Origin of the sequence: Micromonospora sp. NPDC050276 (genome assembly GCF_044459545.1) — a bacterium.
Classification (GTDB): domain Bacteria; phylum Actinomycetota; class Actinomycetes; order Mycobacteriales; family Micromonosporaceae; genus Micromonospora.
In genome coordinates this window covers 1-54348 of sequence record NZ_JBITJA010000016.1, presented here as the reverse complement: position 1 = coordinate 54348, position 54348 = coordinate 1, and the positions used below count along the sequence as shown (strand labels likewise).

Here is a 54348-nt window from a genome sequence, read left to right as displayed (position 1 = left end):
GCTGTCGACGCCGTCGGTGTGCAGGACGACGTAGGCCGCCGAGTAGTCGCCGTCCTTGTTCATGGCGTCGGAGCCGTCGGCGGTCAGGGAGGTGGGAAAGCGAACGTCCTGCACGGTGACAGCAGTGATCTGCGGCATGCGCTCCTCGCCCGACTCGACCAAAGATCAGATGATCACTGGGAGTATACGGAGGGCTGCTTCGGCCCGTCAACGATGTCGATCACCACGCACCCGCAGACATATGATGTTTGGCCCGCCGCCGGTATTCACCCTGCCGGTCGTCGTGGCAATTGGCGGGCCGGTTGCGCGGGGATGGGCACGCCGAAGATTGGATGTTCGGCCAGTGTCGGAGGGGCATTGACGACGGCTTATGAACCCTGCATGCGGCGTTGAAGGCCTCGATACGTCACATCTTTGTCCACTGTCCACGCCCGCCGGGGAGTCCCGCCTCCGTGGTCTCGCGACGGCCGGGTCGAGCGTCCTCGATCCCCCTGGTGATCGTGATCACCAACCACCCGCCGACACGCCCGAGACCGACATGTGGGGTGTGACAACGGCTGCGTCCCTATATATGGTGTCGAACGCAGCTGGTTCGGCCGCTCATCCGGCGCGGTCGAGGCAAGAGGGAACCCGGTGGAAATCCGGGACTGTCCCGCAGCGGTGAGTGGGAACGACCGCCGTCATCAGCACTGGGCCACCAATCGGCCTGGGAAGCGACGGCCAATAGGAGACCGGCGAGCCCGGTCGTGCCCACGAGTCCGAAGACCTGCCAGCGCGCCGCGTACCCGTACCCGGGTGGGCGGCGGTCCGAGGCCGCGTGGGACGGCTGACGCCACCTGACCCACGCCGCGCGGGCGTGGCGTCCGCCGGTGTCTGTCTCCTCGCGTCCGGGCCACCAGGTCTCGAACTCCGAGGAGCGAGTGGTGACAGTCACCGAGGTAGTCCCGACCAGCGGCGACGCGACCCTGCGGCGGACGCCGATGCAGGTCCGCAAGCGCGACGGCGGCACCGAACCCGTGGACGTGAACAAGATCGTCCGGGCGGTCGAGCGGTGGGCCGACGACCTGACCGATGTCGACCCGATGCGGGTGGCCACCCGCACGATCAGCGGCCTGTACGACGGCGCGACGACCGCCGAGCTGGACCGGCTGTCCATCCAGACCGCGGCCGAGATGATCGGTGAGGAGCCGCAGTACTCACGTCTCGCCGCGCGGCTGCTGGCCGGCTACGTCGACAAGGAGGTGCGTCGGCAGGGCATCACCTCGTTCAGCGCGGCGATCCGGGTCGGTCACGCCGAGGGCCTGATCGGTGCCGACACCGCCGCGTTCGTCGCCGCACACGCCACGACGCTCGATGACGCCATCGCGCCGGACGGCGACCGGAGGTTCGAATACTTCGGCCTGCGCACGGTGTACGACAGGTACCTGCTGCGCCACCCGACCAGCCGGCTGGTCCTGGAGACCCCGCAGTACTGGCTGCTGCGGGTGGCCTGCGGCCTGTCCCGTACGCCGGACGAGGCCGTCGACTTCTACCGGCTGATGTCCAGCCTCGCCTATCTGCCCAGCTCACCGACGTTGTTCAACTCGGGTACCCGGCACACCCAGATGTCCTCCTGCTACCTGGTCGACTCCCCGCTCGACGAGTTGGACTCGATCTACCAGCGGTACGCCCAGGTCGCCAACCTGTCCAAGTTCGCCGGTGGCATCGGCATCGCGTACTCCCGGGTCCGCTCCCGGGGAGCGCTGATCCGGGGCACCAACGGGCAGTCCAACGGGATCGTGCCGTGGCTGCGCACGCTGGACGCGAGCGTCGCCGCTGTCAACCAGGGCGGCCGGCGCAAGGGCGCGGCCTGCGTCTACCTGGAGCCGTGGCACCCGGACATCGAGGAGTTCCTGCAACTGCGGGACAACACCGGCGAGGACGCCCGGCGCACCCACAACCTCAACCTGGCCAACTGGATCCCGGACGAGTTCATGCGCCGGGTCGAGGCCGACGAGGTGTGGTCGCTGTTCGACCCGCACGAGGTGCCCGAGCTGCCCGACCTGTGGGGGGAGCGGTTCGACGCCGCGTACCGGGAGGCCGAGGCGCAGGGCCGCTATGTGCGGCAGGTCCCGGCGCGGGAGCTGTACGGGAAGATGATGCGGACCCTCGCCCAGACCGGCAACGGGTGGATGACCTTCAAGGACGCCGCCAACCGACTCTGCAACCAGACCGCCGAGCCGGGCAACGTCGTGCACCTCTCCAACCTCTGCACCGAGATCGTCGAGGTGTCCAGCGACGCCGAGACCGCGGTGTGCAACCTCGGTTCGGTGAACCTCGCCGCCCACCTCACCGACGGCGACATCGACTGGGAGCGGCTGCGTGCCACCGTCCGGACGGCGGTGACCTTCCTCGACCGGGTCATCGACATCAACTACTACCCGACCGCGCAGGCGGCGGCGAGCAACCCTCGCTGGCGGCCGGTCGGGCTCGGGCTGATGGGCCTGCAGGACGTCTTCTTCGCGCTGCGGCTGCCGTTCGACTCGCCGGCCGCCCGGGAGCTGTCCACCCGGATCAGCGAGGAGCTGTACCTGACCGCGCTGGAGACGTCCGCCGACCTGGCGCGCGACTTCGGGGCGCACCCGGCGTACCCGCAGACCCGGGCCGCGCGGGGCCAGCTGCAGCCCGACCTGTGGGGTGTCCAGGGTACGCAGACCGCGCGGTGGGACGCGCTGCGCACGCGGGTCGAGGCGTACGGGCTGCGCAACTCACTGCTGGTGGCGGTGGCGCCGACGGCGACCATCGCCTCGATCGCCGGGTGCTACGAGTGCATCGAGCCGCAGGTGTCCAACCTGTTCAAGCGCGAGACGCTGTCGGGAGAGTTCCTCCAGGTCAACACCGCTCTGGTACGCGAGTTGAAGGCCCGCGGTCTGTGGACCGACCGGATTCGGTCGGCGATCAAGCGGGCCGAGGGGTCGGTGCAGGACATCGCCGAGTTGCCGGCCGGCGTACGCGAGTTGTTCCGCACCGCCTGGGAGCTGCCCCAGCGGGCGCTGATCGACCTGGCGGCCGCCCGCGCGCCGTTCATCGACCAGTCCCAGTCGCTGAACCTGTTCCTGGCCTCGCCCACCATCGGCAAGCTCTCCTCGATGTACCTGTACGCCTGGAAGGCCGGCCTGAAAACCACCTACTACCTGCGCTCGCGCCCCGCCACCCGGATCCAGCAGGCCACTGTCAGCGCTGTCGCACCCGTCGCCGTCGACGCGGAGGCGCTGGCCTGCTCGTTGGAGAACCCCGAGTCGTGCGAGGCCTGCCAGTGACCCCCGCCGACGTCACCACCGCGGCTTCCGCAGCCGCCACCACCGACACGAGGACCACGCACATGCTGCTCGACCCCGGGATGGACCTCACCCTCCGTCCGATGCGCTACCCGCACTTCTTCGACCGGTTCCGCGACGCGATCCGCAACACCTGGACGGTTGAGGAGGTCGACCTGCACGCCGACCTGGCCGACCTGGCCAAGCTGTCGCCGGCCGAGCGGCACCTGGTCAGCCGCCTGGTGGCCTTCTTCGCCACCGGCGACACGATCGTGGCCAACAACCTGGTGCTCAACCTCTACCAGCACGTCAACAGCCCCGAGGGTCGCCTCTACCTGTCCCGGCAGCTGTTCGAGGAGGCCGTGCACGTCCAGTTCTATCTCAACCTGCTCGACACGTACGTGCCCGACGAGACCGAGCGCTTCGAGGCCTTCGCGGCCATCGAGAACATCCCGTCGATCCGTCGTAAGGCCGAGTTCTGCTTCCGCTGGATCGACTCCCTCAATGACCTGCGGGAGTTGCGCTCCCGAGCGGACCGGCGGACGTTCCTGCTCAACCTGATCTGCTTCGCCGCCTGCATCGAGGGGTTGTTCTTCTACGGCGCGTTCGCGTACGTCTACTTCCTGCGCTCCCGCGGCCTGCTGCACGGCCTGGCCTCCGGCACCAACTGGGTGTTCCGCGACGAGTCCATGCACATGGCGTTCGCGTTCGACGTCGTGGACACCGTCCGGGCCGAGGAGCCGGACCTGTTCGACGACGACCTCGCCGAGCAGGTCCGCCAGATGCTCACCGAGGCGGTCGAGTGTGAGGTGCAGTTCGCCGAGGACCTGCTGGGTCACGGCGTTCCCGGCCTGACGTTGGCCGACATGCGGGAGTATCTCCAGCACGTCGCCGACCGCCGCCTCGCCCAGCTCGGCATCGCGGCGCACTACGGGTCGAGCAACCCGTTCGCCTTCATGGAGTTGCAGGACGTGCAGGAGCTGTCCAATTTCTTCGAGCGGCGGGTGTCGGCGTACCAGGTCGGGGTGACCGGCACCGTCGCCTTCGACGACGACTTCTAGGCGGCAACCGACCCGGGGGCCTGGCGTCGCTTGGTGAGCCACCGCATCACGTGCAGGGGGTGCGACGCCGGGTCCGGGATCGGGTGGAAGACGTGTTCGATCTCGCCGTCGGCGATGATCAGGGTCAGCCGCTCGTAGAGGGTCATGTCGCCCGCGCTGCGGGTCGACTACCTGCTCGACCTTGTCTCCCGGTACCCGATCAGCTCGATCGAGGACCCGATGGCCGAGGACGACATCGCCGGCTGGAAGCGGCTGACGGCGATGGCGGGGGAGCGGGTGCAGTTGGTCGGTGACGACGTCTTCTGCACCGACGTCGACCGGCTCCGCGACGGGATCGACGGCGGTTACGCCAACGCGATCCTGGTCAAGGTCAACCAGATCGGCACGCTCACCGAGACTCTCGCGACGGTGGACGCCGCGCACAAGGCGGGGTACCGGGTGGTGATGTCGCACCGATCCGGGGAGACCGAGGACACCACCATCGCTGACCTGGCCGTCGGCGTCGGATGCGGTCAGATCAAAACCGGCTCGCTCTCGCGCTCCGACCGCACGGCCAAGTACAACCAGCTCATCCGCATCGAGGAGGAGCTCGGCGAGCGCGCGGTCTACGCTCCGATCCGTTGAGGGGCACCGGCTGATTCGATGCACGTCGGGTGCCCGGCCCGCCCGGAAAGGAAGCTGCTGATGGGCGACATCACCGTGCGACCCATGACCGACGCCGACGCCGATCGGGTCCTGGCCATCTACCAGGCCGGTCTGGACGCCGGCAACGCCAGCTTCGAGATCACCGCGCCGACCTGGGCGGCCTTCGACGCCGCGCGCCTGACCGCGCACCGCTTCGTGGCCGTCGACCGCGACGGGGAGATCCTCGGCTGGATCGCGGTCTCGCCGACCTCGGCCCGCGCGGTCTACGCCGGTGTGGTCGAGCACTCCGTCTACGTGGACCCGGCCGCCCAGGGTCGGGGCGTCGCACGACTGCTGCTGGACGCGCTGATCACCTCGACCGAGACCGCCGGCATCTGGACCATCCAGTCCGGGGTCTTTCCGGAGAACACCGCGAGCCTCACCCTCCACCAGCGGGCCGGCTTCCGGGTCATCGGCGTACGCGAGCGGGTTGGTCGCCACCACGACCGCTGGCGCGACGTCGTCCTGCTGGAACGTCGCAGCCCGGTCATCATCTGACGAGCCTCGGCCCGCCCGGGCGGGCGGCCGGCACCTCACCGACGGCTGGCGCAGGCCACACACGTTCTGGCGGAGGGGCCGGGCGACAGGCGCTCGGCGGAATGACCGTTGTCACATCACTGGCATTCCGAGACGACCGGTCATATCGTGGTGGGTGTCAGCCAGCCAAACCCCTGATCGAGAGGAGCGCCACGACATGGCACGAGCGAAGTCGCCGGCCTCCGCCGGGACCAGGCAGCGGTTGTCCGACGCCGCGTTGGACCTATTCCATCTGCGCGGTTACAACGGCACGAGCGTCCAGGACATCGTCGCCGCCGCCGGGGCGCCCAAGGGCACGTTCTACAACCACTTCGCCAGCAAAGAAGACCTCGCCCTCGACTCGGTGGCGAGATATTCCGCGGCGATGGGGCTGGAAATGCTCGACGAGAAGCAGGGCGGCACGCCTCTCGAGCGGATCACCCGGCACCTCCGCTACATCACCGGCCTCGGCGACACCATGGGAGACCGTGGTTGCCTGCTCGGGAACTTCGCCACCGAAATCCCGGCGCACAGCGATGTGTTGCGGGGCGCCGTCGACGCCGGTTTCGGTCGCTGGGTCGCCGCTCTCGCCGCGGCGATCGAGCAAGCGCGGGCTGCTGGTGAAATACACGGCGACGAACCCGCCACTGAGCTCGCCGGCTTCGTCGTCTCCAGCTACGAGGGCGCGGCAGCGCGGGCGAAGGCATCCGGTGACCCGGCCGCTCTTCGGGAGTTCTTCACGATCACCACGACCCGGATCCTCACCTGATCCGCGCACGATTCCATCGGTAACAATCCGCGTTGTCCCACTTGACGCGGCGTTTACCCAATTCAAGACGACCGGTCGTACGCCTTCGGCCGGGAAGCAGTACCTACATCGAGGAGTGACACATGAGCACGTACCTGATCAATCACCTGCGTATTCCGGGTGGAGTGCCGACCGAGGAGTCCCTGCGTTACCTGGAGCAGGTGCAGGCCACGACCGAGGCGTACGGCGCCAAGTGGCTGGTCATCGATGCCGAGGTGCAGGTCCTCGAGGGCAGTTGGCCCGGTTCGGTCGTGCTGATCGAGTTCCCGGACGCGGAGACCGCCAAGACCTGGTACAACTCGCCCGAGTACCAGGCGATCCTGTCGCTACGTGTCGACCACACCATCAACGACCTGGTCCTGGTGGACTCCGTCGGCCCGGACTTCACGGTGGCCGGCTACGCGCGTCAGATCCGCACCCTGCTCGGCCAGTGACCAGCGCTCGCTGACCTGCCGTACCGCGATCCCCGCGCACACTGTGCCGTGCGCGGGGATCGGCTACATGAAGTTACGGGTGTGCAGGGCGGAGAGCGCCGCCGCCTCGTCAGACCGGAAACCCAGCCGGACGAGTCGGCGCTGACGGCCCTGATCCATCGCGCGTTGCAGAGCCTGCACCCGGTCGAAGCCGGCGGACACGTCGTCCGGATGCCAACCACCCGCCGCGAGCACCACCAGCGCGTCGAAGACGTCCGCGTTGAGACCGGCGGTGTCGACCAGCGCGTGGTGGCGACGGTGGATGGCCGCCCGCAGCCGGTCCCGCAGCAGCGGATCCAGTTGCGCCTGATGCTCCAGGTGTGCCATGCCGAACACCACGTGCCGGCGTTCGTCCTGCATGGCGAGCCAACAGATCCGACGCGTCACCGGGTCCGGGGCGTTCTCGTGCAGGAACCAGAGCAGATCGACAAAGCTGCCCTCGCCGAGCACGGAGAGCAGGAACGACGCCAACGCGAAGTCCGACTCCCCGACGAGCGTGAACAGCGACTGCCGACCGCCGGCGGATGACGTGCCCAACTCGGCGCCCCGCAGCAGCGCCCGCCGGCTGAAGACCTCCATGTGCCGGGCCTCGTCGGCCATCTGCACGGCGAGAAGCTGCACCACCTCCCGAAAATGCGGATGGATGCGCCCCACGAACCGGGCCGGCACGACGAGGGCGGCCTGCTCGTTCTCGACCAGGTAGGTCATCACCTGTACCACCGCGGCCTCGACGTCAGCGGGCAGCGCGAACGCGTCGTCCCACGGCACCGCGGTCTGCGGGTCCCACTGTCGCGCGGCGGCCTGCGCGTACAGGTGGGGAGCGATGTCGGCCCAGACCAGGTCGCGGTCGTCCAGGTCGAATCGGGCCTCGGGACCACCGGCTTCCAGGAGCGCGCCCCGGGCGCCGAGCCCCCACCGCGCCGGCGGCCGGCTGCTGAGCGCCACCGGAAGAGCCGGCCCGGCCCGCTCCGCGCCGTACCAGCGCTCGTCATCCGCCGACCCTCGGACCACCACCGCCACCAGCTCGCTCCGGTCGCCCCGATCCGGCCACTCGACCCGATGACCCCGGCCACGACACCAGGCGGGCAGGTGTACGCGCAGCGCCGGGTCGCGGCCGCAGACCGCCAACCGGCCGCCGGGCGGCAGCCCGGCCAGGGCGCGCTGCACGAGCAGGTGCGCGCCCCGGCCGAAACCCAGGTCACCGAGGTCGACCTCGGCGACCGGTGCCGCGCTCACGGCCGGTAGTCCGTGGCCGTCACCCGCCCGTCCGGGGAATAGAAGCCGCCGGCGTCGACCGCGTCGGCGAGGGCGGCGTACCCCGTGGTGCGGCCCTCCCGCCAGGCCGTCAACCCCTCCAGGTCGAGAAGCGGACGCACCTGCGGATCGGCGTACGACATGCCGAGCAGTAGCCTGCCGAAGAGCCGGACCCCGTCGGACTCCGGCGCGCGGACGGTCATGTTGCAGTGGTCGTAGCGGGCGGTCTGCGCCACGATGCGGGTACCCTCGGGCGGTAACGTGCCCTCCTGAACGAACGCCAGATGGTTGGCGTCGATCATGCAGGCGGCGTCGACCTCCCCGGCCGCCAGGGCGCGGGCGGCGTCACGTTCGCCGCCGATGTGGTCGCCGTGCAGGCCGACACCCACGTCGAAGCGGCGTACGTCGACGGTGACCCCGGCCGCCGCGAGGTGGCCCAGCGGAATCAGCGTCGCCTGCGGACTGTCGATCGCCCCGACGGCGACCACCTGTCCGGTGAGGTCCCCGATGCGGCTCACCGCTGAGTCCGCGCGAACCACCACGACCGAGGTGAGGTCCTGGTCGGTGTCGCGCATGGTGAGCGCGCGTACGGCCGTGCCGTTGGCGGCCGCCAGCCGTTCGGCCCGCAGCCAGGCCAGCGGAGAATTCCAGGCCGCGTCGATCCGCCCGGCGACGAGATCCTCGACCTGTCGCTCGTAGTGCGAGTAGAGGACGAAGTCGAAATTTAGGCCCCGCCCGCGCAGCCAGGCGCGGAAGCCCTCCCAGATGGTCACCACCTTCGGGTCGTACGCGACCGCACCCATCAGTACGGTTGGCGCGGGCATCAGCGGTTGGTTTCGTCGAGCAGCGGCAGCCCGGTGGCGACCCGGCCGACGAAATCGTGCAGCGCGTCGGTGGTGGGTGCCATCACCCGCGCCGCGCGGGCGTCCCGGAAACGGCGCTCGAGGCCCAATTCCTTGCGGAAGGCGCTGCCGCCGCAGAGCTGCATCGCGCCATCGGTCACCTCGGCGACCGTCTCGCCGGCGAGCGCCTTGACCTGGAGCACCCGCAGCATCGCGTCGTCGCGGCCGGTCTCCAGCGCGGTGAGCGTGTCGCCCAGGAAGGCGCGCAGCGCGTCGGTGCGGATCATCAGTCGGGCGAGGTCGCGTCGGGTGACGGGCGCGTCGCGTAGGGCGGCGCCGGTGTGCGCGAGCGTGGTCCTGGTGAGATGTCGGCCGGCCTCGGCCACCGCGCTGTCGGCGAGACCGAGGCAGAAGGCGGCGTTGAGGACCAGGAACCAGGGCAGCACCGCGCCGAGCGCGGTGTCGAGCCCGGCGCCGTCGGCCGCCATCCGTGCCGCCGACGGAACCCGGAGCCCGTCGGCGGTCATCGGGCGAGAGCCGTTGCCGCGCAGGCCCAGGCCGTCGAAGTCGCCGGTCACGCTCAGGCCGGCGCTGTCGCTCGGCACGAGCCACAGCGTCATCGGGCCGGCATCGCGGGTCAGCGGAAGGCTGGACCAGACGTAGCTGTTCGCCTCGCCGGCCGAGGTGACCCAGCTCTTGCGGGCGTCGAGGCGGACCGTGTCGTCGCCGGTGGCGGTCGCGGTGCTGGTCGGTGACCAGAAGTGGCTGCGCGAGCCGTATTCGGAGAACGCCAACGTGGTGAGGTGATCGCCGGTGGCGATGGCCGTGCGGATGTCGTGCGGGCCGTGCGCCTCGATGACAGCGGTCGCCGCGTAGTGCATGAGCACCACCATCGCGGTGGACCCGCACTCGGCGGCCAGCCGCTCGATGACCTCGGCGACCGCCCGCAGGCCGTGGCCGCCGCCACCGACCTCGGTCGAGGAGGCCAGGCCGAGCAGGCCGGCTGCGGCGAGAGCGTCGACTCCCGGACGGGGGAAGGCCCCATCCCGGTCGACGATCGGCGCCTGCGGGCGGATCACGTCGTCGATCACCGAGCCGAGCTTTTCCGTGAACGCCGTGGCGGTCTGGGCATTGTCGACACTGGTCGTCATGCCGGTACCCCTTCAGCAGGGTCGATGGACCTCCGCTGACACTATCCGAACCGGACGACGCAGCGCGAGCGTCGGATTACCGTCTGGTGTGGGCGCTGTCCCGGAGGGGTCGGCCGTGCCCGTCGTCCCGGTCGATGCGCAGCTCACGTTCCAGCTCGGCGATGACCGCCCGCAGGTCGTCCAGCCGTTGGGTGAGCGCGATCCGGTCCACCTCGTCCGGTGTGCCGTCGCCGTCCTCGTCGTACCCGGGGGCCAGTCGTTCGGTCATCTCCAACCGGCGGGCCTCCTCCATGGAGTTGACGATGACCGCGATGAGGATGTTGAGCAGCAGGTTGACGGTGATGACCACGTAGCTGACGTAGTAGAGCAGCGTCCACGGCGAGATCGCCATGCCCTGCTCGATGAGGCCCGGCAACGTCTCCAGCGAGAGCAGCACGAACAACGTCAGCAGGGACCGGCCGATGTCGCCGTACTCCTCCGGGTAACGGCTGCCGAAGATCAGCCACCCGGCCATCCCGTAGACGTAGAGCGTCACGACGGCCAGAGCGAGGAACCCGGTGACACCCGGCAGGCTGCGCCACAGCGCGGAGACGATGGTCCGCAGGCCCGGCGAGAACCGCACCAGGCGGACCAGGCGGGCGACCCGCACGACCCGCAGCAGCGCCGAGTCGCCGTGCAGGCCCGGGATGAAGATCGCCGCGATCACCACGAAGTCGAACACGTTCCAGCCGTGCCGGAAGAAGTCCTGTGGACTCCTGCCGTACGCCGCCAGCCGGACGCCGATCTCGACGACGAAGACCGCCCGGAAGAACAACTCCAGCCCGTGCAGCGCCGTGCCCGCCGGGCTCAGGTCGTCGTACGTCTCCAGGCCGAGGACGATGCCGTTGGCGAGGATGACCACGACGATGGCGATCTCGAAGGGGCGTGACCGGGCGAGCCGGTCGCAACGGGCGGCCCAATCCGGCCGAAGCTGCGGTGTGGGCGGCCCACCCCGCGGGGCCGGCACGGGTGCGGCACTCACCAGTCGGCCGGCTCGATCAGGCGCACCGGGCCCGCGGCTCGGGTCCACCTCCGGCCGTCGTCGTGGCGGTACGGATGGTGTGCGGGCATGCCCACCAGCCTAGCCAAGATCAATGACGGTGGGTGGCCGTGCGACCGCCCAAGGGGCCGGGGTCCGCTCTGCTGCGACGCGCCTTGTCGACGAACAAAACCGGGAACAACGTATGCAATTTACAGTGGACCGGTGAGTGACGCATCCGCGAGCCCCGACCGGCAGCCGATCTGGAGCAGACCCGAGCGGGGCAGCCGTGGCCCGGCTCCGGCGCACAGCCGGGACGCCATCGTCGTGGCCGCGATTGCCCTGGCCGACACCGAGGGGCTGGCCGCGGTCTCGATGCGCGCCGTGGCCGCCGCGCTCGGCACCGGCGCCGGATCCCTCTACCGGTACCTGTCGTCCCGCGACGACCTGCTCGACCTGATGACCGACCGGGTCGTGCGGGAGCTGCGGCCGTACCCGCAGGCCCAGGGCGACTGGTTGGACACGATGGTGCTGCTGGGCCGCCGGCAGTTGGCGCTGTTCGGCGCGCACCCGTGGCTGCTCGACGTGTTTCACCGGCCCTCGGGCATCGGCCCGGAGACCCTGGCCTGGTTTGACAACTGCATCCGGGTCCTGGAACCCGTGCGCTGCCCCGTCGTCGCCAAGTTCGAGGCCATCGCGATGATGACCGGCGTGGTGAGCCTCTTCGCCCGCCGCGACTCCGCCGCCGGGGCGTTCAGCTTCGCCGGGGTGGACCTCGCGGCGTACCCGCACCTGGTCGCGGCGTTCAGTCAGCCCTCCGGACCGGCACCCCGGGCGGAACTCGTCGAGCGGACCCTGCGCGGTCTGCTGACCGGCCTGCTGCTCGCGGAGCCGACCGAGGCGGGCTGACCGGATCGGTACACGGGTGGCGTCAGCCGCGCCTCCGGCCTGGGCGCGGTTTCAGGTGGCGGTGGTGAGGTAGCGGCGGTAACCGACAGCGGACTGTGCGAACCCGACGGACGCGTAGAACCGGTGGGCGTCGGTCCGCGCGGCGTTCGACACCAGCTGGACCTTGTAGCAGCCGGCCGCCGTCGCGTCGTCCAGCGCCGCCAGCATGAGGGCCCGGGCGACCCCGCGACGACGCCATCCGGGTGCGACCACCACGTTCTCCACCACCATGTACGGTCGCGCGCCGTGGGTGAGGTTGGGGGCGACGAGAGTGTCCAGGGTGCCCACGACGGTGTCCCCGGCGACGGCCAGCAGGAGGCGGCGACCAGCTTGGGCGTGCAGGTCGCGCCAGGCGGTGGCTAGTCGGGTGGCGTCCGGCCGCGCGTCGCCGGGGGCGAGCTGCCACAGCACATCGAAGACCTGCTCGGGGTCGTCCTGTGCAACGGCGGCGCGGACGACGAAGTCGCCGCTCACCGGGCCGACGCCAGCGTGTCCAGGCCGGACACCGCGGGGTGTCGACGTGGCGGCCGGCTGTGCCGGCAGAGCTGGCTGTCGACGTGCCGCACCATGCCGTCGAGCATACGTGTCCCGCTGCCCGCGTGGCGGGCGACGGCGACCGGGGCCCCGCCGCCCGCCTCGGCGGCTGGCCTCGGTCAGGTCCGCGCGGCCCGGATGGCGTCGCGTAGCGGGGTGCTCGGCCGGCCGAGCAGCCGGCTGAGGTCGTCGCTGTCGGTCGCCAGCTCGCCGTCGGCGATCGACTGGTCGAGCGCGGCGACGAACCCGGCGGTGCCCGCGTCCAGGCCGACGTTCTCCAGGGCCGAGGCCAGCTCGGCAGCGGACATGTCCTGGTGGACGACGGTGGTGCCGGTCACCTCCGTGACGGCCTCGGCCAGCTCGTCGAAGGTGAACGCGGTGCCGCCCAGTTCGTAGACGGCGTTGCCGTCCTCGTCGCGGGTCAGCGCCGCGACGGCGGCCCCCGCGTAGTCGGCCCGGGTCGCGGCAGAGATCTTGCTGCCGCCGGTGGCGCCGAGAATCGTGCCGGACCCCAGGTACTGCGGCAGCTGGTCGGTGTAGTTCTCGGTGTACCAGCTGTTGCGCAGCACGGTGTAGGTCAGACCGGACGCGGCGAGGACCTCCTCGGTGGCCTTGTGCTCCGGGGCGAGCGGGTTCGCGGTGGTGTCGGCCTTCAGGATGCTGGTGTAGACCAGCCGCTCGACCCCGGCGAGCTTGGCGGCGTCGATGACCGCGGTGTGCTGGGGGACGCGCTGGCCGGGAGTGTCGCCGGAGATGAGCAGCAGGCGGCGTACGCCGGCCACGGCGCCGGGCAGCGTGGACGGGTCGTCGTAGTTGGCCTTGCGGATCTCGACCCCGCGCGCGGCCAGGTCGGCGGCCTTCTCCGGATCGCGGACGATGGCGGCGATATCGGCGGCGGGTACGCCGCGGTCGAGCAGCTGCTCGATCACCAGGCGGCCCAGCCGGCCGGTGGCGCCGGTGACGGCATAGATGGGCATGGGAACCTCCGACGGATAGGGGGGCAGATGGGTTAGCACTTACGAATCTACAGCACTTACTTATCGTGCCTATACGATAGGCTGGTGAGGTGAGCGACATGCCGGCCCAGGATCCGGCGGGGCCTACCCAGGAATTCGTCAGCGATGTCTTCGCCCGGGGTTGCACTTCCCGCGCGGCCTTCGAGGACGTCACCTCGAAGTGGGCCTCGCTGACCCTGTTGGCGCTCGGTGAGGGTCGCTACCGGTTCAACGCGTTGCGTCGCCGCATCGACGGGGTCAGCGAGCGGATGCTCTCCCAGACCCTGCAGACCCTCGAACGCGACGGGATGCTCACCCGCGAGGTGCTCACCGCGATCCCACCGCGCGTCGAATACTCGCTGACCCCCCTCGGCGCCCGGGTCGCCGAGCAACTCCGTGGCCTCGCCGACCTGCTGGAGGCCTCAGTGCCCGAGTTGCAGACCGCCCGCGACAGCCGCGAGCGCGACCGAGGCTAGGCCGGGGGTCGAAGGGCGGCGGGGGTCAGCAGCGGCACCGTGAGCGGCGACGGGAGCTTCACCCCGCCGATTGTCGTCGGGTCGCGCTCACCCCCACAAGGCGCGGACCGGGGCCGTGCCTCAGGTGTTCAGCGTCTCGCGCGGCGGTACACCGTAGCTGGCGTGGTAGCGCGCGGTGAATCTGCTGTGGCTGGCGAACCCCCACCGACTGGCGATCGCCGAGACCGTCTCCTGGCGCGGGTCGGCGCGTACCAGGTCGTGGTGTGCCCGCACGAGCCGGATCCGACGCAGGTGGGCCATGGGGGTGGTGCCGAGATGGCGGCGGAAGGCAAGTTGTACCGCCCGCAGCGAGACGCCGGCGGCGCCGGCGATGTCGGCCGCGCTGATGTCCCGGTCGGCGTGCTCCTCCAGGAACGTGATCGCCCGCCGTAACGTGGCGGTGGTGGCGTCGTTCCGGTCCGCGGCGGTCGGTTCGGTGAACGCGGTGTTGGGGAAGACCGCGAGGGCCGCCGCGGCGAGCATCCGCGCGGCGTTGCCGATCACCAGCGGCTGCGCCCCGGCGGCCGGGCTGTTCAACACGGCGTCGCGGACGAAACTGGTGGTGTTGCGCCACTGTCGGGCGAGGGCCGTACCGGTGGCACCCAGATCGGTGAACTGGATCCGACCGGGCCGGCGGGCCGGCGCGGTGGTGGCCACCTGCGTCAGCACCGACAGGTCGAGTACGCAGAGCTCCACCTCACCGGGATACCAGCGGACAGTGCACGGCTCCTCCGGTCGGGTGACGAGAAAGACCTCGCCCGGGTCGAACCGGTGGGCCGGCCCGGCGCAGGAGCGATCGACGCGGGCGGTGCGGGTGCGCCCGACGACCAGTCCGCTGAGGGTGCTGGCACCGATCTCGAGGTGCCCGGTCTGCCGGGTGGTCGCGATGGCGAACGGACCGGTGTCGACGCGGTGGTGGGTGAGCCGGTATCCGTTCCTGCTCTCGAGACGCAGCTTCGGGTCGTACGTGGCGGACAGGAACTCGTGGATGGCCGCCGGGTCATGGCTGTCGAACTGGTGGGTCTGCACTGGCGAGGACGTCATCCGCTGTCTCCGTCCGGTGGAGGTGCCGCCGGGTGGTGGAACGCGTGCCGACGGCAGGATCGGGATGTGCCGGGGTGCTCGGCGGTGACCCGGCACATCGTGGGCCGGCGGTGCGGTGCGGTGGAACGTCGCGAGCGGGACGGCAGCGACCGGTTGAGGGCGTCGGACTGGTCTGACCAATCAGCGGCTCTTGAGCGCAATATCTGTAGATGGGAATATCACCATACGGCAATCGTGGAGGTGCCGTCCTGCTAATCACCGCACGTGTCGGCTCGACTTCGCTTTTCGGCTAGCCCGTCAGATGGTTCTACGTCTGCTGCCCTAGCCACCCGCGCGGCGGACAACGAAATCTTGTTCATGATTCCCCGGTCGTCTCCGGACGACCGGGCGACTGCTGGAGAACGGGACCACTGCCGGGAGACCGGCCCACGGGAGGGGGAAACGTTGGACAGTACCGATCCTGACCGCGTCGTTCGGCTGGCGGTGGCCGAGGCGCTGGCCCGGGTGGCGGACGAGGACAGCCTGGGGCTGGGCGAGGGCGACGCGCTGGCGAGGCTCGGCGGCGGGCTGCGTGCGGTGCTGCGTCGCGCACTCGACGACCGGGTGCCGCTGACCACGCCGGACTTCGTCGACCTCTGCCGTGACCTGGGGCTGGATCGTGACGCCTTCGACCTGCTGGGGCACTACCTGATGACCGCGCTGTTGACTCAGCACGTCGGACCGGACGCCCTGATCCGCGTCGGGGTGCTCTTCGGCACCGTCGGGCGTTACCTGCCCGGTGCCCGTACCGTCCTGCACCGCAACGAGGGCCCCGCGCCACGGCGACGCGACGTGCGTGCGGACAACAGCGTGGTCGGCCGGTACCGCCGTGCGAAGCTGCCGGAGCACCTGCCCAACCCACCGAGTTGGACCTGCACCGGCTGCGGCCGCGAGTGGCCCTGCGCCACCAAGCAGAGCCAACTGCTCGCCGAGTTCGGCGGAGCGCGCGCCTCCCTCGCGGTCTACCTCGGCTCCTGCCTCGTCGCCGCCGCCCAGGACCTGCCCACGTTGCCGCTGCCGCGGGTCCGGCTCCGATTCCTGGGCTGGCTGCCCCGCGCCCGGATCTGACCAGGCCGTCGGCGGGCCCGCGTGCCCTTCCGGGGTCAGGCGCGGCGGCGGGCTCGGGGGGCGGCGGCGCGCCCACCGCGTGCCGCCGCCGCGCCGGTCCGGCGCGAGGCCGGCGCCGCCGGTGCCGGGTCGGCCTGCGCCTGCGTCACCACCTCGCAGAGGTCACGCAGCGGGTCCACCGCCTGGGCCGAGCAGGCGACCCGCTGAAGTAGCGCCCGCAGCGTCCCCGACTCGGCCGGCGTGAGCGCGCCGAGCAGATGGGATTCGATCTGCCGCAGTGCCGACCGCCGCTGCTCCCACGCGGCGTGGCCGGTCGCCGTGACGTCGATCAGCCGGTTGCGCCGGTCGGCCGGGTCCGCCCGACGGGCGACGTATCCGGGCCGTTCCAGGTCGTCGATCAGGTACGTGAGGCCGGTGCGGTCGATGCCGAGTTCCTCGGCGATCGCGCCCTGGTTGCGGGCCGGTCCGTTGATCACTGCGGTGAGCAGCTGGTAGCCGCGAGGCCCACCGGGAAAGTCGGTGAACGCGTGCTCGGCCGCCCGTACGTAACCGCGGAAGACGATCCCGAGCATCCAGCCGAGGTCGTCGTCGAGCGGATCGGGCCGGTCCGGCCGGTGAATGGCACCCGTCATCCCCCGACCATAGCGCAGTCGGGCAGACCTTGTTTGTAACAGATGTTCTGGATGGCATAAGGTTGAGGTCATGGCGCATCGCCCGAGGCGTCGCGGAAATCGGGAGGCTCGCAGATGAGCGACTACGGCCACGACCTGGTCTTCGGATCCTTCGTCACGCCCAGCGCCGGCGATCCGGACCGTACGGTCGGCGTCGCTGTCCTGGCCGAGCAGATCGGGCTGGACCTGGTCACCTTCCAGGACCACCCGTACCAGCCGGCGTTCCTCGACACGTGGACGCTGCTGAACTTCGTCGCGGCCCGCACCAACCGGGTGCACGTGGCGGCGAACGTGACGAACCTGCCACTGCGCCCGCCGGCGGTGCTCGCCCGCAGTGTGGCCAGCCTGGACCTGCTCAGTGGTGGCCGGGTCAGCCTTGGTCTGGGAGCGGGGGCGTTCTGGGACGCCATCGAGGCGATGGGTGGCCGGCGGCTGACCCCCGGCCAGGGCGTACGCGCGCTGGAGGAGGCCATCGAGATCATCCGTCAGCTCTGGGACGTCGAGACGCGTGGCGGAGTGCGGGTCGACGGCGAGTTCTACCGGGTGGTGGGCGCCAAGCGCGGTCCCGCTCCGGCCCACCCGGTGCCGATCTGGCTGGGCGCGTACAAGCCCCGGATGCTCCAACTCACCGGTCGTCGGGCCGACGGCTGGCTGCCCACGCTGGGCTACCTCCAGCCCGGTGATCTGGCCAAGGGCAACGCGATCATCGACGACGCCGCGCAGCAGGCCGGCCGGTCGCCGCAGGAGGTGCGCCGGCTGCTCAACATCGCCGGGCAGTTCTCGGCCGTCGGTCGCGGCCCGCTGAACGGGCCCGCCAAACAGTGGGCGGAGGAGTTGGCCGAGCTGGCGTTGGGGGAGGGCGTCAGCGCCTTCATTCTCGCCGGCGACGACCCGGACGACCTGCGCCGGTTCGCCGGTGAGGTGGTCCCCGCCGTCCGCGAGTTGGTGGCGGCCGAACGTGACCGTGGCGCGGCTGCGGAGCGTACGCCGGCACCGCCGGAGCCGGAGCCGGAGCCGGTCGCTGCCGCGCCGGTCCGGTCGAGCCGCGCGGCCGTGACCGGCGGCGCGTTCGCCGTGGTGCCCACCCCGGACGACGGCGTACGCCGAAGCGAGCGGCAGGTCTGGGACGAGTCGACCCGACCGAGCGGCCCCGCGCCCGATCCGCACCGCACCTACACCCCGCAGGAGCAGGCCACCGGCGCGCACCTCGTGCAGATCCACGACGGCCTGCGCGCCGAGCTGGCCCAGATTCACGACCTGATCGAGCAGGTGGCGGCCGGCGAAATCGACGCCGGGGCGGCCCGGTCGCACATCAACACGATGACCATGCGGCAGAACCGATGGACGCTCGGCGTCTACTGCGAGTCCTACTGCCGCATCGTGACCACCCACCACACGATCGAGGACCAGTCGTTCTTCCCCCGGTTGCGGGCGCATGACCCCCGACTCGGCCCGGTCGTCGACCGGCTGGAGCAGGAGCATCACGTCATCCACGACGTGCTGGAGGGTGTGGACCGGGCCCTGGTCGCGTACGTCGGGTCGCCGGACGGTCTCGCCGAGCTGCGGGCCGCGGTGGACCTGCTGACCGACGCCCTGTTGTCGCACCTTAGCTACGAGGAGCGGGAGCTGGTGGAGCCGTTGGCGCGGTTGGGCATCGCCTGATCGGCGCGGCGCCGCCGCGGCTCGGGGGGTTGCTCCGGTCCAACCTGAGAGACTACTCTCGAAACATGTCTCTCAAGAATCCGTACGGGGATTTCGAGATCACCGAGCCACAGGCACTGCGGGCATTGGCCCACCCGGTCCGGCTGGCGATCCTGGAGCACCTCCAGCGGCACGGTCCGGCCACAGCCACCGGGCTCTCGCCGCACGTCGGCGCCACCCCGTCGGTGGTCAGCTGGCACCTGCGGCATCTCGCGACGTTCGGCCTGGTGCTCGACTGGGACGGTGCCACCAGCAAGCGGGAACGCTGGTGGCAAGCGGCAGCCCGAGGCTTCCGCTTCGCCGCGCCCGAGGGCACTGAGGGGCAGTCCGCCGTCCAGCAGTTGCGCGGCGAGATGTTCGCCCGCAATGCCGAGGTTCCCCAACAGTGGCTGTTGCAGGACGAGCCGCGACTGGACGCCGAGTGGCGTGCGCTGGCAGGCATCGCCGACACCCGGTTCGTGGCCACCGCCGACGAGTTGCGGCAACTGGAGGAGTCGATCGAGGAGCTGATCGCTCCGTACGTACGGCGGAAGGAGGAGTCATCTCCGGACGGCGCGCGGATCGTCCGGATGCTGCGCTACCTCCTGCCCGAGCCCGGCGACGACCCGGCCGCGTCATGACCGCCACCGACACCGCGCCCCCGCCGGCCCTGCACCGCGACCGGCGGTTCCGCACCTTCTGGATCAGCGAGACGATCTCCCAGTTCGGTGACCGGATCAGCGAACTGGCGTTGCCGCTGATCGCCGTCACCCTGCTCACCGCGACGCCCGTGCAGGTCAGCGTCCTCACCGCGCTGATCTGGCTGCCCAACCTGCTGGGTCTGTTCCTGGGTGCCTGGGTGGACCAGCGCACCCACAAGCGGCGGCTCCTGATCATCGCGGATCTGGTCCGCGCGGCGGTGCTGTTCAGCCTGCCCGTGGCCTACCTGTTCGACGCGATCACCCTCACCCACCTCTACCTGGTGGCACTGCTGACCGGCCTCGGGGCGGTGCTGTTCGCCATGGCGCGTCAGGCGTTCTTCGTCGCCCTGGTGCCACGATCGGCGTACGTGGACGCGACCAGCAAACTGAGCATGAGTCGGTCGCTCTCCTTCATCGCCGGCCCGGCCGTTGGCGGTGGGCTGATCCAGGCCCTCAGCGCGCCGGTCGCGATCGTCGTCGACGCGGTGTCCTTCCTCGGCTCGGCGCTGCTGCTCCACCGTATCCCGGTCACCGAGCCGCCCCCGCCGCCGCGTCGGACGTCCACTCTCGGCCTGGTCCGCGAAGGGCTCACGCTGGTGCTGCGACACCCGGTGCTGCGTGCCGCCCTCGGCTGCACCAGCACGGTCAACTTCTTCACCTTCATCGCGAGCGCGTTGCTGGTGCTCTACGCCAGCCGCGAACTCGACCTGTCGGCCGGCGAGATCGGCATCGCCCTCGGGTTCGGCGCGCTCGGCGGGTTCGCGGGTGCGGCGCTCGCTCCACGGGTCTCGCGCGCCATCGGTCTGGGCCGTACCGCCATGATCGGCGCGGTGCTCTTCCCCGTGCCGCTGGCGCTGGCCGCGCTGGTGTCCGGGCCGACGTGGACGAAGGTGGCCATGCTGGCAGCCATCGAGCTGGTCTCCAGCGTCGGGGTGATGTTGATGGACGTGAACCTGAACGCCCTCCTCACCGCCGTGACGCCCGACGACGCGCGAGGACGCCGGGCCGGCGCCTACAGCGCCGTCAACTACGGCATCCGACCGCTCGGTGCGCTGGTTGGCGGTGCGTTGGGCACCACCATCGGGCTGCGGCCCACCCTGGCCGTGGCCGGCTTGGGAGGTGCGCTCGCCGTGCTGTGGTTGCTCGCCTCACCGGTGCGCCACATCCAGACCCTCGACGAACCGGTGGCCTGACCACCGTTGGTCAGGCGGTCTGCGCCAGCAGGATCCGGGCCAGTTCGGCGGGCTGGGAGAACATCGGCCAGTGGCCAGTGTCCATCGTGACCAGTCGCCAGTGGTCACTGGCCAGCAGCTTGGCCACCGTGTCGTTGGGCTCCGGCCCGTCGAGCAGGCACTTGATGTACGTCGCCGGCAGCTCACCCAGTGGACGGCGCAGCACGGCCGGCTCGGTCAGCGTGGCGCCCGGGTGCGGAGTGAAACCCTCGACCAGGCGCGCGACCTGCTCGTCGGTGAGCCCCTGACCGTCGACGTCGGCCGCGCCCAGCGACGCCCAGTAGCCGCCGTTGCCGGCGAGCTGCGCCTCGAAGGCCGCCTGGCCCTGCCACCAGCCGGAGGCGAACGACCCGCCGTCAACCGGCACCTCGGAGTCGACGAAGACCACCCGGGCCAACCGGTCGCCGATCCGCTCGGCGGCCTGACCCACCGGAATGCCCGAGTAACTGTGCCCGACCAGCACCACGTCACGCAGGTCGCGGCGCTCGATCTCGTCGATGATGTCCTGCACGTGGGTCTGCTGCCCGGCGGGCACATCCCGCTTGTCGGCGAGGCCGGTGAGGGTCAGCGGGTGGGTGCCGTGCCCGGCCGACCGCAGGGGTGGCACCACCTCGTCCCATGCCCAGGCCCCCAGCCACGCCCCCGCCACCAACACGAAATCAGCCATGGTCGGGAGCCTAACGCCGACCTGCGACAGGTCGGCGGGTCACGACCAGCTGCGGGCCTCGGCGGCGAACACCTCCGGCGGACTCGCCACCGGTAGCACGCAGAGCAGATGACCACCGGGCGCCCGCAGGATTCGACACTCGAGCCACTGCGACACCTCGGTGGCGCCCAGCGCCGTCAACCGTGCGGTCTCGGCTGGTACGTCGTCGGTCTCGATGTCGAGGTGGAAGCGCGGCGTGTCGTCGACCGCCTGAACCGCGGTGACCAACCCCGGCAGCGCCTCGTGCAGGCCGACGAACTGCGGCTCCGCCGGATCGGACCGGGTGCTGACGCCGAGCGCCGCCGACCAGAACTCCGCCGCCCGCGCGGCCTCCGCCTCGGGGGCGTCGATCAGCAGCGCGTACACACGGCTTCTGTGCATGAGAGGCAGGATACCGAGGGCGGGGGCCTGCCGCTCGACGGCCGCGTGCGCGCAGCGCTGCCCGAGCGGACACTCAGGCGTGGTCCAGTGGGGGAGGCCCAGCGTCCACGGGCATCCGGTAGATCTGGACCGGATAATCGACGGCCGCGTGCCCGCCGTTGAGACCGGCGGTCAGGTGCAGCTGGGCTGCCGGCATCCAGAGCCGGGCGTCGGCGTCCAGCCACACGGCGTCCACCCAGGCCAGCCGGGGGTCGGCGACGAGCGTCCGCACGCTGCGGTCGGGCGCGAGGGCGACGACGCGCCGCCGTTGCACGTCGCTGAGGTAGATGGTGCCGGTGGCGTCGATGGCAGTGCCACCGGTGCTGGGTGTGTCACACCACCGTTCGACCCGCCGGGCCATCTCGTCGGCGGAGACCGACGGGTCGTCCAACCAGCGGGTGGCGATCCGGGACATTCCGCCGGAGGCCGGTTGGTAGTAGAGCCAGCGACCGTCCGGCGACACCTCCAGCTGGTCGACGTGCAGGCGTACCTCGGCACCGTCCGGGTCACGCAGTGTGCGATCGTCGGCGACCAACGGCCCGCCCACCGTGCTCGGATGCCCGTCGAGCACCCGCCGGGGCCGACCCGAGTCGAGGTCGAGCACGATGAGGCCGGCCGCCCCGGCGTCGCTGAGGTACGCCACCGGACCGTTGAACCGGACATCGTCGACGTAACTGTTCGGATGCACCGCCTCGTCCAGGTGGTAGACCCGCTCCACGTGGTCGCCGTCCGGGTTGACCGCGATGAGGCGAGCGCCGCCCGGCACCTGCGCGCCGCCGAGCTGCGGCGTACCCGAGTCGATGATCCACAACCGGCCGTCCGGGCCGGCGCGCAACCCGTTGACGTGCACGAACGCCCCGTCCGGCGGCTGGTCAGCCCGATTCCACGCGGCATCGGGGTACGGGTCACGGCGGCCGTCCGGCAGCGCCTCGACCACCTGCACGCCGGGTCGGTCCGCCGACGGGTAGCTCAGGAACACCCGCCCGTGCAGGGTGGTCACGCCCGTGCACACCCGGTCCTCATGGAGGACCGGCGTCAACCGCGGATCCTCCTCGGTGGGCAGCGACGACATCGGCCCGCTCCTCACCCGCCCGGCGGCGTCCTCGGCCCCAGCCGACGGCCGACGGCATCGGCCATCCGGCGCGGTATCCCCCGGAGCACACCTGGCGAAACCGCCGGCCTCGGGTGCAACCGGCACTCAGCCGGCCTCGGGCGCACCGACGGCACTCAGCCGGCCTGGCGCACCGACGGCACTCAGCCGGTCGGCGGTGCCGGGGGGCCGACCTGGGCGGCGAGCCGCTTCGGGGCCAGCACGCAGTAGCTCTCGGTGAGCAGCTCGCCCACCTCCTCCCAGTCGGTGGTCGGCTCCAGGACCATGCCCATCACGTTCGGGCTCCAGTCCGGTTTGTAGAAGGGACGCCCGCCGGCGAGGAGCCCGGCGATCTCGTCGAGGGGCGACCGGAAGGTCAGCAGGCAGGCGGGCTGGTTGAGTGCGGCGGCCCGCGCGTGGACCGCCTGGCGAACGGGGTCGACGGTGAGCACGTGGGCGAAGGTCCGCTTGCGGATCCGCCAGCGGGTGCCCACTCAGGCGGGCTCCTCGTAGGTCTCCGGCAGACCGAGGCAGATCGGCCGCAGCCGGTCGAGGACCTCGGGCGGGACGTCTCCGGGTGCGGTCACGGGCAACGACGCTAGCCGGGCGGTGTGACACGTTCCGCTCACGCAACGCCCCCCGGGCCGGTGGTGCCCGCCCTGTCGATCGGCCAGGATGGGACTGGACGACCGTGGGCCGTCATCCCGGTCCGACCCGCCCCCGTGCCCGCTGAGGAGTGCCGTGCCGTCCACCCTGCTCTCCCGCCGTGACCTCGACTTCCTGTTGCACGACTGGCTGCGGGTGGCCGAACTTGTCGAGCGTCCCCGTTACGCCGAGCACTCCCGGGAGACCTTCGACGACGCCCTGGACCTCGCCGAGCGGGTGGCCACCGAGCAGTTCGCCCCGCACAACCGCGCCGCCGACCTCGCCGAGCCCACCTTCGACGGGCAGCGCGTGCGGCTGATCCCGCAGGTCCGCGCCGCATTGGACAGCTTCGCCGAGACGGGCCTGCTCACCGCCGGGCTGGACGCCACGGTGGGTGGCCTGCAACTGCCGCACGCCGTCGCGGCCGCCTGCTTCACCTGGTTCCAGGCCGCCAACGTGGCCACCTCGGCGTACCCGTTCCTCACCCTGGGCAACGCCAACCTGCTGCTCGCGCACGGCAGCCCCGAGCAGGTGGACACCTACGTCCGACCCATGCTGGACGGCCGCTTCTTCGGCACCATGTGCCTGTCCGAGCCACACGCCGGCAGCTCACTGGCCGACATCACCACCCGGGCCGAGCCGCAGGCGGACGGCACGTACCGGCTCTTCGGCACCAAGATGTGGATCTCCGGCGGCGACCACGAGCTGGCCGAGAACATCGTGCACCTGGTGCTGGCGCGCATTCCCGGCGCGCCGCCCGGCGTCAAGGGCATCTCGCTGTTCATCGTGCCCAAGGTGCTGGTCGGCCCGGACGGGTCGCTCGGCGACCGCAACGACGTGGTGTTGGCCGGCCTCAACCACAAGATGGGCTTCCGGGGCACCACCAACACCCTGCTCAGCTTCGGCGACGGCGGCCACACCCCGGGAGGCCGCGCCGGCGCGGTGGGTCATCTGGTCGGTGCCCCGCATCAGGGGCTGGCACAGATGTTCCACATGATGAACGAGGCCCGGATCGGGGTCGGGGCAGGCGCCACCGCGTTGGGCTACACCGGCTATCTCAAGAGCCTGGCGTACGCCAAGGAACGGCCGCAGGGTCGGCCGGTCGGCGCGAAGGACCCGGCCGCGGCGCAGGTGCCGATCATCGAACACCCTGACGTACGGCGGATGCTGCTGGCGCAGAAGAGCTACGTGGAGGGCGCGCTGGCGCTGGTCCTCTACTGCGCGCGGCTGCTCGACGAGCAGAAGACCGCCCCGGCCGACGCCGACCGCGAGCGCGCCCATCTGCTGCTGGACGTGCTCACTCCGATCACCAAGAGCTGGCCGTCGCAGTGGTGTCTCACCGCCAACGACCTGGCGATCCAGGTGCTCGGAGGTGCCGGCTACACCCGCGACCACGACGTGGAGCAGCACTACCGGGACAACCGGCTCAACCCGATCCACGAGGGCACCCACGGCATCCAGGCACTGGATCTGCTCGGGCGCAAAATGACCATGCAGGGCGGTGCTGGCCTGGCCCTGCTGACCGCGACGATCGGCGACACGATCGAGCGGGCCCGGCAGGCCGGCGGCGAGGCGGCCGAGCTGGCGGGCCGGCTGGCCGCCACGGTGGACCGGGTCACCGCGGTCACCCGTCGACTGTGGGCCGACGGTGATCCGGTGCTCGCGCTGGCCAACGCCAGCGCCTACCTGGAGGCCGTCGGGCACGTGGTGATCGCGTGGATGTGGTTGGAGCAGGTGCTGGCGCTGCCGCCGGAGAGGGCCGGTGACCCGTTCCACGCCGGCAAGCGGCAGGCCGCGCGCTACTTCTTCAGTGTCGAGTTGCCCCGTACCGGTCCGCAGTTCGACCTGCTGGACAGCCGGGATCGGACGAGCGTCGACATGCGCCCGGACTGGTTCTGACCGGTTCCGTCACCGTCGGCGGGCGTGGTGGTTCATGGCCTGCCGCCCTTTGACGATGCCCAGGATGATCACGATCACCAGCGCGATCAGACCGATGATGATCAGCCAGCGGACCGCCTCGAGGATCAACCCGAGCAGGATCAGCACACCGGCGACCACGCCGACGACCCAGAGCAGTGCACGCATCTCGACCTCCCGTAACCGGCCGCGCCTGCTGCGGCGGGCCCGGCTTCACGTTCCCCCTCCGGCCGACACCATGCGCGAGCGGCGTAACGGAGTTGATCAGAGGCCGGTCCGCGCCACGTAGACGGTGTTGGCCGACTCGCCGCCGGTCAGCGGATTGGCGAACGGCACGACGTGCGCGCGTACGCTCGCGAACACCTCGGTGAGCGCCCCGGTGAAGTCGGCGTCCGGCGGGTCGTCCGACCAGAGCGCGAAGACGCCCTCAGGGCGCAGCAGGGCGGCCAGGCGGCGCAGCCCGGCCGGCGGATAGAACGCCGCGTGACTCGGGTGCAGGACGTTGCGCGGGGAGTGGTCGACGTCGAGCAGCACGGCGTCGAACCGCCGACCGGGCACTTCGGTGTCGAAACCGGTGTCACCGGCCACCGCGGCGAAGAAGTCGGCCTGCACGAAGCGGGTGCGCGGGTCCTCGGCGAGCCCCGCCGCGAACGGCAGCAACCCGCGCCGGTGCCAGTCGATCACGTCCTCGATGGCCTCCACCACCAGCAGCGACCGCACCCGTGGGTCGGCCAGTGCCGCACAGGCGGTGTAGCCCAGCCCGAGACCACCCACCACCACGTCGAGCGAGTCACCGGCCACCTCGGCGAGCCCGAGCCGGGCCAGCTCGATCTCCGCGACCGGGAAGAGGCTGGACATCAGGAACTCGTCGTCCAGCTTGACCTCGTACACCTCGACCTGGAGTGCCGGGTCCCGGCGTCGGCGCAGGCTGATCGCGCCGATCGGAGTCTCCCGCCAGGCCAGCTCTTCGAAACGCGCGCCCACGGGTGCCCTCTCGCCGCCGGATTCGTCCCCGGATGGTAGCGGTTGCCCCGCCACCAGCGGCCACGCAGGGTCCACGGGACATTGACGCAGCGCATATCCTGTGCCCGGCCAATCCACCGGAGGGAACCCCATGCCGTCGCGGCAGGACCAGCTGCACTCCTACCAGTTCAGCGTCCAGCGGGCCGTCGCCGCCCTGGTCATGCGGGAGACCGATCCCGCGCAGTCGCCGTTTCGGCGGCTGGCCGGCGCCGGTCTGGCCAGCGTCCTGGTCGCGGCGATCGGGCTCGGTGGCTTCGCCCTCTACGGCCTGTTCGCCGGCGGCGGCAAGGGGTGGCGCGACCCGGGTGCGGTGATCGTGGAGAAGGAGTCCGGCGCCCGGTTCGTCTACCGCCAGCAGAAGCTGCACCCGGTGCTCAACTACGCCTCGGCGCTGCTCATCGTCGGCGCGGACCGGTCGAAGACCGTGCTGGTGTCCCGGCGCACGATCGACGGGGTGCCGCGCGGGCTGCCGCTGGGCATCGCCGACGCACCGGATTCGCTGCCCGCCCCCGGCCGGCTGGCCACCACGGCGTGGACGGTCTGCTCGACGGTCCCGGCCGGCGCGGGCGTCGGGGCGCCCCGCTCCGCCCTGCTGATCGGCACCGAGCCCGACGGCGGCCGGCCGGTGGGCGACGAGGCGCTGCTGCTGCGCCATCCCGACGGTGGGCTGCACCTGGTTTGGCACCAACGGCGCTACCTCGTTCGCGACCCCAGCAGGGTGCTGGCGGCGCTCGCCACCACCCGGGCCCGGGCGGTCCCGGTGGCGCCGGCACTCCTCAACTCGTTGCCCGCCGGCACCGACCTCGCCCCGCTCGACCTGCCCGCGCTGGGGCGGCCCGCCACCAAGGTGCCGGGTGCCACGATCGGCACGGTCTACCTGGTGAGCAACTCCGGTGGCGGTCGGCAGTACGCGGTGGCGCTCGACGCCGGCCTGGCCGGCATCACCGAGTTGCAGGCGGGGCTGCTGCTGGCTCGCACCGGGCAGGGCGAGCCGACGCCGATGACGTTGGGCCGGTTCGCCGCGCTGCCCACGGTGCCCGACCTCGCCCCGAGCGGCCCGCACGCCCCGCCGCCGACCCCGCCCCGGCTGGTGGCCGGCGACGACGGCGCGCTCTGCACCCGGGTCGCCGACGACGGTGGGGTGGGTGAGGTGCGGTGGGGCGTACCGCTGCGGGACCTGACAGCCGCGCCCCGTACCGCGCCGACCGGCGGCGCGGTGCTGGCCGACCACGTGGTGGTGGAGCCGGGCCGCGGCGCGGTGGTCGAGGCCGCCGCGGCGCCCGGCGCGACCGGCGGCGCGGTCTCCGTGGTCACCGACCTGGGCCGACGGTACGTGCTGGCCGACCGGGACGTGCTCCCGATGCTCGGCTACCGCGACGTGCGCCCGATGCGGCTGCCGGCCGGGCTGGTCAGCCTGGTGCCCGCCGGCGCCACCCTGGACCCGGCCGCCGCCCGGGCCGTCGCCGCCCCCGGCTGAGGAGAACGGGCCCCCGCCGGTGTCAGTCCGCCGGGCGGCGCAGCACGGTGACCGCGAACGGGGCGTCGTCGCGCCACGGGCGCAGGTCCCAGGTGGCGAAGCGCTGCTCCACCCGCAGCCCGGCGGCCACCGCGTCGGCGTCGAACGCGGTCAGCGGGTAGCCGCGCTCGGTGCCGAAGCCCACGGTCAGCACGCCATCGGGTCGCAGGTGCGCGGCCACCCGGCGCAGCACCTCCGGTTCGGTGCCGACGGCGACGAAGGCGAGCACGTTGCCGGCCAGCACCGCCGCGTCGAACGGCTCCGCCTCACCCCGCGCCGGTAGGTCCAGCTCGGCGAGGTCGGCGACCAGCCACGTCGGGCCGGGATAGTCGGCGCGGGCGGCATCCACCAGCGCGGGGTCGGCGTCCACCCCGACCACCGTGTGCCCACGCTCGGCGAGCGCGGCACCGACACGTCCGGTGCCGCTGCCCGCGTCGAGAATCCGTGATCCGGGCGCGACCAGGGCGTCCACCAGTCGGGCCTCACCGGCCAGGTCCGCACCCTCGGCCACGAGCTTGCGGAACCGGTCGATATACCACTGCGAGTGCTCGGGACCGGTGTCGGTCGCCCAGCGGGTCGGGTTGGCCATGGGGTCACCGTAACCGGGCCGGTGGGGGCCTGGCGGGCGACCCGGGACAGCCCGGGTCAGGGCAGCCGGGCCACCGTGATGAACTCGTTGTAGGTGAACACCCGCCCGAGCGGCCGGGCGAACGGGAACGAGTACTGCCGGGTGACGGTCAGGCCCAGCTCCCGACAGGTCTGCGCGGCCTCGGCGAAACCGACGAAACGGACGTGTGAGGCGTCGCTGGCGTACCCGCGCTCCTGCGGGGTGATGAACACGGCCTGGCCGCCCGAGCGCACGTACGGCAGGTAGGAGGAGATGACCTCGCGCGCCTCCTCGGCCGGCAGGTGCTCCAGCAGGTGCGCGGCGAGCAGCGAGTCGAACGCGCCCGGTCGGGCGTGCGGGCTGTCCTTGAACTCCTCCACCGTGTACGCCTCGAGCCCGGCGGCCCGCGAGTGCGCCACCGAGGTCGGGTTGTGGTCCACGCCGACGCCGTTGCCGTCCAGGTTGGCGAGGTTGCGACCCAGGCCGGAGCCGACGTCGAGGGTGTTACCCAGGTTGAGCCGGCGCAGATTCCACCGGTACGGCGCCTGTACGTCGAGCAGCTGCTTCCAGCGGGCACCACCGAGGCGTTGTAGCCGGTCGGTGTAGTCCTCGCCCGCCGTCTCGGTCGGACGGGTCCGTCGTGCCTGGCTCATGCGCCGGCTCCCTCAGCTGTGCCGGATAAGGACGTGCCGATGGTACGGACATGAGAGCGATTGTGGGGGGCGTCACAGCCCGGCGTTTCCGGACTGTGACGCCAACCCGTTCAGCCCTTCTCTGCGCCGCTGGTCAGTCCCTCGGTGAGGAGCCGCTCGCTGGCGAAGAAGAGGATCACGATGGGCAGGGTGAGGACGACCGACCCGGCCATCAGCACCGTCTTGGGCACCTCCACCCCGTCGGCGAGCAGGGACAACCCGAGTGACACCGTCCACCGGTCGGGTTTGTCGACCAGGAACAGCAGCGCGAAGAGGAACTCGTTCCAGGCGATCATGAAGTCGTACAGCGCGACCGCCATGATCGACGGCATCGCCAGGGGCAGGCTGACGCGTCGGATGATGCCGAGCCGACCGGCGCCGTCGATCGCGGCGGACTCCTCCAGGCTGACCGGGATGGTCTCGAAGTAGTTCTTCAGCATGTAGACCGAGACCGGCAGGGTCTGCGAGATGTAGACCAGGACCAGGCCGAACAGCGAGCCGCGCAGCCCGGCCCGGGTGAAGACCACGAACAGCGGGATCGCGATGACGATCGACGGGAACAGGTAGACCGCCAGGAACAGGAAGTCCACCTGCCGCCGGCCGAAGAACCGCAGCCGGGCCACCGCGTACGCGCCGGGAATCGCCACCACCAGGGTGAGCACGGTCGCCGCGACGGCGACCAACCCGCTGTTGCGGATGAAGGTCAGGAAACCCTGGCCGCCGTCGTCGGTGGCCTTCAGCACCTCGGCGTACGTGGCCACGGTCAGCTCACCGAAGCCGACCACCAGCGCGCCGGGGTCGAGCAGCAGCCGCTCGATGGGGCGAACCGAGAGCACCAGCATGTAGTAGAAGGGGAAGACGGTGACCAGCAGGAACACGGCGATCACCAGGCGGCGCAGCCAACGCAGGCTCACCGTCTCGACCACGTCCCGGTCCATCAGCCCACCCTCCGTCCGAAGAAGCGCAGGTAGATCAGCACGAACACGATGAGCACCACGGCCAGCACGACCGCCTGCGCGGCCGCCGCCCCGATGTCGGTACGGGCGGTGAGGAACTCGTACACCCGTACGCTCACCACCTCGGTGCCGGCGGCCCCTCCGGTGAGCAGGTAGACGTCGTCGAACTTGTTGAACGTCATGATGAAGCGCAGCACCCCCAGCAGCGCGATCACCGGCAGCAGGTGCGGCAGCAGGATGTACCGGAAGCGTTGGGTGGGAGTGGCGCCGTCGACGCGGGCGGCCTCCTCCAACTCGCCGGGCACCGCCTGCAGTCGGGCCAGCAGGAACAGGAACGCGAACGGGAAGTACCGCCACGCCTCGAACACGATCACCGTGGTCAGTGCGGTCGACTCCTGGGTGAGGAACGGCACCGGGGCGTCCCAGCCGAGCAGGCGTTGCCCCCACGAGTTGACGATGCCGAGTTGCGGGTCGAGCATCACCTGCCACACGAACGTCGCCGCGACCACCGGCGCCACGTACGGCAGCAGCATGGACGCCCGCACCAGCGTGCGGCCCCGGAACGGCCGGCGGACCACCAGGGCGGCCACCAGACCGAGCAGGATCGACCCGACGGTGCCGCCGATGCTGTAGATCAGCGTGACCCACAGCGTCTCGGCGAAGCCCGGGGTGTGCAGCACCCGGTCGATGTTGTCCAGGGTGAACTCGCCGAACAGGCCGGTCTTGCGCAAGGTGGCGAGCCGGACCCGCTGGAAGGCGAGCACCACGGTCCACACGATCGGAATGCCGATGACCGCGATGGTGACGAGCAGGGTCGGCGCGACCAACGCGAGCCCGGCGCGGGACTCCCGGCGGCGCAGGGTCAGTGGGCGACGGCGGCCGGCCCCTCCCGGCCGCTCCTGGGTGGGGGAGCGGCCGGTTTCGGGCGCGGTGGTGGTCAATTGACGCCCGCCTTGATGGCCTCGACGTCCTTCTTGGCGCGGCCGGCGGCGGCTGCGGCGTCGGACTTGCCGGAGTAGAGGTCGTTCAACGCCTTGGGCACCGGTAGCTCACCGAGCATGGCGCCGACCAGCTTGCCCTGCCCCTGGGTGAGACCCCAGCGTTGGAAGGTGTCCGGGCTGCGGCGCAGGGTACCCAGCACTTCGTCGCCGTACACGTCCGCGAGAGGCTTCTTCACGTCCACCCCGGCCGGGCTGGTGGCCCACTGGGTCAGGTAGGCCTCGGGCTCAGCCGGGGTGCCCTTGCGCACCGGAAAACGGCCCTCGGGGGACATGCCGAACCAGCGCGGGTAGCCGTCACTGAGCATGTACTCCACGAAGGACTTCGCCGGATCGGCTGCCGCGCCGTCCAGCACGGCCCACGAGCTGATCTCGCCGTACTGTGCCGGCTCGGTGCCGTTCGGGCCCTTGATCGCGGTGACGAACCCGCTGTTCTTCGCGAGGAAACCCGGGTCGGCCTGGCACTGCGGGCAGGTCGGCTTGGCGTCGTTGCGCAGCCCGGCCAGCTCGTCGAGGATGAACGGCGACCAGACCACCATGGCCGCCTTGCCCGCGAAGTAGGTGGCCCGGGTGGTGTCCACGTCCTGTGCGCCCTTCACCGAGCTGCTGCGGATCAGGTCGCCGTAGAAGCGGAACGCCTCGACGCACTCGGGTGAGTCGAGAGTGACCTTCCCGGAGTCGTCGGTGAGCTGGCAGCCGTTGGCCAGTGCCAGGTGCTCGAAGGTCTGCTGGGTGAACACGTCGCTGGGGGCGGTCGCCGCGGTGATCCCGGCGACGCCACCGGTGTTGAGTTTCGTCGCGGCGTCGGTGATCCGCTCGTACGTGTCGGGGGCGGGCAGACCGGCCGCCGCGAACAGGTCCTTGCGGTAGACGAGCAGCTGCCCCCACCCGTCGCTGGGCACGGAGAGCTGCGTGCCGTCGTCGGAGGTCAGCTCCAGCGCCCGGGGCGAGAACGTCTGCTTGCCCAGCCTGTCGACGACCTCCGCGTTCGCCGAGGCGTGCAGCAGCTCGTTGCCGGCGAGCGTCCGGATGCCGGCCAGGGAGACCGATCCGACCACGTCGGGCAGGTCGCCGGCGGCGGCGTTGGCGGCGATGAGGGAGGGGAACTGGTCCTCGTTGACGGTCACGAGGTCGACCTGGATCCCGGTCTTCGCGGTGAAGTCCGCGATGATCGCCTTGGTGGCGGTGACCCGGTCGGCCACGTCCTCCAGGCTCCACACGGTGATCTTCTTGCTGTTGCTGTCCGGTTCGTCGTCTCCGCAGGCCAGCAGCGTGGACGTGGTCAGTGCCAGGATCAGGGTGGTGGCGAGTATCCGCCTCGGAGGTGCTGACATCGGTGGCACTCCTCTCGAAGGGTACATGACGGATCCAACACCTTCGATTGATCAATAGCAAGACATAGTGCGATTTTTTGCTATCCTGGATCCCAGTGCTACCGGGATGTGACACATGGGCAACTGGGTGGTCTCTCTCGCCGGGCCTCGACGCATCAGCCTCGAGCCCTGTCCACCGGATCCGCTCGGCCCCGGCCAGGTCCGAGTCCGCACCTGTTACTCGGGCATCTCCGCCGGCACCGAGCTGACCCTCTACCGGGGCAGCAATCCCCGGCTCAGCAAGGACTGGGACGACGCCGCCCGGATGTTCGTCCCCCGACAGACCCCGGTGCCGTACCCGCTGATCGGCTTCGGCTACGAAGAGGTCGGCGAGATCATCGAGGTCGCACCCGGTGTCACCGACCGCCAACCGGGGCAGCTCGTCTGGGGCATCTGGGGGCATCGGGCCGAGGCGGTGCTCGCCGCCGACGCGGTCCGTGCGCTCCCCGCCGGCCTGGATCCGCTCGCCGCGGTCTTCGCCCGCCCCGGCGCCATCGCGCTGACCGCCGTACTCGCCGGTGACCTGCACCTTGGCGACTGGGTCGGCGTCTTCGGACAGGGCGTCATCGGGTTGCTCGCCACCCGACTCGCCGTGCTCTCCGGGGCCCGGGTGGTGGCCGTCGACCCGGTGCCCGACCGGTTGGAGCACGCCGCCCGATACGGCGCTCGATCCACCGTGGACGCCACCGTGGCGTCCGCCGCCGCCGTGCTGCGCCAGGCCACCGGCGGTCGGGGCGCCGATGTCTGCCTGGAGCTGTCCGGGGCGTACCCGGCGCTGCACGAGGCGATCCGATCCACCACGCACGCCGGCCGGGTCGTGGCCGCCGGCTTCTACCAGGGCCAGGCCGACGCGCTCGGCCTCGGTGAGGAGTTCCACCACAACCGCATCCAGTTGGTCGCCGCCCAGGTTTCCGGGCCCACCCCCGCGCCGAGCATGGCCGGCCGGTGGACCGGAGAACGGGTCGCGCAGACCTTCATGGACCTGGTGGCCGACCGCAGCGTCGACCCGTTGCCGCTGGTCAGCCACATCGTCGACGCCAGCGCGGTCGCCGACGCCCTCGCGCTGCTCGACCGCGGCGCCGGTGACGTCCTCCAAGTCGTGCTGAGGTTCTGATGACCACCATCGCGCTGGCCTGTCAGGAACAACTCCTGCCGGGCACCAACCTGATCCAGAAGTACGCCCTCGCGGCCGCCCTCGGCTACCAGGGCATCGAGCTACGCGGCCGCGGCGACCTCGCGTTCGCCCGCCGGCTGCCCGAGCTGCGCCGAGCCCGCGCCGCCGGGGTGGTGATGCCCACCGTCTGCGTCGAGATGGACCACTTCATCGGTGACTTCGACCCCGACCGGTCCGCCGACGCCGTCCGCAACCTGCGCTCCCAGCTCTCGGTGATCGCTCAGCTGGGCGGCGTCGGGGTGATGACCCCGGCCGCCTGGGGGATGTTCTCCCGGCGACTGCCGCCGTTCGAGCCGCCGCGCCCGCCGGCCGGCGACCGGCAGGTGCTCCTCGACACCCTCGGCGAGCTGGGCGAACACGCCCGGGCCGAGGGGGTCACCCTCTTCCTGGAACCCCTCAACCGGTACGAGGATCACATGGTCAACCGGCTCGACGAGGCGGTGGCGCTGTGCGCCGCGCTGGGGCTGCCGTCGGTCCGGGTGGTCGCCGACACCTTCCACATGAACATCGAGGAGGACGACGTGCACCGCGCGCTGCGCGCCGCCGCGCCGTACCTCGGGCACGTGCAGGTCAGCGACTCCAACCGGTACCAGCCCGGCGCCGGGCACCTGGACTGGCCGGCGCTGGTGCGTACCCTGCTGGAGCTGGACTACCGGGGGTGGCTGGCCCTGGAGTGCCGGCTACGCGGCGACCCGGTCCGGGCCCTGCAGCAGGCCGCCACGGTGCTGCGGCACGCGCAGCCCCGGCGGGCCGCCGCGTGACCGCCGCCGCGGCCCGCACGGGTGGCCCGGCGGAGGCGACCGGGCTGCGTCGACTCGCGGTCGACACCCTCGACGCCAACTGGGAGCACGACCACACCGTGCCCTCACGCACGCTCTACCCGCACCAGTGGAGCTGGGACTCCGCGTTCATCGCGATCGGGCTGGCCCACATCCGCCCCGATCGAGCCTGGCGGGAGCTGGCGAGCCTGTTCCGGGCGCAGTGGGCCGACGGACGGGTGCCGCACATCGTGTTCAACCCGGCGCTGCGGGTCGGCGCGTACTTCCCGGGGCCGGAGATGTGGCGCTCGGCCGGCGTCACCGGAGCACCGACGGTGGCCACCTCCGGCCTGGTCCAGCCGCCGGTGCACGCGCTCGCCGCGCTGCTGGCGTACCGGCGGGCACCCGACCCGACCGGCCTGGCCGCGCTGCGCCAGCTCTATCCCGCGCTGGTCGCCCAACAGCGCTACCTGGCCGACCGGCGGGACGTGGCGGGCGACGGACTGGTCTGCGTCGTGCACCCGTGGGAGTCCGGGTTGGACAACAGTCCCGCCTGGGACGAGCCGATGGCCGCGGTACCGGCCGAGGCGGCCGTCATGCGCGCGTACCGTCGGCACGACACGGCGCACGCCGCCGCCGCGCACCGCCCCACGGACCTGGACTACGCGCGTTACCTGGCGATCGTCGCCCCCTACCGCGACCACGGCTACTCCGATCGCGACCTGGCCACCGGTCACCCGTTCCTGGTGGAGTGCCCGCTGTTCAACACGGCGTTCGGGGCCGCCGAACACGCCCTCGCCGAGATCGCCGCGCTCCTCGGCGACGACCCCGGGCCGCACCGGGCCCGCGCGGCCCGGATCACCGAAGCCCTCCTCCGCCGGCTGTACGACCCGAGCACCGGCACGTTCCAGCCCCGTGACCTGCGCACCGACCGACTGCTCAGCGCGCGTACCGGGCTCGGGTTGACCCCACTGATCCTGCCGGACCTGCCGGCCCGGCAGGCCGACGCGCTGGTCGTCGAGGCCCGGTCGGCGCGCTTCGGGGTGGCCCGGCGGATGGACCGGCCGCTGCCCACCTACGACCGCACCGCACCCGACTTCGAGCCGCTGCGCTACTGGCGTGGGCCGAGTTGGCTCAACATCGGCTGGCTGGTCCACCGTGGGCTGCTCGCGCACGGGCACCCGGAGTTGGCCGCCGGGCTGCGCCGCTCGATGATCGATCTGGTCGCCGGGGCCGGCTGCCACGAGTACTTCCACCCGGACACCGGTGCCGGGCTGGGCTCACCGGCGTTCAGCTGGACCGCCGCGCTGTTGCTCGACCTGCTGGCCGACTGAGCGCGGTGCCGGATGGTAGCGTCCCCGATCCGAGCGGCCGGAGGGAGCATGGTGCGCGAGATCGACAAGGTGGCCTGGATCCTCATCGAGGACGATCGGGTGCTGAGCACCCGATCGGCGGGCAAGGACGTCTGGTACCTGCCGGGTGGCAAGCGCGAACCGGGCGAGACCGACCTGGAGACCCTGCGCCGAGAGATCGACGAGGAGTTGAGCGTCGAGGTCGACGTGCGCGATGCCGTACACGTGGGCACCTTCACCGCTCAGGCGCACAGCCACGCGGCCGGCGTCACCGTGCGGATGACCTGCTACCGGGCCGGCTATCAGGGTCAGCTGCGTCCGGCCAGCGAGATCGCCGAGATGGCCTGGCTGGGGTACGCGGACCGGCACCGCACCTCGCCGGTCGACCAGATCATCTTCGACCACCTGCTGGGCGAGGGCCTGCTGCGCTAGGGGCAGTTTGTCGCGGCCGGCCAGGGGTAACCGCCCGAGCGTGACCGACGGCGACGGCTTCCCGTACTTCATCGACGCGGTGTCCCGCCGGTCCGGCCTGCCGTCCCCGCAGGCCGCCGTGCTCGCCCGCGCCGTGCTCCGGACGTTGGCCGAGCGGGTGACCGGCGGCGCGCCCGACGACCTCGTCGGGCACCTTCCGAACGACGTCGACGGATACCTGACTGGCCCAACCCCGGATGCCGCCCGGGCCGCTGGGCCGGATGCGGCCGGGGCCGTCGGGCCGGATGCGGCCGGGGTCGTTGGGCCGGATGCGGCCGGGGTCGTCGGGCCGGATGCGGCCGGGGCCGTCGGGCCGGATGCGGTCGTCCTGGGGCCGGATGCCGGTGCCGAGGGGCTGACCAGCGGGGTGGGTCTGGAGGTCGGTGGCGCAGCGGCCGTACCGCCGACGGACGCCGGCCCGGCGGAGTTCCTTCGTCGGGTGGCACAGCGCGCCGGGGTGGACCCGGCCACCGCCCGCGCCGGGACCGGCGCCGTCTTCGCCACCCTGCGCGAGGCGATGACCGTACGGGAGTTCCGGGCGATGGTGGCGCGACTGCCGCACGACGACGGGCGCTGACCTGCGGCTGGACCGCGAGCCGCCCGGCTCGGCCGCGCCCGGCTCGGCCCGGCCCGGCCCGGCTCGGCCCGGCTCGGCCCGGCTCGGCCCGGCTCGGCCCGGCTCGGCCCGGCTCGGCTCGGCTCGGCTCGGCTCGGCTCGGCTCGGCTCGGCCCGGCCCGGCCGCGCCCGGCGAGATCGACTCGCGTTTGTGGAAGTCGGGGTGTCCCGCTGCCCGCGACACGCCGACTTTCATGAGCCCGAGTCGATCATTCAGGCCAGGGTGTCGGGATTGTCCGGACTGGGTGGGATGCGGCATGGTACGAGTGCTCGGTGGATCCCGATGGTCGCCCCCGAGACGACGTCACCCGCCCACGGCGTCGTCGTGTGGTGGAGCGCGCCAGGGCGGCGGCCGCCCAGGCTCGTGGTCGGGGCGGCCGGGCCGGCCGGCTGCGGCTGAGTCAGCTGGAGGTCGCCTTGGTGATCTCGGTGCAGGCGGGCCTCGCCGCGGCCCTGGCCTGGGCGATCGGGCACAACGTGCTGGGCAACCCGGCGCCGATCTTCGCGCCGTCCGCGGCCGTGGGCACCATCGTCGCCGCGCTCGGTCAACGGGCACGCCGCACGGTCGAACTGCTGATCGGGGTCGGCCTCGGTATCGCCACCACTGACTTCCTGCTGTCCTTTCTGGGCACCGGATTCTGGCAGACCGGATTCATCGTCGGGTGCGCGATCTTCGCCACGCTGGTGCTGTTCGGGCGCAGCGGCGCCGCCGTCGGTCAGGCCGGCGGTACGGCGGTGCTGCTCGCCGCGCTCAGCCCCGCCCAGCAGGACCTTGAGTGGCCCCGGATCGTGGAGGCGATGGTCGGTGGGGTGGTGGGCCTCGTGGTGGTGGCAGTGCTGGTGCCGCTGAACCCGATGCGGATCCTCGACCGGGACGCCGCACCGATCTACACGTGCCTCGCCGCTCAACTGCGGGAGGTCTCCGCCGCGCTCGGTGCCGGCGACCAGCAGCGGGCGGTACGCGCGTTGGACGTACTGCGGGGAATGGGCCCGGACCTCGACCGGATGCACCAGGCGCTCAGTGGCGCCGAGGAGGTGGTGAGCCTCGCGCCCGCCCGGTGGCTGCGTCGTCAGGATGTGGAGCGGTTCGCGCGTGCCAGCCAGCAGGTGGAACGCGTCATCGAACACGGTCGGGGAGTGGCCCGGCGGTCAGCGATGGCGTTGCAGTACGACGAGCCGATCCCGGCCGACCTGCCGGCCAGCGTCGGACGGCTCGCCGACGCGGTGGAGCTGCTGCGTCGGGAACACCGCGCCGGTCGGCCGACCGAGCGCACCCGCCAGGCCGCACTCGACGCCGTCCACCAGGGCGGTCGCGCCCGTGCGCGGGGCGTCGACGAGTTCGGCGACGCGGTGGTGACCCAACTGCGCACCGCCGCCAGTGACCTCCTGCGTGCCGCCGGATGCGATGCGACAAGCGCCAACCAGTTGGTACGGGAGGCCGAGCAGCGCGGCGAGGAATCGCTCGGGCCAGGTGGCGCATCCCAGTGAGCGACGCCCCGGGGATCAGGCGCGGACCTCGCCCTGGGAAGGGTCGCGGCATACGATGCAGAGGGCTTGCCGTCGCGATGTGGCAGACGGGTGCTTTTCTCTCTGGCGCTGACCATCGCGCAGCAGAGCGCCCGCGAGGCGTGTGGCATGGACGCCGGTCTGCCCACGATCCACACCACCGAATTCCAGCGCATGACGGTCGACGACGGTCACGGGCACGTGGTGCCCGGCTGGGAGGCACGAGTGTTCTTCACCTGTCCCGGGCCGCCGATCGCCTAGCGTCACCGGAGCGCCCGAGCGGGGTGGGCCCGATCCACTGCCGGAGCGTCCCCGCTGCCTGGTCTCGGCGAGCTGCCTCACGCCTCGAGCACCTCCTCGGGCTCGGCGACCCAGGCGGAGAAGACCGGCACCCCGTGCCAGGGCCCGGTGACGCCGTCGGCCCGGGTGTCGGTGGCGACGGCCACCACGGCGTACGGGTGGCCGAAGCGCAACTCGGCGGTGCGGGCCACACCCTCCGGCGGCAGGCTGGTCAGCCCGAACATGCCGGTCACCGCCGCCGCCTCGAAGCCGTACCGGTCGAACCGGGCCACCGCCGTCTGTCGTGCCTCGAAGGTCTCGATCGGCAGCGCCATCGCCGTCGCCAGCGTCGCCGACGCGGCCGGGAAGCCGAGCGCCGGGGCGGTCAGGTCGTGCTCGCTCCGGGCCGACCAGCAGGGGAGGACAGCATGGTGGCGCTCCTCGCGGCCGTCGCGGGCCCGGGTGCGTACCCGCTCCTCACGCACCGTCCACAGCGGAGCATCGCCGAGCGGCAGGTCGAACAGCGAACGGGTCCCCGTCGGTTGCGCGCCGTCGGCCGCGCCGGCGCTGAGCTCGTACGCGACGGCCAGCACCACGGCCGGTGACACCCGCGGTGCGGCGGCCACCGAGAGGACCACCAGCCCCGCGCCGTCGGTCGTCTGGGCCGGCGCGGCGTGCACGATCACGTCACCGGCCCGGGAGGTGGACACGATGGCGCACCGGTGGCCCTGGCTCGGGCTGCGCAACACCCGCCGCAGTTGCCCGGCCCACGGGCTGCCGGCGCCGAGCGCGGGTGCGTCGGCGACGTCGAACGGGGTAGCCCAGGACACCCGGGTGGCCAACGCGCTGGCCAGGGCCAGCACCACGTCCGGCCGGACCCGCAGGGGGAACGTCTCGATCAGGCCGAGGGTGTGCTCACGGGCCCAGGCGTCCAACCCGGCCTGATCGGGCAGCACGCCGACCTCGGTCGTGCGGGGCAGCGCGGCCCGCCACCCCGCCGGCCCACCGTCGCCCTGCCCCGGTCGGTGCCAGAGCGCGGTGGCCGAGCCGACCAGCGGGTGCGGCGCGTTCAACAGCGCTCGGGCCACCTCGGCCGCGTCGGCCAGGTCGGTGCCCAGGGCGTTGGCCAGGTCCCTGGCGGCCGGGTCGGAGTCGGCCGCTGCGGTGGCACAGACCGCGAGCAGCAGCCAGGCGCCGAGCGGGGATGCGACGTGGTGCCGGTCGCCGATCGCGGCGTGCAGCCGCTCGGCGTACGCGGAAAGCGGCCCGTGCAGCTCGGTGGTCATGCCCCTACTCTGCCCGCCGGCCCGGCTCACGACCACAGCTCGAACGGCTCGTCGATCTCCGTGCCGGCGAGAAACGGGGTGATCAGCCGAGGGAGCTGCCCGGGGTAGAAGCGTTCCCGGCTGGCCACCACCTCGGGCAACGGCCACCAGCGGAAGCCGAAGTAGTCCTCCCGCTCGTAGTCGAGCCGGTGTGCCTCGTCCACGTCCGGGCCGGGGCCGGTCAGCCGTACGGTGACGACCAGCTCGTCCTGGACGTGCCGCACCTGGCGGTGCAGGAAGCTCGCCCGCCGTCGCCAGGTCGGCGCGCCCACCTGGTCGGCGGTGATCACGATGCCGGTCTCCTCCCGGAGCTCCCGCACCGCCGTGTCGCGGCAGGTCTCACCGGGATCCATGCCGCCGCCGGGCAGCTCCCACCAGGTGCCCAGCCGGGGGTGGTCCGGGTCGTGGGTGTGGAACAGCAACACCCGGTCGGTGCCGTCGGTGACCACCACCCGCACCGCGCGTCGCTCGAGGATCGGCAGGTCGCGGGGCAGCTCGTTCATCGGGCCAGTCTGTCGCACCGCCCGCTGCGGCGGCGGGTAGGCTGCCCGCCGTGGCTGGTCTGTTGAGGAATGTCGCGGCTCGTATCTCCCGGGTCGGCGTGGTCATCCCGTCGCCCCGGCGCACCGGGCCGGCGCCCGCGCAGGTGGCCCGCCGCCGGCAGGTGAGCGCGTTGCAGCGCCGGGAGCTGACCTACGCTCCGGAGCGGGACGGTCAGGCCGACCCCGGCGAGATCGTCTGGACGTGGGTGCCGTACGAGGACGACCCCCGCCAGGGCAAGGACCGGCCGGTGCTGGTCGTCGGGCGGCACAGCCGGACCCTGTTCGGGCTGATGCTGTCCAGCCAGAGTGAGCGGGACGGGCAGCGACACTGGTTCGCGCTCGGGCCGGGTGAGTGGGACCGCGACAACCGGCCGAGCTGGGTCCGGCTGGACCGGGTGCTCACCATGCGCGAGGACAGCATCCGCCGCGAGGGTGCCGTGTTGGATCGGCCCCGGTTCGACCGGGTCGGGCAGGCGTTGCGCGCCGGCTACGGCTGGCGCTGACCGCCCACCGATGCGGCTGCCCCGGTTCGAGGTCTTCCAGGATGCGCCCACCGTGGTGTTCGGTGCGTGCCTGTCGAGCTGCCCCGCCGTTGGGGCGCTCGGGTGGTGGGGGCGGACCGGTGGCGAGCCGCACAGCGAGCTGCCCCAGTGGTGGGGCAGCTCGACAGGCACGCACCTTGGCTATGGCACCCGGCCGAGGTAGGCCGGGACACGCTGGTCAGGCGGATTCGCGGCTTGGGCCGACCGCGGCGTTCTGTGCTTCCGGCGGCGGGTAGGGCTGGTCGGCGAGGAGCCGGGCCAGGTGTGCGCTGTTGAGCGCCAGGGCCTTTGTGGTGGGCCGCTGCACCTCACCGATGGTGTGGTGGGCGCCGCCCTCGTCTATGGGTACGAGAGCGCGGATGGTCGCCACGTCGGTTCCTCTCGGCGGTCGTATCGGGGTACTGGCCTCCCAAACCCGTATGTGACGGGTCAGAACGCCCCGAGCCGGGTTTGGTGGGAGACAGCAAAATCGTTGGGGCTGTGGCCGGAGCGCTGGCATGGTGTCCGCATGGTGCAGGATGTGGCGCGGCAGGTGGCCGACCAGGTGTGGACGGGCTTCGGGTTGCGGCTGTCCACGATGGAGCAGGTCACCTACGGCGCGGATCAGCACGCCCGACTGTGGCTGGCTCAGGCCGCCGACGGCGCCCGGTACGCGGTCAAGCTGAGCGGCGGTGGCACGCCCGCCGGGCTGGTCGTGACGGCGTACCTGGCCGAGCAGGGGGTGCCGGGCATCGCCGCGCCGCTGCGGGCCGTCGACGGGCGGCTGTCCGTCGACCACGACGGCTGCCGCCTCTCGGTGGTGCCGTGGGTCTCCGACCAGCGGGCGCTCGACGGTCCGATGACCGCCGCGCACTGGCGCGCGTACGGCGAGGTGCTGGCCGCCGTGCACGCGGCGCCGGTGACCGACGAGCTGAGCCGGCTGTTGCCGGCGGGCGGTGCCGCGTACCCCTCGATCGTGGCCGCGACCCGCGCGATGGCCGCGCGCCTGCGCGACCCGGCCGACCTCGCGGACCCGCTGGTCGCGGAGCTGGCGGGGGTGTGGTCCGCGGAGGCCGACCGGCTGGGGTTTCTGATCCGCGAGATCGAGCGCCGGGCACTCGACCAGCGCGACCGACCCGGCTCGAACGTCGTCTGCCACGGTGACCCGCACCTGGGCAACCTGCTGCTCGGCGCGGACGGGCAGGTCTGGCTGATCGACTGGGACGACGCGGTGCTCGCCCCGCCCGAGTGCGACCTCATGTTCGTCCTCGGCGGGGTGCTCGCCTTCGCGCCGATCACAGCCGAGCAGCAGCGGGCCGCCCTTGCCGGCTACGGCACTGCCGACGTCGACCCGGCGCGTCTGGCCTGGTTCCTCGCGGTCCGCGCGCTCGACGACCTCAGCGACTGGACCGGCCAGGCGCTGGACACCGACGCCGAGGCGGCCGATCGGAGCCGGGCCGCGCGGATCGTGCGAGGGCTGGTGTCACCGGTGGGTCTGGTCACCCTCGCCGACACGGCGCTGCGCGACCTTGGTCGGTCTCGCGGAGCGGGTGCGGCGACCGTCCAGGACGGACACGTGGCAAGCCGGGGCTGAACGATCAGCGCTCCGCGAGGAACGCGCTGTCGACCAGTTGGCGGGGCGACCGGGTGCCGCCGAGACTCTTCGCCTGGTACATGGCCGCGTCGGCGCGGCTGAGCGCGTCGGTGAGCTGGGCCGGGCCGGTCACCGGGGCGAGCCCGACGGAGGCGGTGACCCGGACGCTGCACCCGCTCAGCCGGATGGGCGCGGCGACGGTCTCGCTGAGCCGGCGGGTGGAGTGCTCGATCCAGCGCCGGTCGACGGTGGGGCTGGAGAGTAGCCCGGCGAACTCGTCGCCGCCGAGACGGGCGACGAGGTTGTCCCCGGCGAAGCCGGCGAGCCGCTCGGCCACGCTGATCAGCACCTGGTCGCCGGCGGCGTGCCCGTACCGGTCGTTGATCTGCTTGAAGTCGTCCAGGTCGAGCACCACGGCGATCAACGGCTGGCCGGCGGCGTCGGTGAGCAGGGCGGCTGCCAGGCGATAGAAGGCGCGGCGGTTGGGCAGGCCGGTGAGCGGGTCGTGACTGGCGGCGTGCCGTTCGGCGGCCAGCTCGGCCTGGAGGTGCCCGATCTCGGCTTCGGCGCGCACCGCCCGTCGGCGTAGTTGCCAGGAGGAGAGCAGCGCGCCGGCCGCGCAGACACCGGAGGCGACGCTCATCGGATCCGGCACGAACCCTCCCATCGCCGCGACCGCCTCCAGACTTCGGTCGACGCGGCGCGCCGCGTCGGGCCCAGTTTTGCCTGATCGTTGCCCGTGTGGGGGTAACGCAAAGTGAACGGATGGGCACCGATCATGTGCGTTATCATGCTCGCCGTCGGATGCAGATGCAATAGCAGATGCACGTGCAGAACCGTCCAATGTCGATACCGCACCCCCTCGCCGTTACCGCTCCTCCCACGGCCATCGGCGGGCTCGTAACAGAAAGACGCCCCCATGCAGCAGCCGCCCAATGGCGTACCGATCCACCAGTTGCCTCCGCTGAGCTGGCAGAAGAGCCGCCGCAGCAACCCCAGCGGTAACTGTGTCGAACTCGCCGAACTGCCCGGGGGAGCGGGCATCGCGGTCCGCAACTCACGACACCCGGAGGGGCCGGCGCTGATCTACACGGTCGATGAGATCGCCGCATTCGTGCTCGGTGCGCGGGATGGAGATTTCGACCACCTGATCAACTGACCGTCCCGGGAGGGTCGTCCCGGCGGCGAGCCTGATTCACCGGTGCGGAGGAGTTCACCTCACTATCGGTCCATGGCATGCTTACACGTCGGCCGGGCCGGGGCGCCCGGCTGCCGTGGGTCGGTGTCCGGAGGTCCGCACGTGACGATGGTTCCCGCCGAGGGTGGCCCGACAACCGGGCCGACCGTGCTGCGCATGCTGCTCGGCGCCCAATTGCGCCGCCTGCGGGAGTCCAGCGGGGTGACCCGGGAGGGTGCCGGTTGGGAGATCCGCTCCTCCGAATCCAAGATCAGTCGGATGGAGCTGGGCCGGGTCGGCTTCAAGGAACGCGACGTCGCCGACCTGTTGACCCTCTACGGCGTCACCGACGAGCACGAGCGTGACGCGCTGCTCAAGCTCGCCCGAGACGCGAACAGCCCCGGGTGGTGGCACCGCTACGGCGACGTGTTGCCGTCCTGGTTCCAGTCGTACCTCGGGCTGGAGGCCGCGGCGGCGCTGATCCGCAGCTACGAGGTGCAGTTCGTGCCCGGCCTCCTGCAGACCAAGGAGTACGCCCGGGCGGTGGTGCTGCTCGGGCACGGCGCGGCCGGTCCGGGCGAGATCGACCGACGCGTCGCGCTGCGGATGCAGCGTCAGCAGCTGCTCCGCCGGGACAATCCGCCGCAGCTCTGGGCCGTGGTGGACGAGGCGGCGTTGCGCCGACCCATCGGCGGTGCCGAGGTCATGCGCGGCCAGCTCACCGCGCTCATCGAGGCGACCAAGTCGCCGCACATCCGGCTTCAGGTCATCCCGTTCGCCGCCGGTGGCCACGCCGCCGCCGGGGGCGCCTTCACCATCCTGCGCTTCGGTGACCAGGAGCTGCCCGACATCGTCTACATCGAGCAGCTGACCAGCGCCATCTACCTCGACAAGCGCGACGATCTGGATTACTACGCGGTGGCCATGGAGCGGCTCTGCGTCGAGGCCGAGCCGCCGGAGCGCACGCCGGAGATCCTCGGACGACTGCTGGACGACACGTACCCAGCCTGACTCGCGACCGCGACGGCCCCACGCTCAGTTCACGTATTGACCGACGCCGACTGGCGGGGTTAGTCTCTTTATCGATACAGACTGGATCGATGCAGAGAGGTGCCGGGTGAAGCCAACACTGCAAGCCGTGGCCGACGCCGTCGGCGTCTCGCGCAGCACGGTGTCCAACGCCTACAGTCGCCCCGACCAGCTCTCGGCCGCCCTGCGGGAGCGCATCCTGGACGCTGCCCGGCAACTCGGGTACCCCGGCCCCAACCCCACCGCGCGCTCCCTGCGCCGGGGCTTCGTCGGGTCGATCGGGGTGCTGTTCACCTCGCGACTGTCGTACGCCTTCACCGACCCGTTCGCGGTCCGGTTCCTCGCCGGTGTCGGCGCGGCGGCCGAGCGGCACGGCACGAGCATGCTGCTGGTGCCGCTGCCTCCCGCGGTGACCGACGCCCGGCGGGCGGTGGAGAACGCCGCGGTCGACGGGTTCTGCGTCTACTGCGTCGCCGACGAGGAATGGGCGCTGGACGTGATCCGCCAACGCGGGCTGCCGTTCGTCAGCACGGCCGCCCGCGACAACGCGGGCGACGACGAACGGTTCGTCGGCATCGACGAGCGGGCCGCCGCGCGCAGTGTGGCCGCGCACGTCGCTGGGCTCGGGCACCGTCGGGTCGCGCTGCTCGCCGACTCCGTGCTGCCCGACGCGCCGGCTGGCCCGCTCACCCTGGCCGGGGTCGACCAGGTGCCGCACCCGACCACCCGGGGTCGGCTCAGCGGGTTCGCCGACGCCTTCGCCGAGGTCGGCGTCGGCTGGGCCGAGCTGACCCTGGTCAACGGCCCCGGCAACAGCCGCCCGGCGGCAGCCGCGGCCATCGCCGGGCTGTTCGACCAACCCGTGCCACCGACCGCCGTGCTGGCCGGCTCCGACGTCCTCGCGCTCGGTGTGCTGGACGCCCTGGCCGCGCGGCCGGCCCATGATCGCCCCGCCGTCTCGGTGACCGGCTTCGACGACGTGCCCGAGGCCGCCGCGGCCGGCCTCACCACCGTCCGGCAACCGGCCGAAGAAAAGGGCCGGATCGCCGCCGAACTGCTGCTCGACCCGCCCGCGGACGCCGCGGCCGGTCATGTGTTGCTACCCACCGCACTCGTCGTCCGGGGCTCCACCGGACCTGTCCCGAGGAGTTGACCATGGAACTTCCCACCGGCTACGTCACCGCGCTCGACGCCATGAACCGGCACGTCAACTCGGCCCGACCGGATGCTCCGGTCCAGGTCGACCGCCCCCACCGGACTCTGCTCGCCCCGACCCGGCAAGCCACCGCCCTCGCCCTGCGCCGGCTCGCCGACCGCATCCAACCGCGACCGCTGCCCGGCACCCCCCGCTGCTCCTGACCCCGAACCAACCCCATTCCGGTACGCACGGGACGAACAGTGTGGGGCCGGGCACGCAGAGTGGTCGAGTGCGGCGTTGCCAGGCAGACTGGTGAAGCCATGTCACCGTTCATGCCCACTCTCCGCCTCCACGACCGCTACGTACTGCACGAGCGGATCGGTCTCGGTGGCATGTCCGAGGTGTGGCGCGGCGACGACGAGGTGCTCGGCCGACCCGTCGCGATCAAGGTGCTCGCCGGGCAGTTCGCCACCGACCCGCAGCTGCGGGCCACCATCCAACGCGAGGCCCGCGCCGCCGCCCGGCTGACCCACCCGCACGTGACCCAGGTGTACGACTACGCCGAGGCGACCCTGGCCGGCGGCGTCGTGGTCCCGTACCTGGTGATGGAGTTCGTCGACGGCCACAACCTGGCCGACCGGCTGCGGACCGGGCCGCTGCCCTGGCCGGAGGCGGTGCGGGTGGCCGGGCAGATCGCCGCCGCCCTGGCCGCCGCGCACCGGATCGGGGTCGTGCACCGCGACGTCAAGCCCGGCAACGTCATGCTCACCGACACCGGAGCCAAGGTGCTCGACTTCGGCATCGCCGCACTCGGCAGCCTCGACAGCCAGTCCGGCGAACCGCTGATGGGCACCCCCGCCTACTTCGCCCCGGAACGACTCACCGCCGGCCCGCCCGACCCGGCGAGCGACGTGTACGCCCTGGGCGTCCTGCTCTACCGCACCCTCACCGGGCGGGCGCCACTGCCCGTGCAGAGCTGGGAGGACGCGCTGGAGGTGCACCGGAGGGGCACGCCGGTGCCGCCGCTGCGGGTGCCCGGCCTGCCCGCCGACATCGCCGAGCTGACCGTCGCCTGCCTGGCCGCCAACCCGGCCGACCGACCGAGCGCCGCGCACCTGGCCCGCCGCTTCGGCGCCGGTCAGCCGGTCGAGCCGCCCACCGAGCTGCTGCGCATCCGGCCGGCCGCCCACCCGCCCACCTTGATCGACCGGTCGGCGGCCCGCCCCGTTCCGGCTGCCGCCGAGTCGGCCCGGCGCCGCTCGCGCCGGCCCCTCGCCGCGCTCGTCGCGGCCGTTCTCGCCGTGCTGATCGGTGTCGGCGCCCTGCTCGCGGAAAATCCGCTCGGCGACCAGGGCGCACCCGACCCGGCCGAGATCGCCGACGCGCCCTCGACCTCCGCCCCGGCGCCCACACCCACGACGCACCCGCCGACGCCGGCGGCGCCATCCTCGCCCCCGGCCTCCGCCAGCACCGCGCCCCCGAGCGTCGGGCAGCAGATACCGGTCAGCTTCCGGGAGGTGACCAGCGAGTTCGCCGCCGTCCTCGGCACCGCGGTCGCCCGCGGCGACGTCGACCGCAAGACCGCCGAGGATCTGCGGGACGAGCTCGCCGACCTCAACCGCCGTACCAGAGACCGCGCCAAGCAGGTCGCCGAGCTGCGCGAGCACATCGCCCAGCTGGTGGAACGGGACCGCCTACCAGCGCGGACGGCCGCTCAACTCGACGCTCTGCTCACCCAGGCCGACAGCTTCTCCACCGGCCGTACGGACGACTGATACCTCCGTCGATACCGCTGGCATGATGTCCCGATGCGGACACGTCTGATCTTCGTGCGACACGGCGAGTCGGTCCACCAGCTCGAAGGAATCGTCGGTGGACCACGTGGCTGTCGGGGCCTCACCGCCCTCGGCCACGAGCAGGCACACCACCTGGCCAACCGGCTCACCGGCGAGGTCGCCGCCGACGGGCCGGTGGCGGTCTACTCGTCCGTGCTGCGCAGGGCCGTCGAGACCGCGCAACCGATCGGCGCGGCGTTTGGCGTCCGGCCCGTGGCCGACTGTGGTCTCTGCACCTGGCACACACCCCCGTACGCCGACGGTCTGCCGACCGCCCTCTTCCGCACCGACCACGCGGTGGCGGGTGGCGGCGTGTTCCGGCCGTTCGAGGAGGGCAACGAGAGCTGGGCCGAACTGGTGGTTCGGGTCAGCCGCGCGATCATGGAGATCGCCCACCGGCACCGGGGTTCCACAGTGGTCCTGGTCGGCCACAGCGAGACCGTCGAGGGCGCGTTTCACGCGCTCGGCGCGCAGCCGGTCTTCCGGGCGTTCGACCTGGACGTGCCCCCGGCCTCGATCACCGAATGGACCAGCGACCACGATCCCGGCGGCTGGCCGCCGGCCCGCTGGACGCTGCGTCGCTTCGCGGACACCGGCGGGTGGGCTAGAGCGTGATCCAGTACCGCCGGGCGGCGATGCTATTCGGTGGCGAGGATTTGTTCCCGCAGGATCTCCGCGTGCCCGCAGTGTTGGGCGAGCTCGCGCAGCACGTGCAGGTAGACCCAGCGCAGCGGCACCGGGCCGCGCCGGTGGCCGCGAAGCACGTCGTCGAGGCCCAGGGTGGACGTGGCGCGGCGGGAGGCTTCGCAGGCCGCGCGGTGCCCGCTCTGGACGGTGGCGATCGTGTCGCTGTCGTCGAGGATGAACGACTCGTCCGGCGTGGCGGGGATGCCGATCTCCGCGCGCGACCGGCACGTGACGGCCTCGTCGAACCAGACCTTCTCGACGAACGCGGCGTGCTTCACCAGACCCAGAAGCGTGGTCCGGGACGGCACCAACGAGCGGCGTGCCTGCTCCTCGGTCAGCCCGTCCAGGCAGCCGTTGAGCGCCCTGCGGTGCTCGTCGATGAACGCCTCGAACTGCGCCTGGGCTGCCCGGCCGACGATGTCATCGGCGAAGGTCCCCGGAAAGGAGGTCATTCCGGAAGCATTTCAAGATCGTCGGCGGGACGCAAACATCCGCTCTCAGCCGAACACACCACACTGGCGTACGCGCCGACTCAGCCAAGGCTGACGCTGACCGACTCGCCCGGCTCGGTGCCCGTGCGCGAGAAGACCTCGCCGTCCGGCGTCCAGACGCCCGACCGGCCCGCCGCCTCGGTGTAGCCACCGCCGGTCGACCCGGCGAAGCTCGCCACCGCCACCCAGACCCGGTGCGTGGTGGCGATCCGGTGGGCACGCTGGTCGATCACGGCGGTGTCGCGCGCCGATTCGAGGACGCCCGCCGCGTACACGTCGATGCCGAGCGCTGCGGTCCGCGCCGCGTGCGCGGCGACGCCGGTGTCCTTGCAGATCGCCAACCCCACCCGCCAACCGTCCACATCGAACACCGCTGGCGTGTCACCTGGCCGGAACCGCCGGGCCTCCGCGTCCCCCAGCCACATCTTCCGGTACGCCACCGCCGCGCCGTCGCCGGTCACGGCCAGCATCGCGATGTGGTCGCCCGTGACCGGCACGCCGGCCAGGGCCAACGCGCCGGTCTCGGCGCACGCCTCGACCAGCGGCGCCAGCCGCGGGTCGTCGACCGACACGACCGGCGCGTCCAACTCGTACCCCGTCAGCGACAGCTCCGGAAAGACCACCAGCCGGGCCCGCGCCGCGCGGACCGCGACGGCGTGCGACCGCGCGTTCTCCGCGACATCCAGGGGTACGCACGGCGGCTGCGCCACCGCGAGCCGCAGCGGGGTGCGGTCTTCCACACCCCCACCGGTGTGGACGACCCGCGCGTCCGGGCGGTCGGCCGCATGGTCGACTCTCAGGATGACTTCGTAACGTGGGCGCATGATTCGAACGTCCCACGCCGTGTTCGCCACCGGAACCCCCTCCGCCGCAGCGGAACCACCCCAGGGTGGGATGGTCGGCTACGTCACTGACCTGGTGGAACGACTCGGCGGGCCGGGTGCCGGCCTGGCGGTGGCGTTGGAGAACCTCTTCCCGCCGATCCCCAGTGAGGTGATCCTGCCGCTGGCCGGGTTCGTCGCCGCCCAGGGACGGATGAGCCTGGTCGGTGCGATCTTCTGGACCACACTGGGCTCGGTGGTGGGCGCGCTGGCGCTCTACCTGATCGGCGCGTCACTGGGGCGTGACCGGATGCGTGCCATCGTGGCCCGGCTACCACTGGTCAAGCTGAGCGACGTGGACCGGACCGAGGCGTGGTTCCTCCGGCACGGCGTGAAGGCGGTCTTCTTCGGCCGGATGATCCCGATCTTCCGGAGCCTGATCTCCATCCCGGCCGGGGTGGAGCGGATGCCGGTGCAGATCTTCCTGCTCTACACCACGCTGGGCAGCCTGATCTGGAACACCACCTTCGTCCTCGCCGGCTACCTGCTCGGGGACAACTGGCACCTCGTCGAGGGGTACGTCGGCACACTCCAGAACGTGGTGATCGTGGTCTGCGCGGCGGCCGTCGCGTGGTTCGTCGGGTCCCGCGTGCTGCGAGCCCGCCGCGCCGCGCGGAACCCCGAGCCGACCGACGCCGAGCCGCGCCCACTGGACGGCGTGCCCGACCCGGGCGGCCGCGGCACCCTCTACCGAAGCGGATCGTGGGCCTCGGACGAGCGCTGACGCGCTCCGCAACGGCGCGGTACGGGTCTCGGGGCGTGCTCGGCACGGAAGGGGGCAAGGTGGCGGGGGAGCGGCGAACCGGCCCGTGGTGGGGCCGGCTCCGGCTGCCGGTCGGCGTGGCCGTCGGGATCGCCACGGCCGGCGTCGAGCTCGCCTTCCTGGCCGTCGTCGCCGTCACGTTCACCGCCTCCGCGCTCGCGCCGGTGACCGGCCGCCGGCTCCGCGATCTGACCAAGAGGTACGCGGGTTGGCTGCTGCGCCTGGAACGGCGCCGCCTCACCGGGCTGCTCGACGCGGACGAGTTGCCGACTCCGAACGATGTGGCGACCGGGCGGCAGGTCGGCTACCTGGCCGCCCGGCTGCTGCCCGGCACGCTCGGCCTGCTGGCGTACGCCGTGCTGGGCGTCGGCGTGGTGCTGGCCGGGATCGTGTTGCGCGCGGCGGTGCGGGGCGAGCTGACCCTCCTCGACGCCCTGTCGCAGGTCGCCGTCGGCGCGGTGCTGCTCCTGCTCAACGTCCAGGCTCTCGCCAGTGTCGCCGCGCTGGACGTCCGGCTGGCTCGACGACTGCTCGGCCCGGGGAGTCGGGCGGAGCTGACCCGGCGGGTCCAGGAGCTGACCACCAGTCGAGCCGGCGTCATCGCCGCGGTCGACGCGGAACGGCAGCGCATCGAACGCGATCTGCACGACGGCCTGCAGCAGCGGCTGGTGGCTCTCGGCATGCTGCTCGGCCGGGCCCGGCGGGCCCGCGACGCGGACCGTACCCGGGCGTTGCTCGCCCAGGCCCACGAGGACGTGCAGCGGGCCGTCGAGGAGTTGCGCGAGGTGGCCTGGCGGGTCTACCCGTCCGCGCTGGACGGCAGCGACCTGGGCGAGGTGCTGGCCATGGTCGCCCGCCGCTCCGAGGTGCCGGTACGGATCACCTGCGAGCTGCCCGTACGTCCCGACCGGCAGATCGAGACGGTGCTCTACTTCGTGGCCTGCGAGGCGCTGACAAACGCGGCGAGGCACGCCGCCGCTAACCTGGTCACGGTCCACATCGAGGCACGGGAGGGGTGGGTCCGGATGCGCGTGCACGACGACGGCGTCGGCGGTGCGGACCCGTCCGGGCGTGGACTGTCCGGGCTGGCGCGACGCACCGCGGCGCTGGACGGGCGGCTGCGGGTGACCAGCCCGGCCGGTGGTCCGACAAACGTGCTGGTGGAGTTGCCGTGCGGCTAGTCCTCGCCGAAGACTCGACGTTGCTGCGGGAGGGCCTGACGCGGCTGCTCGCCGAGGAGGCCCACGAGGTGGTCGCGGCGGTTGGCACCGCGGATGAGCTTGTCGAGGCGGTCGGACGGTGCCGTCCCGACGTGGTGGTCACCGATGTCCGGATGCCCCCCAATCACACCGACGACGGCCTGCGTGCCGCCCTGGAGATCCGTCGACGCTGGCCGGACACCGGCGTCCTCGTGCTCTCTCAGTACGTGGAGCGGCGCTACGCCGGCCGGTTGCTCGCGGACCGTCCCGAGGGAGTCGGCTACCTGCTCAAGGACCGGGTCGCCCAGGTGGACGACTTCCTCGACGCACTCGACCGGGTCGGCGTCGGCGGCACCGCCCTCGACCCGGAGGTGGTCCGTCAGGTGGTGGCCGGCTCGCAACGGCCCGACCCGCTCGGCCGGCTCACGCCACGCGAACGGGACGTACTGCATGAGATGGCCCAGGGGCACACCAACCTCGCCATCGCCCAACGGCTGCACGTATCGCAGAGCGCCGTGGAGAAGCACGTCAACGCCATCTTCGACAAGCTCGACCTCGCGGCAGCGACCGGCTACAGCCGGAGGATCCTCGCCATCCTGCGCTACCTGGACACCTGACCCGGCCAAGGTTCGACGGGTGGGCCAGGCGCGCGGGCGGGCCGGGCGTGCGTGCCGAGCGCGCGGACGGGGCGGGTGTGCGTGCCGGGCGCGCGGGCGGGGCGGGCGTGCGGGCGGGCGGGGCGGGTGTGCGTGCCGGGCGCGCGGGCGGGGCGGGTGTGCGTGCCGGGCGCGCGGGCGGGGCGGGCGTGCGGGAGGGGCCGGCATGATCGACTCGGGTTTGGCGAAGTCGGGGGTGTCCCGGCGTCCGGGATGCCCCGACTTCCGTAAAGTCGAGTGGATCACGGGGGTGACGGCCGATTCGTCGCTCGCGTCCCCTGCCGTGTGGGTGGTTTGTTCGTTTGTGGATGTCTGTGGGGTGTGGCCGGCCGCACCCGTGGGGCGGAATCGTGGCGGGGACGGGGTCGTTACATACCCTGACGATCGCAGCACCACGGGCCCGCCGCCCCGGCTTCACGGGGTTGGGATGCGGGTCGCGCAGGTTGGAATGCCAGCCCCCGCCCGGTCGTTACAGTCCCCACGAACGGCCGCAGGCACCGCCTTCACGAGGGTGCCAATAGATGGCCCCCCGGGAATGACTCCGGCCGGCCGGTCGTTACACCGGGACCTGGCGCCACGAGCCCCCGCTCGGGCGGTCGCCGACCCCGACGCCGGTAGGCGTCACCCCCCAGACTTTCCCCCCTTGTTTGTGCGGCGCCGGACGAGGTGCTCACACCCGTTACTGCCGTTCCCCCGATCGGCGTGGGCGGGTGTTCTACCCCCGAAGGAGCTATCCCCATGAACACGATCATTCGTAAGAGCGTGCTGTCGGTTGCTGGTCTCGCGTTCGCCGGTGGTGTGTTCGCCGGTCCGATCGCCGCGCACGCCAACCCGGTCGACGCCAACCCGGTCGCAATGGCCGTGCAGGCTGACAAGCCTGACACCGGCAAGCTGATCCCGCACGGTACCCAGGGCGAGCAGTCGCGCATCACCCTCAACGATGAGCAGACCGCGAACGTGAAGGCGATCATCGCCGCGACGAAGAAGGCCGGTTTGCCTGAGCGGGCCGCGGTGATCTCGATCGCGACGAGTCTGCAGGAGTCGAAGCTGGAGAACCTGGGCCACCTCGGCGACGCCAACGACCACGACTCGTTGGGCCTGTTCCAGCAGCGCCCGAGCTCGGGGTGGGGCACCCCGGAGCAGATCACCGACCCGCAGTACTCGACGACTGCGTTCCTGAAGGGCCTCAAGCAGGTCGACGGGTGGCAGGACATGCCGCTGACCGAGGCCGCGCAGACCGTGCAGGTCTCGGCGTACCCGGACGCCTACGCCCAGTGGGAGCAGCAGGCCGCCGACCTCGTCGCCCAGCACTGGAACAGCTGACCCCACAGCACCACCGAACAGCAGAACAGCAGAACAGGACACCGACCGCTGGCCGGCACCCGCAACCCCGGGGTGCCGGCCAGCGGCCTTTGCACGCTCCACACCCGCGAGATCTTGGACAGTTACCGTTCAACGCGAACGAAAACTGTCCAAGATCTCGAGAGCCGCGGAGCCGCGGAGCCGCGGAGCCGCGGAGCCGCGGAGCCGAGCGCCGGGGCCGCGGGCCGTGCGCCGGTGGCCCGGGGCCGCGCGTCAGGGCCGCGAGCCGCGAGCCGCGAGCCGGTGGCCGGGGGCCGGTGGCTGCGGGCCGCGCGCTGCCGGCGGGGCCGCGCCTTGCCGGCGAGCCGGGCCGCACCCCCGCCGCGTCGGGGTGCGGGAACAACCCGGAGGGTGGGCTGGTTGGGGACAGTGTCGGTGTGACTCAGTGTCCCCGGGCCTCACCTAAATTGCCTTCGCGGAATACCGTTCGGCTGGAGCCGCGTCGTGCCACTCGCCGAGAGGCGACCTGCACACCGACATCAGCGCCGCCCCCGGCCCACCGGCCGGGGGCGGCGCTGT

59 protein-coding genes, 1 pseudogene and 1 riboswitch (1 of these 61 only partly in view) are annotated in these 54348 nt (G+C 71.9%); of the genes and pseudogenes, 33 read left to right on the top strand and 27 right to left on the bottom strand.

Features of this window, described 5'->3' with window-relative positions; genetic code table 11:
• Window positions 1-138: the beginning of an enolase C-terminal domain-like protein gene (locus ACIBF8_RS27390; RefSeq protein ID WP_396786770.1), read on the bottom strand. It extends 1257 nt beyond the left edge of the window; only the first 138 of its 1395 coding nucleotides appear in the window; it begins with the start codon at window positions 136-138; its stop codon lies off the left edge, out of view.
• 433 nt (window positions 139-571) lie between these two features.
• Window positions 572-789: riboswitch (cobalamin riboswitch) on the top strand.
• A gap of 191 nt (window positions 790-980) precedes the next feature.
• Between ACIBF8_RS27390 and ACIBF8_RS27385 the strand changes: the two genes are divergently transcribed.
• Together ACIBF8_RS27385 and ACIBF8_RS27380 are read left to right on the top strand one after the other, a co-directional pair.
• Window positions 981-3299, top strand: a complete 2319-nt coding sequence (locus ACIBF8_RS27385; RefSeq protein ID WP_396786859.1) for a ribonucleoside-diphosphate reductase subunit alpha — start codon at window positions 981-983, stop codon at window positions 3297-3299.
• 62 nt (window positions 3300-3361) lie between these two features.
• Window positions 3362-4357, top strand: a complete 996-nt coding sequence (locus tag ACIBF8_RS27380) for a ribonucleotide-diphosphate reductase subunit beta (protein WP_396786858.1) — start codon at window positions 3362-3364, stop codon at window positions 4355-4357.
• Here the strand turns inward: ACIBF8_RS27380 and ACIBF8_RS27375 are convergent.
• Complete coding sequence (locus ACIBF8_RS27375) at window positions 4354-4503, bottom strand: hypothetical protein (RefSeq protein WP_396786769.1); 150 nt, start codon at window positions 4501-4503, stop codon at window positions 4354-4356. The two genes, ACIBF8_RS27380 and ACIBF8_RS27375, sit on opposite strands and share 4 nt — an antisense overlap.
• Before the next feature lies 1 nt (window position 4504).
• On the opposite strand from ACIBF8_RS27375, the pseudogene ACIBF8_RS27370 reads away from it, so the two are divergent.
• The 4 genes and pseudogenes from ACIBF8_RS27370 to ACIBF8_RS27355 all read left to right on the top strand — a co-directional run.
• Window positions 4505-4981: pseudogene (locus ACIBF8_RS27370) on the top strand (enolase C-terminal domain-like protein); the annotation flags it as partial.
• A gap of 60 nt (window positions 4982-5041) precedes the next feature.
• Window positions 5042-5539, top strand: a complete 498-nt coding sequence (locus ACIBF8_RS27365) for a GNAT family N-acetyltransferase (RefSeq protein ID WP_396786767.1) — start codon at window positions 5042-5044, stop codon at window positions 5537-5539.
• Between the two features lie 196 nt (window positions 5540-5735).
• Complete coding sequence (locus tag ACIBF8_RS27360) at window positions 5736-6326, top strand: TetR/AcrR family transcriptional regulator (protein WP_396786766.1); 591 nt, start codon at window positions 5736-5738, stop codon at window positions 6324-6326.
• Between the two features lie 122 nt (window positions 6327-6448).
• A complete protein-coding gene (locus ACIBF8_RS27355) occupies window positions 6449-6799 on the top strand; it encodes a DUF1330 domain-containing protein (RefSeq protein ID WP_396786765.1) in 351 nt (116 codons plus the stop codon).
• Between the two features lie 63 nt (window positions 6800-6862).
• On the opposite strand, the gene ACIBF8_RS27350 is transcribed toward ACIBF8_RS27355, so the two are convergent.
• From ACIBF8_RS27350 to ACIBF8_RS27335, 4 genes are all read right to left on the bottom strand, one after another.
• Window positions 6863-8074 (bottom strand): ferritin-like domain-containing protein, encoded by a 1212-nt coding sequence (locus tag ACIBF8_RS27350; protein WP_396786764.1) that lies wholly within the window; start codon window positions 8072-8074, stop codon window positions 6863-6865.
• A complete protein-coding gene (locus tag ACIBF8_RS27345; RefSeq protein WP_396786762.1) occupies window positions 8071-8916 on the bottom strand; it encodes a phosphate/phosphite/phosphonate ABC transporter substrate-binding protein in 846 nt (281 codons plus the stop codon). The genes ACIBF8_RS27350 and ACIBF8_RS27345 overlap by 4 nt, the downstream gene beginning before the upstream one ends.
• On the bottom strand, window positions 8916-10085 hold the full coding sequence (locus ACIBF8_RS27340) for an acyl-CoA dehydrogenase family protein (protein ID WP_396786761.1): 1170 nt from the start codon (window positions 10083-10085) through the stop codon (window positions 8916-8918). The genes ACIBF8_RS27345 and ACIBF8_RS27340 overlap by 1 nt, the downstream gene beginning before the upstream one ends.
• A gap of 76 nt (window positions 10086-10161) precedes the next feature.
• The gene (locus ACIBF8_RS27335) at window positions 10162-11106 is read right to left on the bottom strand and encodes an ion transporter (RefSeq protein WP_396786759.1); all 945 of its coding nucleotides are present in this window, start codon (window positions 11104-11106) and stop codon (window positions 10162-10164) included.
• Between the two features lie 222 nt (window positions 11107-11328).
• On the opposite strand from ACIBF8_RS27335, the gene ACIBF8_RS27330 reads away from it, so the two are divergent.
• Complete coding sequence (locus ACIBF8_RS27330) at window positions 11329-12012, top strand: TetR/AcrR family transcriptional regulator (RefSeq protein WP_396786757.1); 684 nt, start codon at window positions 11329-11331, stop codon at window positions 12010-12012.
• A gap of 51 nt (window positions 12013-12063) precedes the next feature.
• Here the strand turns inward: ACIBF8_RS27330 and ACIBF8_RS27325 are convergent, their stop codons facing one another.
• Together ACIBF8_RS27325 and ACIBF8_RS27320 are read right to left on the bottom strand one after the other, a co-directional pair.
• Window positions 12064-12525 carry a GNAT family N-acetyltransferase gene (locus ACIBF8_RS27325; protein ID WP_396786755.1) on the bottom strand — a complete coding sequence of 154 codons (462 nt, stop codon included), beginning with the start codon at window positions 12523-12525 and terminating at the stop codon, window positions 12064-12066.
• Window positions 12526-12704: 179 nt separating this feature from the next.
• Window positions 12705-13562 (bottom strand): SDR family oxidoreductase, encoded by an 858-nt coding sequence (locus ACIBF8_RS27320; RefSeq protein WP_396786753.1) that lies wholly within the window; start codon window positions 13560-13562, stop codon window positions 12705-12707.
• A gap of 98 nt (window positions 13563-13660) precedes the next feature.
• On the opposite strand from ACIBF8_RS27320, the gene ACIBF8_RS27315 reads away from it, so the two are divergent.
• Window positions 13661-14056 (top strand): winged helix-turn-helix transcriptional regulator, encoded by a 396-nt coding sequence (locus ACIBF8_RS27315; protein WP_396786857.1) that lies wholly within the window; start codon window positions 13661-13663, stop codon window positions 14054-14056.
• A 120-nt stretch (window positions 14057-14176) separates the two neighbouring features.
• Here the strand turns inward: ACIBF8_RS27315 and ACIBF8_RS27310 are convergent, their stop codons facing one another.
• Window positions 14177-15139, bottom strand: a complete 963-nt coding sequence (locus tag ACIBF8_RS27310) for a helix-turn-helix transcriptional regulator (RefSeq protein ID WP_396786752.1) — start codon at window positions 15137-15139, stop codon at window positions 14177-14179.
• Between the two features lie 444 nt (window positions 15140-15583).
• Between ACIBF8_RS27310 and ACIBF8_RS27305 the strand changes: the two genes are divergently transcribed.
• Complete coding sequence (locus ACIBF8_RS27305; protein ID WP_396786750.1) at window positions 15584-16246, top strand: hypothetical protein; 663 nt, start codon at window positions 15584-15586, stop codon at window positions 16244-16246.
• A gap of 35 nt (window positions 16247-16281) precedes the next feature.
• On the opposite strand, the gene ACIBF8_RS27300 is transcribed toward ACIBF8_RS27305, so the two are convergent.
• Window positions 16282-16878: a MarR family winged helix-turn-helix transcriptional regulator gene (locus ACIBF8_RS27300; protein WP_396786748.1), complete on the bottom strand. Its 597-nt coding sequence runs from the start codon at window positions 16876-16878 to the stop codon at window positions 16282-16284.
• A gap of 114 nt (window positions 16879-16992) precedes the next feature.
• On the opposite strand from ACIBF8_RS27300, the gene ACIBF8_RS27295 reads away from it, so the two are divergent.
• From ACIBF8_RS27295 to ACIBF8_RS27285, 3 genes are all read left to right on the top strand, one after another.
• Window positions 16993-18579: an LLM class flavin-dependent oxidoreductase gene (locus ACIBF8_RS27295; protein ID WP_396786747.1), complete on the top strand. Its 1587-nt coding sequence runs from the start codon at window positions 16993-16995 to the stop codon at window positions 18577-18579.
• A gap of 65 nt (window positions 18580-18644) precedes the next feature.
• Window positions 18645-19238, top strand: coding sequence for an ArsR/SmtB family transcription factor (locus tag ACIBF8_RS27290; RefSeq protein ID WP_396786745.1), 594 nt, complete (start codon window positions 18645-18647; stop codon window positions 19236-19238).
• The gene (locus ACIBF8_RS27285) at window positions 19235-20491 is read left to right on the top strand and encodes an MFS transporter (RefSeq protein ID WP_396786744.1); all 1257 of its coding nucleotides are present in this window, start codon (window positions 19235-19237) and stop codon (window positions 20489-20491) included. Before ACIBF8_RS27290 ends, ACIBF8_RS27285 begins: the two co-directional genes overlap by 4 nt.
• 10 nt (window positions 20492-20501) lie before the next feature.
• Here the strand turns inward: ACIBF8_RS27285 and ACIBF8_RS27280 are convergent, their stop codons facing one another.
• The 4 genes from ACIBF8_RS27280 to ACIBF8_RS27265 all read right to left on the bottom strand — a co-directional run bounded on the left by ACIBF8_RS27280 (window position 20502) and on the right by ACIBF8_RS27265 (window position 23240).
• Entirely contained in the window at window positions 20502-21197 is a 696-nt protein-coding gene (locus ACIBF8_RS27280; protein WP_396786742.1) for an alpha/beta fold hydrolase, read from the bottom strand.
• A gap of 39 nt (window positions 21198-21236) precedes the next feature.
• Window positions 21237-21617 (bottom strand): VOC family protein, encoded by a 381-nt coding sequence (locus tag ACIBF8_RS27275; RefSeq protein ID WP_396786740.1) that lies wholly within the window; start codon window positions 21615-21617, stop codon window positions 21237-21239.
• A gap of 73 nt (window positions 21618-21690) precedes the next feature.
• Window positions 21691-22728 carry an L-dopachrome tautomerase-related protein gene (locus ACIBF8_RS27270; protein ID WP_396786739.1) on the bottom strand — a complete coding sequence of 346 codons (1038 nt, stop codon included), beginning with the start codon at window positions 22726-22728 and terminating at the stop codon, window positions 21691-21693.
• Between the two features lie 182 nt (window positions 22729-22910).
• Window positions 22911-23240, bottom strand: coding sequence for an MmcQ/YjbR family DNA-binding protein (locus ACIBF8_RS27265; RefSeq protein WP_396786737.1), 330 nt, complete (start codon window positions 23238-23240; stop codon window positions 22911-22913).
• 247 nt (window positions 23241-23487) lie between these two features.
• Here ACIBF8_RS27265 and ACIBF8_RS27260 point away from each other — a divergent pair, with 247 nt between their 5' ends.
• Window positions 23488-25290: an acyl-CoA dehydrogenase gene (locus ACIBF8_RS27260; RefSeq protein WP_396786735.1), complete on the top strand. Its 1803-nt coding sequence runs from the start codon at window positions 23488-23490 to the stop codon at window positions 25288-25290.
• Window positions 25291-25299: 9 nt separating this feature from the next.
• Here ACIBF8_RS27260 and ACIBF8_RS27255 read toward each other — a convergent pair whose 3' ends face one another.
• The gene (locus ACIBF8_RS27255) at window positions 25300-25476 is read right to left on the bottom strand and encodes a hypothetical protein (RefSeq protein ID WP_396786733.1); all 177 of its coding nucleotides are present in this window, start codon (window positions 25474-25476) and stop codon (window positions 25300-25302) included.
• A gap of 96 nt (window positions 25477-25572) precedes the next feature.
• A complete protein-coding gene (locus ACIBF8_RS27250) occupies window positions 25573-26292 on the bottom strand; it encodes a spermidine synthase (RefSeq protein ID WP_396786731.1) in 720 nt (239 codons plus the stop codon).
• 130 nt (window positions 26293-26422) lie between these two features.
• Here ACIBF8_RS27250 and eccB point away from each other — a divergent pair, with 130 nt between their 5' ends.
• A complete protein-coding gene (eccB, locus tag ACIBF8_RS27245) occupies window positions 26423-27808 on the top strand; it encodes a type VII secretion protein EccB (protein WP_396786729.1) in 1386 nt (461 codons plus the stop codon).
• Window positions 27809-27830: 22 nt separating this feature from the next.
• Here the strand turns inward: eccB and ACIBF8_RS27240 are convergent, their stop codons facing one another.
• From ACIBF8_RS27240 to ACIBF8_RS27220, 5 genes are all read right to left on the bottom strand, one after another.
• A complete protein-coding gene (locus tag ACIBF8_RS27240; RefSeq protein ID WP_396786727.1) occupies window positions 27831-28436 on the bottom strand; it encodes a class I SAM-dependent methyltransferase in 606 nt (201 codons plus the stop codon).
• Window positions 28437-28492: 56 nt separating this feature from the next.
• A complete protein-coding gene (locus ACIBF8_RS27235; protein WP_396786725.1) occupies window positions 28493-29107 on the bottom strand; it encodes a methyltransferase domain-containing protein in 615 nt (204 codons plus the stop codon).
• Between the two features lie 110 nt (window positions 29108-29217).
• Entirely contained in the window at window positions 29218-30084 is an 867-nt protein-coding gene (locus ACIBF8_RS27230; protein WP_396786723.1) for a carbohydrate ABC transporter permease, read from the bottom strand.
• The gene (locus tag ACIBF8_RS27225) at window positions 30084-31043 is read right to left on the bottom strand and encodes a carbohydrate ABC transporter permease (RefSeq protein ID WP_396786721.1); all 960 of its coding nucleotides are present in this window, start codon (window positions 31041-31043) and stop codon (window positions 30084-30086) included. The genes ACIBF8_RS27230 and ACIBF8_RS27225 overlap by 1 nt, the downstream gene beginning before the upstream one ends.
• Complete coding sequence (locus tag ACIBF8_RS27220; protein ID WP_396786719.1) at window positions 31040-32434, bottom strand: ABC transporter substrate-binding protein; 1395 nt, start codon at window positions 32432-32434, stop codon at window positions 31040-31042. The genes ACIBF8_RS27225 and ACIBF8_RS27220 overlap by 4 nt, the downstream gene beginning before the upstream one ends.
• 115 nt (window positions 32435-32549) lie before the next feature.
• On the opposite strand from ACIBF8_RS27220, the gene ACIBF8_RS27215 reads away from it, so the two are divergent.
• From ACIBF8_RS27215 to ACIBF8_RS27185, 7 genes are all read left to right on the top strand, one after another.
• Window positions 32550-33587 carry a zinc-binding dehydrogenase gene (locus ACIBF8_RS27215; RefSeq protein WP_396786717.1) on the top strand — a complete coding sequence of 346 codons (1038 nt, stop codon included), beginning with the start codon at window positions 32550-32552 and terminating at the stop codon, window positions 33585-33587.
• Window positions 33587-34408 (top strand): TIM barrel protein, encoded by an 822-nt coding sequence (locus tag ACIBF8_RS27210; protein WP_396786715.1) that lies wholly within the window; start codon window positions 33587-33589, stop codon window positions 34406-34408. Before ACIBF8_RS27215 ends, ACIBF8_RS27210 begins: the two co-directional genes overlap by 1 nt.
• Window positions 34405-35739: an MGH1-like glycoside hydrolase domain-containing protein gene (locus ACIBF8_RS27205; RefSeq protein ID WP_396786713.1), complete on the top strand. Its 1335-nt coding sequence runs from the start codon at window positions 34405-34407 to the stop codon at window positions 35737-35739. The genes ACIBF8_RS27210 and ACIBF8_RS27205 overlap by 4 nt, the downstream gene beginning before the upstream one ends.
• Window positions 35740-35790: 51 nt before the next feature.
• Window positions 35791-36189, top strand: a complete 399-nt coding sequence (locus ACIBF8_RS27200) for an NUDIX domain-containing protein (RefSeq protein ID WP_396786856.1) — start codon at window positions 35791-35793, stop codon at window positions 36187-36189.
• A 40-nt stretch (window positions 36190-36229) separates the two neighbouring features.
• On the top strand, window positions 36230-36805 hold the full coding sequence (locus ACIBF8_RS27195) for a DUF2267 domain-containing protein (protein WP_396786711.1): 576 nt from the start codon (window positions 36230-36232) through the stop codon (window positions 36803-36805).
• A gap of 369 nt (window positions 36806-37174) precedes the next feature.
• Entirely contained in the window at window positions 37175-38332 is a 1158-nt protein-coding gene (locus ACIBF8_RS27190; RefSeq protein ID WP_396786709.1) for an aromatic acid exporter family protein, read from the top strand.
• Window positions 38333-38422: 90 nt separating this feature from the next.
• On the top strand, window positions 38423-38611 hold the full coding sequence (locus ACIBF8_RS27185) for a hypothetical protein (RefSeq protein ID WP_396786707.1): 189 nt from the start codon (window positions 38423-38425) through the stop codon (window positions 38609-38611).
• Window positions 38612-38688: 77 nt separating this feature from the next.
• Here the strand turns inward: ACIBF8_RS27185 and ACIBF8_RS27180 are convergent, their stop codons facing one another.
• Entirely contained in the window at window positions 38689-39915 is a 1227-nt protein-coding gene (locus ACIBF8_RS27180; protein ID WP_396786705.1) for a hypothetical protein, read from the bottom strand.
• Window positions 39916-39941: 26 nt separating this feature from the next.
• Complete coding sequence (locus tag ACIBF8_RS27175) at window positions 39942-40457, bottom strand: NUDIX hydrolase (protein ID WP_396786703.1); 516 nt, start codon at window positions 40455-40457, stop codon at window positions 39942-39944.
• 50 nt (window positions 40458-40507) lie between these two features.
• Between ACIBF8_RS27175 and ACIBF8_RS27170 the strand changes: the two genes are divergently transcribed.
• Window positions 40508-40999 carry a type II toxin-antitoxin system PemK/MazF family toxin gene (locus tag ACIBF8_RS27170; protein WP_396786702.1) on the top strand — a complete coding sequence of 164 codons (492 nt, stop codon included), beginning with the start codon at window positions 40508-40510 and terminating at the stop codon, window positions 40997-40999.
• A 217-nt stretch (window positions 41000-41216) separates the two neighbouring features.
• On the opposite strand, the gene ACIBF8_RS27165 is transcribed toward ACIBF8_RS27170, so the two are convergent.
• Window positions 41217-41408, bottom strand: coding sequence for a hypothetical protein (locus tag ACIBF8_RS27165; RefSeq protein WP_396786701.1), 192 nt, complete (start codon window positions 41406-41408; stop codon window positions 41217-41219).
• A gap of 138 nt (window positions 41409-41546) precedes the next feature.
• Here ACIBF8_RS27165 and ACIBF8_RS27160 point away from each other — a divergent pair, with 138 nt between their 5' ends.
• On the top strand, window positions 41547-42611 hold the full coding sequence (locus ACIBF8_RS27160) for a phosphotransferase enzyme family protein (protein ID WP_396786699.1): 1065 nt from the start codon (window positions 41547-41549) through the stop codon (window positions 42609-42611).
• 4 nt (window positions 42612-42615) lie between these two features.
• Here the strand turns inward: ACIBF8_RS27160 and ACIBF8_RS27155 are convergent, their stop codons facing one another.
• Entirely contained in the window at window positions 42616-43266 is a 651-nt protein-coding gene (locus tag ACIBF8_RS27155) for a GGDEF domain-containing protein (RefSeq protein WP_396786697.1), read from the bottom strand.
• A 264-nt stretch (window positions 43267-43530) separates the two neighbouring features.
• Between ACIBF8_RS27155 and ACIBF8_RS27150 the strand changes: the two genes are divergently transcribed.
• The 6 genes from ACIBF8_RS27150 (at window position 43531) to ACIBF8_RS27125 (ending at window position 48405) form a co-directional block, all read left to right on the top strand.
• Window positions 43531-43770 carry a DUF397 domain-containing protein gene (locus tag ACIBF8_RS27150; RefSeq protein ID WP_074309213.1) on the top strand — a complete coding sequence of 80 codons (240 nt, stop codon included), beginning with the start codon at window positions 43531-43533 and terminating at the stop codon, window positions 43768-43770.
• 141 nt (window positions 43771-43911) lie between these two features.
• On the top strand, window positions 43912-44799 hold the full coding sequence (locus tag ACIBF8_RS27145) for a helix-turn-helix domain-containing protein (protein ID WP_396786695.1): 888 nt from the start codon (window positions 43912-43914) through the stop codon (window positions 44797-44799).
• Between the two features lie 127 nt (window positions 44800-44926).
• Window positions 44927-45970 carry a LacI family DNA-binding transcriptional regulator gene (locus ACIBF8_RS27140; RefSeq protein ID WP_396786693.1) on the top strand — a complete coding sequence of 348 codons (1044 nt, stop codon included), beginning with the start codon at window positions 44927-44929 and terminating at the stop codon, window positions 45968-45970.
• Between the two features lie 2 nt (window positions 45971-45972).
• Window positions 45973-46176: a hypothetical protein gene (locus ACIBF8_RS27135; RefSeq protein WP_396786692.1), complete on the top strand. Its 204-nt coding sequence runs from the start codon at window positions 45973-45975 to the stop codon at window positions 46174-46176.
• 99 nt (window positions 46177-46275) lie between these two features.
• Entirely contained in the window at window positions 46276-47730 is a 1455-nt protein-coding gene (locus ACIBF8_RS27130) for a protein kinase (RefSeq protein WP_396786691.1), read from the top strand.
• A 33-nt stretch (window positions 47731-47763) separates the two neighbouring features.
• Window positions 47764-48405: a histidine phosphatase family protein gene (locus ACIBF8_RS27125; protein WP_396786689.1), complete on the top strand. Its 642-nt coding sequence runs from the start codon at window positions 47764-47766 to the stop codon at window positions 48403-48405.
• Window positions 48406-48428: 23 nt separating this feature from the next.
• Here the strand turns inward: ACIBF8_RS27125 and ACIBF8_RS27120 are convergent, their stop codons facing one another.
• Together ACIBF8_RS27120 and ACIBF8_RS27115 are read right to left on the bottom strand one after the other, a co-directional pair.
• Window positions 48429-48929, bottom strand: a complete 501-nt coding sequence (locus ACIBF8_RS27120) for a DinB family protein (RefSeq protein ID WP_396786688.1) — start codon at window positions 48927-48929, stop codon at window positions 48429-48431.
• Window positions 48930-49009: 80 nt separating this feature from the next.
• Entirely contained in the window at window positions 49010-49708 is a 699-nt protein-coding gene (locus ACIBF8_RS27115) for a carbon-nitrogen hydrolase family protein (RefSeq protein ID WP_396786855.1), read from the bottom strand.
• Window positions 49709-49790: 82 nt separating this feature from the next.
• On the opposite strand from ACIBF8_RS27115, the gene ACIBF8_RS27110 reads away from it, so the two are divergent.
• The 4 genes from ACIBF8_RS27110 to ACIBF8_RS27095 all read left to right on the top strand — a co-directional run bounded on the left by ACIBF8_RS27110 (window position 49791) and on the right by ACIBF8_RS27095 (window position 53790).
• Window positions 49791-50573: a DedA family protein gene (locus ACIBF8_RS27110; protein ID WP_396786686.1), complete on the top strand. Its 783-nt coding sequence runs from the start codon at window positions 49791-49793 to the stop codon at window positions 50571-50573.
• A 35-nt stretch (window positions 50574-50608) separates the two neighbouring features.
• On the top strand, window positions 50609-51793 hold the full coding sequence (locus tag ACIBF8_RS27105; RefSeq protein WP_396786684.1) for a sensor histidine kinase: 1185 nt from the start codon (window positions 50609-50611) through the stop codon (window positions 51791-51793).
• Complete coding sequence (locus ACIBF8_RS27100; protein WP_396786682.1) at window positions 51784-52428, top strand: response regulator; 645 nt, start codon at window positions 51784-51786, stop codon at window positions 52426-52428. The genes ACIBF8_RS27105 and ACIBF8_RS27100 overlap by 10 nt, the downstream gene beginning before the upstream one ends.
• Before the next feature lie 777 nt (window positions 52429-53205).
• Complete coding sequence (locus ACIBF8_RS27095) at window positions 53206-53790, top strand: hypothetical protein (protein ID WP_396786680.1); 585 nt, start codon at window positions 53206-53208, stop codon at window positions 53788-53790.
• Window positions 53791-54348: the final 558 nt, after the last annotated feature.

Excerpts from the sequence above, each read along its gene's own strand:
- ACIBF8_RS27385 (WP_396786859.1), top strand. The coding sequence starts at position 981 with ATGCAGGTCCGCAAGCGCGACGGCGGCACCGAACCCGTGGACGTGAAC.
- ACIBF8_RS27380 (WP_396786858.1), top strand. The coding sequence starts at position 3,362 with ATGCTGCTCGACCCCGGGATGGACCTCACCCTCCGTCCGATGCGCTAC.
- ACIBF8_RS27375 (WP_396786769.1), bottom strand. The coding sequence starts at position 4,503 with ATGACCCTCTACGAGCGGCTGACCCTGATCATCGCCGACGGCGAGATC.
- ACIBF8_RS27365 (WP_396786767.1), top strand. The coding sequence starts at position 5,042 with ATGGGCGACATCACCGTGCGACCCATGACCGACGCCGACGCCGATCGG.
- ACIBF8_RS27360 (WP_396786766.1), top strand. The coding sequence starts at position 5,736 with ATGGCACGAGCGAAGTCGCCGGCCTCCGCCGGGACCAGGCAGCGGTTG.
- ACIBF8_RS27355 (WP_396786765.1), top strand. The coding sequence starts at position 6,449 with ATGAGCACGTACCTGATCAATCACCTGCGTATTCCGGGTGGAGTGCCG.
- ACIBF8_RS27345 (WP_396786762.1), bottom strand. The coding sequence starts at position 8,916 with ATGCCCGCGCCAACCGTACTGATGGGTGCGGTCGCGTACGACCCGAAG.
- ACIBF8_RS27340 (WP_396786761.1), bottom strand. The coding sequence starts at position 10,085 with ATGACGACCAGTGTCGACAATGCCCAGACCGCCACGGCGTTCACGGAA.
- ACIBF8_RS27320 (WP_396786753.1), bottom strand. The coding sequence starts at position 13,562 with ATGCCCATCTATGCCGTCACCGGCGCCACCGGCCGGCTGGGCCGCCTG.
- ACIBF8_RS27315 (WP_396786857.1), top strand. The coding sequence starts at position 13,661 with ATGCCGGCCCAGGATCCGGCGGGGCCTACCCAGGAATTCGTCAGCGAT.
- ACIBF8_RS27310 (WP_396786752.1), bottom strand. The coding sequence starts at position 15,139 with ATGACGTCCTCGCCAGTGCAGACCCACCAGTTCGACAGCCATGACCCG.
- ACIBF8_RS27300 (WP_396786748.1), bottom strand. The coding sequence starts at position 16,878 with ATGACGGGTGCCATTCACCGGCCGGACCGGCCCGATCCGCTCGACGAC.
- ACIBF8_RS27295 (WP_396786747.1), top strand. The coding sequence starts at position 16,993 with ATGAGCGACTACGGCCACGACCTGGTCTTCGGATCCTTCGTCACGCCC.
- ACIBF8_RS27290 (WP_396786745.1), top strand. The coding sequence starts at position 18,645 with ATGTCTCTCAAGAATCCGTACGGGGATTTCGAGATCACCGAGCCACAG.
- ACIBF8_RS27285 (WP_396786744.1), top strand. The coding sequence starts at position 19,235 with ATGACCGCCACCGACACCGCGCCCCCGCCGGCCCTGCACCGCGACCGG.
- ACIBF8_RS27280 (WP_396786742.1), bottom strand. The coding sequence starts at position 21,197 with ATGGCTGATTTCGTGTTGGTGGCGGGGGCGTGGCTGGGGGCCTGGGCA.
- ACIBF8_RS27275 (WP_396786740.1), bottom strand. The coding sequence starts at position 21,617 with ATGCACAGAAGCCGTGTGTACGCGCTGCTGATCGACGCCCCCGAGGCG.
- ACIBF8_RS27270 (WP_396786739.1), bottom strand. The coding sequence starts at position 22,728 with ATGTCGTCGCTGCCCACCGAGGAGGATCCGCGGTTGACGCCGGTCCTC.
- ACIBF8_RS27255 (WP_396786733.1), bottom strand. The coding sequence starts at position 25,476 with ATGCGTGCACTGCTCTGGGTCGTCGGCGTGGTCGCCGGTGTGCTGATC.
- eccB (WP_396786729.1), top strand. The coding sequence starts at position 26,423 with ATGCCGTCGCGGCAGGACCAGCTGCACTCCTACCAGTTCAGCGTCCAG.
- ACIBF8_RS27240 (WP_396786727.1), bottom strand. The coding sequence starts at position 28,436 with ATGGCCAACCCGACCCGCTGGGCGACCGACACCGGTCCCGAGCACTCG.
- ACIBF8_RS27235 (WP_396786725.1), bottom strand. The coding sequence starts at position 29,107 with ATGAGCCAGGCACGACGGACCCGTCCGACCGAGACGGCGGGCGAGGAC.
- ACIBF8_RS27230 (WP_396786723.1), bottom strand. The coding sequence starts at position 30,084 with ATGGACCGGGACGTGGTCGAGACGGTGAGCCTGCGTTGGCTGCGCCGC.
- ACIBF8_RS27220 (WP_396786719.1), bottom strand. The coding sequence starts at position 32,434 with ATGTCAGCACCTCCGAGGCGGATACTCGCCACCACCCTGATCCTGGCA.
- ACIBF8_RS27215 (WP_396786717.1), top strand. The coding sequence starts at position 32,550 with ATGGGCAACTGGGTGGTCTCTCTCGCCGGGCCTCGACGCATCAGCCTC.
- ACIBF8_RS27210 (WP_396786715.1), top strand. The coding sequence starts at position 33,587 with ATGACCACCATCGCGCTGGCCTGTCAGGAACAACTCCTGCCGGGCACC.
- ACIBF8_RS27180 (WP_396786705.1), bottom strand. The coding sequence starts at position 39,915 with ATGACCACCGAGCTGCACGGGCCGCTTTCCGCGTACGCCGAGCGGCTG.
- ACIBF8_RS27175 (WP_396786703.1), bottom strand. The coding sequence starts at position 40,457 with ATGAACGAGCTGCCCCGCGACCTGCCGATCCTCGAGCGACGCGCGGTG.
- ACIBF8_RS27160 (WP_396786699.1), top strand. The coding sequence starts at position 41,547 with ATGGTGCAGGATGTGGCGCGGCAGGTGGCCGACCAGGTGTGGACGGGC.
- ACIBF8_RS27150 (WP_074309213.1), top strand. The coding sequence starts at position 43,531 with ATGCAGCAGCCGCCCAATGGCGTACCGATCCACCAGTTGCCTCCGCTG.
- ACIBF8_RS27135 (WP_396786692.1), top strand. The coding sequence starts at position 45,973 with ATGGAACTTCCCACCGGCTACGTCACCGCGCTCGACGCCATGAACCGG.
- ACIBF8_RS27130 (WP_396786691.1), top strand. The coding sequence starts at position 46,276 with ATGTCACCGTTCATGCCCACTCTCCGCCTCCACGACCGCTACGTACTG.
- ACIBF8_RS27125 (WP_396786689.1), top strand. The coding sequence starts at position 47,764 with ATGCGGACACGTCTGATCTTCGTGCGACACGGCGAGTCGGTCCACCAG.
- ACIBF8_RS27120 (WP_396786688.1), bottom strand. The coding sequence starts at position 48,929 with ATGACCTCCTTTCCGGGGACCTTCGCCGATGACATCGTCGGCCGGGCA.
- ACIBF8_RS27110 (WP_396786686.1), top strand. The coding sequence starts at position 49,791 with ATGATTCGAACGTCCCACGCCGTGTTCGCCACCGGAACCCCCTCCGCC.
- ACIBF8_RS27095 (WP_396786680.1), top strand. The coding sequence starts at position 53,206 with ATGAACACGATCATTCGTAAGAGCGTGCTGTCGGTTGCTGGTCTCGCG.